At 62.5% G+C, this 55,904-nt stretch carries 54 protein-coding genes (2 of these 54 cut by a window edge); 30 read left to right on the top strand and 24 right to left on the bottom strand.

Translation table 11 applies throughout. From position 1 onward, the window contains the following. The 5 genes from CSQ93_RS06290 to CSQ93_RS06270 form a co-directional block, all read right to left on the bottom strand. Positions 1–959, bottom strand: partial view of a tetratricopeptide repeat protein gene (locus CSQ93_RS06290; RefSeq protein WP_099377284.1) — the 5' portion only. 253 nt of this gene lie to the left of the window's left edge; 959 of the gene's 1,212 nt are visible here — the first part of the coding sequence; it begins with the start codon at positions 957–959; its stop codon lies off the left edge, out of view. 70 nt (positions 960–1,029) lie between these two features. Further along, entirely contained in the window at positions 1,030–1,281 is a 252-nt protein-coding gene (locus CSQ93_RS06285; protein ID WP_099377283.1) for a hypothetical protein, read from the bottom strand. A 13-nt stretch (positions 1,282–1,294) separates the two neighbouring features. After that, complete coding sequence (locus CSQ93_RS06280) at positions 1,295–2,806, bottom strand: DUF4331 domain-containing protein (RefSeq protein ID WP_099377282.1); 1,512 nt, start codon at positions 2,804–2,806, stop codon at positions 1,295–1,297. Positions 2,807–2,925: 119 nt separating this feature from the next. Beyond that, positions 2,926–3,573 carry an NrsF family protein gene (locus CSQ93_RS06275; protein WP_099377281.1) on the bottom strand — a complete coding sequence of 216 codons (648 nt, stop codon included), beginning with the start codon at positions 3,571–3,573 and terminating at the stop codon, positions 2,926–2,928. Next, positions 3,570–4,160, bottom strand: coding sequence for a sigma-70 family RNA polymerase sigma factor (locus CSQ93_RS06270; protein WP_099377280.1), 591 nt, complete (start codon positions 4,158–4,160; stop codon positions 3,570–3,572). Before CSQ93_RS06270 ends, CSQ93_RS06275 begins: the two co-directional genes overlap by 4 nt. A 144-nt stretch (positions 4,161–4,304) precedes the next feature. Between CSQ93_RS06270 and CSQ93_RS06265 the strand changes: the two genes are divergently transcribed. The 9 genes from CSQ93_RS06265 to CSQ93_RS06225 all read left to right on the top strand — a co-directional run bounded on the left by CSQ93_RS06265 (position 4,305) and on the right by CSQ93_RS06225 (position 11,219). After that, positions 4,305–5,111 (top strand): DUF1223 domain-containing protein, encoded by an 807-nt coding sequence (locus CSQ93_RS06265; protein ID WP_233516073.1) that lies wholly within the window; start codon positions 4,305–4,307, stop codon positions 5,109–5,111. Continuing rightward, positions 5,111–5,716 (top strand): cytochrome b/b6 domain-containing protein, encoded by a 606-nt coding sequence (locus tag CSQ93_RS06260; protein ID WP_099377278.1) that lies wholly within the window; start codon positions 5,111–5,113, stop codon positions 5,714–5,716. Before CSQ93_RS06265 ends, CSQ93_RS06260 begins: the two co-directional genes overlap by 1 nt. 4 nt (positions 5,717–5,720) lie before the next feature. Beyond that, positions 5,721–6,497: a molybdopterin-dependent oxidoreductase gene (locus CSQ93_RS06255; RefSeq protein WP_099377277.1), complete on the top strand. Its 777-nt coding sequence runs from the start codon at positions 5,721–5,723 to the stop codon at positions 6,495–6,497. Positions 6,498–6,668: 171 nt separating this feature from the next. After that, positions 6,669–6,950: a pentapeptide MXKDX repeat protein gene (locus CSQ93_RS06250; protein ID WP_099377276.1), complete on the top strand. Its 282-nt coding sequence runs from the start codon at positions 6,669–6,671 to the stop codon at positions 6,948–6,950. 46 nt (positions 6,951–6,996) lie between these two features. Further along, positions 6,997–7,719, top strand: coding sequence for an energy transducer TonB (locus CSQ93_RS06245; RefSeq protein WP_158301146.1), 723 nt, complete (start codon positions 6,997–6,999; stop codon positions 7,717–7,719). A 38-nt stretch (positions 7,720–7,757) separates the two neighbouring features. Continuing rightward, positions 7,758–8,978: an MFS transporter gene (locus CSQ93_RS06240; RefSeq protein WP_099377274.1), complete on the top strand. Its 1,221-nt coding sequence runs from the start codon at positions 7,758–7,760 to the stop codon at positions 8,976–8,978. Positions 8,979–8,998: 20 nt separating this feature from the next. Further along, a complete protein-coding gene (locus CSQ93_RS06235; RefSeq protein ID WP_158301145.1) occupies positions 8,999–9,382 on the top strand; it encodes a DUF5071 domain-containing protein in 384 nt (127 codons plus the stop codon). Between the two features lie 139 nt (positions 9,383–9,521). Then, positions 9,522–10,394, top strand: coding sequence for a hypothetical protein (locus CSQ93_RS06230; protein WP_233516072.1), 873 nt, complete (start codon positions 9,522–9,524; stop codon positions 10,392–10,394). A gap of 147 nt (positions 10,395–10,541) precedes the next feature. After that, positions 10,542–11,219, top strand: coding sequence for a CatA-like O-acetyltransferase (locus tag CSQ93_RS06225; RefSeq protein WP_233516071.1), 678 nt, complete (start codon positions 10,542–10,544; stop codon positions 11,217–11,219). On the opposite strand, the gene CSQ93_RS06220 is transcribed toward CSQ93_RS06225, so the two are convergent. Beyond that, complete coding sequence (locus tag CSQ93_RS06220; protein ID WP_099377272.1) at positions 11,216–11,977, bottom strand: AraC family transcriptional regulator; 762 nt, start codon at positions 11,975–11,977, stop codon at positions 11,216–11,218. The two genes, CSQ93_RS06225 and CSQ93_RS06220, sit on opposite strands and share 4 nt — an antisense overlap. Positions 11,978–12,062: 85 nt before the next feature. Between CSQ93_RS06220 and CSQ93_RS06215 the strand changes: the two genes are divergently transcribed. After that, complete coding sequence (locus CSQ93_RS06215; protein WP_099377271.1) at positions 12,063–12,824, top strand: alpha/beta fold hydrolase; 762 nt, start codon at positions 12,063–12,065, stop codon at positions 12,822–12,824. Here the strand turns inward: CSQ93_RS06215 and CSQ93_RS06210 are convergent, their stop codons facing one another. Continuing rightward, positions 12,825–13,466, bottom strand: coding sequence for a LysE family translocator (locus CSQ93_RS06210; RefSeq protein ID WP_034755914.1), 642 nt, complete (start codon positions 13,464–13,466; stop codon positions 12,825–12,827). Between the two features lie 106 nt (positions 13,467–13,572). After that, positions 13,573–14,649 carry a YeiH family protein gene (locus tag CSQ93_RS06205; protein WP_233516070.1) on the bottom strand — a complete coding sequence of 359 codons (1,077 nt, stop codon included), beginning with the start codon at positions 14,647–14,649 and terminating at the stop codon, positions 13,573–13,575. A 105-nt stretch (positions 14,650–14,754) separates the two neighbouring features. Between CSQ93_RS06205 and CSQ93_RS06200 the strand changes: the two genes are divergently transcribed. Continuing rightward, on the top strand, positions 14,755–15,657 hold the full coding sequence (locus CSQ93_RS06200) for a LysR family transcriptional regulator (protein WP_099377269.1): 903 nt from the start codon (positions 14,755–14,757) through the stop codon (positions 15,655–15,657). A gap of 10 nt (positions 15,658–15,667) precedes the next feature. Here CSQ93_RS06200 and CSQ93_RS06195 read toward each other — a convergent pair whose 3' ends face one another. Beyond that, the gene (locus CSQ93_RS06195; protein WP_099377268.1) at positions 15,668–16,756 is read right to left on the bottom strand and encodes a flavodoxin family protein; all 1,089 of its coding nucleotides are present in this window, start codon (positions 16,754–16,756) and stop codon (positions 15,668–15,670) included. A gap of 116 nt (positions 16,757–16,872) precedes the next feature. Between CSQ93_RS06195 and CSQ93_RS06190 the strand changes: the two genes are divergently transcribed. Further along, the gene (locus CSQ93_RS06190) at positions 16,873–17,445 is read left to right on the top strand and encodes a helix-turn-helix domain-containing protein (protein WP_099377267.1); all 573 of its coding nucleotides are present in this window, start codon (positions 16,873–16,875) and stop codon (positions 17,443–17,445) included. A gap of 7 nt (positions 17,446–17,452) precedes the next feature. Beyond that, positions 17,453–17,977: a GNAT family N-acetyltransferase gene (locus CSQ93_RS06185; RefSeq protein ID WP_099377266.1), complete on the top strand. Its 525-nt coding sequence runs from the start codon at positions 17,453–17,455 to the stop codon at positions 17,975–17,977. 30 nt (positions 17,978–18,007) lie between these two features. On the opposite strand, the gene CSQ93_RS06180 is transcribed toward CSQ93_RS06185, so the two are convergent. Beyond that, the gene (locus CSQ93_RS06180) at positions 18,008–19,396 is read right to left on the bottom strand and encodes a methyl-accepting chemotaxis protein (RefSeq protein WP_099377265.1); all 1,389 of its coding nucleotides are present in this window, start codon (positions 19,394–19,396) and stop codon (positions 18,008–18,010) included. A 326-nt stretch (positions 19,397–19,722) separates the two neighbouring features. Between CSQ93_RS06180 and CSQ93_RS06175 the strand changes: the two genes are divergently transcribed. After that, complete coding sequence (locus tag CSQ93_RS06175; protein ID WP_199534280.1) at positions 19,723–19,986, top strand: DUF378 domain-containing protein; 264 nt, start codon at positions 19,723–19,725, stop codon at positions 19,984–19,986. A gap of 12 nt (positions 19,987–19,998) precedes the next feature. After that, positions 19,999–20,361 carry a hypothetical protein gene (locus tag CSQ93_RS06170; protein ID WP_099377264.1) on the top strand — a complete coding sequence of 121 codons (363 nt, stop codon included), beginning with the start codon at positions 19,999–20,001 and terminating at the stop codon, positions 20,359–20,361. Between the two features lie 47 nt (positions 20,362–20,408). Here the strand turns inward: CSQ93_RS06170 and CSQ93_RS06165 are convergent, their stop codons facing one another. Together CSQ93_RS06165 and CSQ93_RS06160 are read right to left on the bottom strand one after the other, a co-directional pair. Next, positions 20,409–20,825 carry a c-type cytochrome gene (locus CSQ93_RS06165; protein WP_099377263.1) on the bottom strand — a complete coding sequence of 139 codons (417 nt, stop codon included), beginning with the start codon at positions 20,823–20,825 and terminating at the stop codon, positions 20,409–20,411. A 142-nt stretch (positions 20,826–20,967) separates the two neighbouring features. Beyond that, complete coding sequence (locus CSQ93_RS06160; protein WP_199534278.1) at positions 20,968–21,846, bottom strand: EamA family transporter; 879 nt, start codon at positions 21,844–21,846, stop codon at positions 20,968–20,970. A gap of 225 nt (positions 21,847–22,071) precedes the next feature. Here CSQ93_RS06160 and CSQ93_RS06155 point away from each other — a divergent pair, with 225 nt between their 5' ends. Both CSQ93_RS06155 and CSQ93_RS06150 read left to right on the top strand, forming a co-directional pair. After that, positions 22,072–22,272, top strand: coding sequence for a KTSC domain-containing protein (locus tag CSQ93_RS06155; protein WP_099377262.1), 201 nt, complete (start codon positions 22,072–22,074; stop codon positions 22,270–22,272). A gap of 483 nt (positions 22,273–22,755) precedes the next feature. Beyond that, the gene (locus CSQ93_RS06150; RefSeq protein WP_099377261.1) at positions 22,756–24,348 is read left to right on the top strand and encodes an ATP-binding response regulator; all 1,593 of its coding nucleotides are present in this window, start codon (positions 22,756–22,758) and stop codon (positions 24,346–24,348) included. 26 nt (positions 24,349–24,374) lie between these two features. Here the strand turns inward: CSQ93_RS06150 and CSQ93_RS06145 are convergent, their stop codons facing one another. The 3 genes from CSQ93_RS06145 to CSQ93_RS06135 all read right to left on the bottom strand — a co-directional run bounded on the left by CSQ93_RS06145 (position 24,375) and on the right by CSQ93_RS06135 (position 30,487). After that, on the bottom strand, positions 24,375–28,388 hold the full coding sequence (locus tag CSQ93_RS06145; protein ID WP_099377560.1) for a response regulator: 4,014 nt from the start codon (positions 28,386–28,388) through the stop codon (positions 24,375–24,377). 8 nt (positions 28,389–28,396) lie between these two features. Beyond that, the gene (locus CSQ93_RS06140; protein ID WP_176374588.1) at positions 28,397–29,554 is read right to left on the bottom strand and encodes a response regulator; all 1,158 of its coding nucleotides are present in this window, start codon (positions 29,552–29,554) and stop codon (positions 28,397–28,399) included. A 306-nt stretch (positions 29,555–29,860) separates the two neighbouring features. Next, positions 29,861–30,487 (bottom strand): tyrosine-type recombinase/integrase, encoded by a 627-nt coding sequence (locus CSQ93_RS06135; protein WP_099377259.1) that lies wholly within the window; start codon positions 30,485–30,487, stop codon positions 29,861–29,863. Between the two features lie 543 nt (positions 30,488–31,030). Here CSQ93_RS06135 and CSQ93_RS06130 point away from each other — a divergent pair. After that, a complete protein-coding gene (locus CSQ93_RS06130; protein ID WP_034788523.1) occupies positions 31,031–31,525 on the top strand; it encodes a hypothetical protein in 495 nt (164 codons plus the stop codon). Between the two features lie 215 nt (positions 31,526–31,740). Here CSQ93_RS06130 and CSQ93_RS06125 read toward each other — a convergent pair whose 3' ends face one another. The 4 genes from CSQ93_RS06125 to CSQ93_RS28750 are packed head-to-tail and all read right to left on the bottom strand — an operon-like array spanning position 31,741 to position 35,197. Beyond that, entirely contained in the window at positions 31,741–32,157 is a 417-nt protein-coding gene (locus CSQ93_RS06125; RefSeq protein WP_099377258.1) for a DNA breaking-rejoining protein, read from the bottom strand. Further along, complete coding sequence (locus CSQ93_RS06120) at positions 32,150–34,543, bottom strand: mechanosensitive ion channel family protein (protein WP_158301144.1); 2,394 nt, start codon at positions 34,541–34,543, stop codon at positions 32,150–32,152. Before CSQ93_RS06120 ends, CSQ93_RS06125 begins: the two co-directional genes overlap by 8 nt. 41 nt (positions 34,544–34,584) lie before the next feature. Next, on the bottom strand, positions 34,585–35,034 hold the full coding sequence (locus CSQ93_RS06115) for an META domain-containing protein (protein ID WP_099377256.1): 450 nt from the start codon (positions 35,032–35,034) through the stop codon (positions 34,585–34,587). 19 nt (positions 35,035–35,053) lie between these two features. After that, complete coding sequence (locus CSQ93_RS28750) at positions 35,054–35,197, bottom strand: hypothetical protein (RefSeq protein ID WP_158301143.1); 144 nt, start codon at positions 35,195–35,197, stop codon at positions 35,054–35,056. Positions 35,198–35,487: 290 nt separating this feature from the next. Between CSQ93_RS28750 and CSQ93_RS28745 the strand changes: the two genes are divergently transcribed. The 4 genes from CSQ93_RS28745 to CSQ93_RS06105 all read left to right on the top strand — a co-directional run bounded on the left by CSQ93_RS28745 (position 35,488) and on the right by CSQ93_RS06105 (position 37,764). Then, positions 35,488–35,805, top strand: coding sequence for a hypothetical protein (locus tag CSQ93_RS28745; RefSeq protein WP_158301142.1), 318 nt, complete (start codon positions 35,488–35,490; stop codon positions 35,803–35,805). A gap of 695 nt (positions 35,806–36,500) precedes the next feature. Then, a complete protein-coding gene (locus CSQ93_RS29360; RefSeq protein ID WP_233516069.1) occupies positions 36,501–36,914 on the top strand; it encodes a hypothetical protein in 414 nt (137 codons plus the stop codon). Between the two features lie 137 nt (positions 36,915–37,051). After that, positions 37,052–37,333: a hypothetical protein gene (locus tag CSQ93_RS29355; protein WP_233516068.1), complete on the top strand. Its 282-nt coding sequence runs from the start codon at positions 37,052–37,054 to the stop codon at positions 37,331–37,333. Positions 37,334–37,350: 17 nt separating this feature from the next. After that, positions 37,351–37,764 carry a hypothetical protein gene (locus tag CSQ93_RS06105; protein WP_158301140.1) on the top strand — a complete coding sequence of 138 codons (414 nt, stop codon included), beginning with the start codon at positions 37,351–37,353 and terminating at the stop codon, positions 37,762–37,764. Positions 37,765–37,843: 79 nt separating this feature from the next. Here the strand turns inward: CSQ93_RS06105 and CSQ93_RS06100 are convergent, their stop codons facing one another. Together CSQ93_RS06100 and CSQ93_RS06095 are read right to left on the bottom strand one after the other, a co-directional pair. Beyond that, positions 37,844–39,703 carry a phytase gene (locus CSQ93_RS06100; protein WP_099377253.1) on the bottom strand — a complete coding sequence of 620 codons (1,860 nt, stop codon included), beginning with the start codon at positions 39,701–39,703 and terminating at the stop codon, positions 37,844–37,846. Positions 39,704–39,720: 17 nt separating this feature from the next. Beyond that, positions 39,721–42,258: a TonB-dependent receptor gene (locus CSQ93_RS06095; RefSeq protein ID WP_099377252.1), complete on the bottom strand. Its 2,538-nt coding sequence runs from the start codon at positions 42,256–42,258 to the stop codon at positions 39,721–39,723. Positions 42,259–42,563: 305 nt separating this feature from the next. Between CSQ93_RS06095 and CSQ93_RS06090 the strand changes: the two genes are divergently transcribed. From CSQ93_RS06090 to CSQ93_RS06065, 6 genes are all read left to right on the top strand, one after another. Beyond that, complete coding sequence (locus CSQ93_RS06090) at positions 42,564–43,466, top strand: GGDEF domain-containing protein (protein WP_099377251.1); 903 nt, start codon at positions 42,564–42,566, stop codon at positions 43,464–43,466. Further along, positions 43,466–44,491, top strand: coding sequence for an AraC family transcriptional regulator (locus CSQ93_RS06085; protein WP_099377250.1), 1,026 nt, complete (start codon positions 43,466–43,468; stop codon positions 44,489–44,491). Before CSQ93_RS06090 ends, CSQ93_RS06085 begins: the two co-directional genes overlap by 1 nt. A 264-nt stretch (positions 44,492–44,755) precedes the next feature. Beyond that, positions 44,756–46,150: a class I SAM-dependent methyltransferase gene (locus CSQ93_RS06080; RefSeq protein WP_099377249.1), complete on the top strand. Its 1,395-nt coding sequence runs from the start codon at positions 44,756–44,758 to the stop codon at positions 46,148–46,150. Then, complete coding sequence (locus CSQ93_RS06075; protein WP_099377248.1) at positions 46,150–47,493, top strand: sensor histidine kinase; 1,344 nt, start codon at positions 46,150–46,152, stop codon at positions 47,491–47,493. The genes CSQ93_RS06080 and CSQ93_RS06075 overlap by 1 nt, the downstream gene beginning before the upstream one ends. Continuing rightward, complete coding sequence (locus CSQ93_RS06070) at positions 47,493–48,590, top strand: hybrid sensor histidine kinase/response regulator (protein WP_099377247.1); 1,098 nt, start codon at positions 47,493–47,495, stop codon at positions 48,588–48,590. Before CSQ93_RS06075 ends, CSQ93_RS06070 begins: the two co-directional genes overlap by 1 nt. Then, positions 48,583–49,596: a response regulator gene (locus CSQ93_RS06065; RefSeq protein ID WP_099377246.1), complete on the top strand. Its 1,014-nt coding sequence runs from the start codon at positions 48,583–48,585 to the stop codon at positions 49,594–49,596. Before CSQ93_RS06070 ends, CSQ93_RS06065 begins: the two co-directional genes overlap by 8 nt. 93 nt (positions 49,597–49,689) lie before the next feature. Here CSQ93_RS06065 and CSQ93_RS06060 read toward each other — a convergent pair whose 3' ends face one another. Next, on the bottom strand, positions 49,690–50,217 hold the full coding sequence (locus CSQ93_RS06060) for an SRPBCC family protein (RefSeq protein WP_099377245.1): 528 nt from the start codon (positions 50,215–50,217) through the stop codon (positions 49,690–49,692). A gap of 206 nt (positions 50,218–50,423) precedes the next feature. On the opposite strand from CSQ93_RS06060, the gene CSQ93_RS06055 reads away from it, so the two are divergent. Continuing rightward, positions 50,424–51,209, top strand: a complete 786-nt coding sequence (locus CSQ93_RS06055) for a DNA/RNA non-specific endonuclease (RefSeq protein ID WP_099377244.1) — start codon at positions 50,424–50,426, stop codon at positions 51,207–51,209. A 24-nt stretch (positions 51,210–51,233) separates the two neighbouring features. Further along, positions 51,234–51,488, top strand: a complete 255-nt coding sequence (locus tag CSQ93_RS06050; protein WP_035819202.1) for a hypothetical protein — start codon at positions 51,234–51,236, stop codon at positions 51,486–51,488. A 15-nt stretch (positions 51,489–51,503) separates the two neighbouring features. Here CSQ93_RS06050 and CSQ93_RS06045 read toward each other — a convergent pair whose 3' ends face one another. Both CSQ93_RS06045 and CSQ93_RS06040 read right to left on the bottom strand, forming a co-directional pair. Beyond that, positions 51,504–53,849 carry a M28 family metallopeptidase gene (locus CSQ93_RS06045; protein ID WP_099377243.1) on the bottom strand — a complete coding sequence of 782 codons (2,346 nt, stop codon included), beginning with the start codon at positions 53,847–53,849 and terminating at the stop codon, positions 51,504–51,506. A gap of 185 nt (positions 53,850–54,034) precedes the next feature. Further along, on the bottom strand, positions 54,035–55,904 hold the 3' portion of the coding sequence (locus CSQ93_RS06040; RefSeq protein WP_099377242.1) for a M16 family metallopeptidase. It continues 1,007 nt past the right edge of the window; only the last 1,870 of its 2,877 coding nucleotides appear in the window; the start codon falls outside the window, past its right edge; the stop codon is at positions 54,035–54,037.

The following is a 55,904-nucleotide window of genomic DNA, read 5'->3' as shown; positions in this document are numbered from 1 at the left end:
AGGGCGAAACGGGCTTGCTCGCGTTGGTGCACGGTATCGCCGCGCTGCATGGCGGCGTTGAAGCGGGCCGCCAGTTCCGCTTTCGCCGCCAGGAAGGCTGGCGGCTGGCCGGGCAGCGCTTGCAGGGCCAGCGCGTAGCGCAGCAGCAGGGCATCGATGCGCTGCTGCTCTTTCAGCAGTTTGACGACTTCCTGCGGGCGCTGGCGGTCGAGCAGGAAGTCCGCGTACGCACCCAGCAGATAGCTGTCGCGCGGCTGCTGCGCCAGCGCCCTGGTGTAGCGCGCTTCGGCCAGCGCTGATTCTCCGCGCCGCGTGGCCATTTCCGCCAGCAGGGTTGCGGCCCAGCTATCGAGTTCGGGCGCCGAGCCGGCGCTTCTTTGCAAGGTCAGGTCCAGCAAACGCTCGCTGCTGGCGGCGCGGCCCGTGACGCTGGCGATATTGGCAAGGCAGGTGACGGTGACCAGTTGCGTTGTCAAGGCCGACAGGCGGGCGCAGGCCGCTGTCGCCTGGGTGTAGTCGCCCTGCACGGTGAGCACGGTGGCGCGCGTCAGCCAGGCCTGGGCGTTTTGCGGCTGCTGCGCGATGACGGCATCGAGATCATGCAGCGCGGGGCCGAAATGATGGGTGCTTTGCAGGATGGTGGCGCGCAGCAGGCGCACGGGGACGGGCGGCGCCGCTTGCCGCCACCAGGGCGCCAGCGCCGCTTGCGCATAGCCCAGGTAGCGCGGGTCCGTTTCGCTGCGGGCCAGGGTGATGTAGCGCTGCGCCAGATTGCTCGCCAGCGCCAGGTCTTGCGGCGTCGTATCGAGTTGCTGGCGCAGGCCGCGCAGGGCCAGCTGCGTGGCGTCCGCGCGGCGCGGCAGCTGTTCGATGACGGCGCTGCCGTCTTTCGGCGTGTAGGGCGCCGCCAGTGCCAGCACGGGCAGGCAGGCGCACAGCAGGGAAATCGGTGTTTTCATCGTGGACGCCATCGACGGTGGAGTAGGGCAGCAAGGGCGCCGGGGATATCCTCCCGGCGCCCGCGGAGGCTTACAGGGGCAAAGGCTCCGTATTTTCCGGAGACGTCGCCATGATGGCGTCGATGCCCACGCCGTCCTTGTCATCGCTGGTGGTCAGAATGACGTTGCTGACGGCCACATAGAAGGCGTCGAGCAGGACCACGGGCGGTGGATTGACGCCACCGTTGCCATTATCGCCGCCGTGGCTGCTGCTACCGCCGCCACCGCAGCCAGCCAGCAGGGCCGTGAGCGCCAGGGCGCCGCATATATAGAGCTTTTTCATCGCGTTCTCCTGGTTACAGCTGCGGCGAACCGGCCACGGGATTTTTCAGATAGGGGAAACCTGCCGTGAACGACGTTTCGTCGAGGAAGGCGCCGTCCGTGAAGTGCAGGGCGCCGGCGGGTGCGTCGGCCGGGGCGCAGCCGATGTTCAGGGTGCACAGCTTGCCCATGGCCACGCGCAGCACCACGTCGACCACGTCGTCGCCGGGGCGGCGGCCGTTCGGGAAGCCCGCGTTATCGCCGCCGATGACGCCGAGGCGGTTCTGTGCGCCCACATTGGTGGCGGCGATCGAGGTGTTCAGGCGCAGCATTTCGGACGCCGTCACGGTGACGGGCTGGTTCACGCCCTTGATGCCCGTTAAAAATGTGGCGACCAGGTCGTTGCGGGGGAAGTTGGTGGGCGCCTTGGCGCCTGCCGAGCCGAACAGCACTTCCACCAGCGCCGGCGCCGTCGGGTTGGTGACGTAGTCGGCAAATTGCGCATCGCCCGAAGGCTTGCTGGCGTTGAAGCGGTCCTTGTCCTTCAGGCCGATGACCAGTTCATTCACCAGCGGCATGCCCAGGCGCGACACTTGCACCCACGCGCCGCCTTCCTTCGAGGCCGTGGTGGACGTGCCCGGCGCCGGGTTCAGCAGGCGGCCCTGGCGCAGGCTGGCCGTGGTCCAGCCGCCGATGACGGGGTCGGCGCCCGCCGTCAGGCAAGTGGTCGGCACTTCCATTTCGATGGCCGTGACGTTTTTCCGTGCCAGGTCATCCTTGGCAGCGGACTCCGCATTCGCGGCAAATTCCGTGGCAGGCGCCTTGATGTTGATCAAGTCGAATGTTTCGCCCAGGTTCACGACGAACGGGTCCTTGCGCTGGCCGACGAACATGCGCGCGGGCGTGGCGCAGCCGGGAATGTTGACGGCGTACACATGCTGCGCGGCATACGCGGCATAGTTGGGGATGGCCTTGTTGCCGATATTGTCGACGGGCTTGTCGAAGGTCGTGCCGCCGCCGCTGGCGTTGGTCACGCTGCTGCGCGTACCCGTGCGGCGGTCGCCCCGCACCACCGTCACGCTGTAGGTTTCGCGCACGTTCAGGCCGGCCGGGTTGACGGAATCAATGGCGCCGCCGTTGATGACGAGCGGAATCGAGACTTTCTTGCCGCCCACGGTGAACTGGCCATCCTTGATGGTGTTGGTGAAGCGGAACTGGAAGGTGAGGTCTTCCTTGCCGTCGCCGTTGTTGTCGATATGGATTTCGTACAGGGCGTTCGGGTCCATGGCGAAATAGTTCGGGCCGCCGTAAGCATCTTGCAGGGGAATATAGTCGGCTACCAGCGTGGTGTAGGCGCCGCGGCCCGCTTCATAGCTGCGGAACATATAGAAGTCGGTGGCGTCGACCTTGGGGTTTTGCGTGATGAACGGCGCTTCGCGGTGGCTGGAAGCGTAGGCGGCTGGCGCGATGGCCAAAGTGAAGGAAACGGCGAGAAGGTTGCCCAGGAGTGCGGCGCCCAGTGCGGTTTTCGAGTGTGACAATGACATTTCGATTCTCCCGATTTTTGTTAGCGTTGACAGACAAGTCCAAGAAACTGCAGGCTGCCTGACTTGTACGCACGGCGGGAGAAAACGGATTCAACTCTTCGGCAAGGGCCGCAAAAGCGTCACCAGACCAGCACTTTCGGCCCGATGGCCGCGCCGATGGCGGTTGGCACCAGCATGCCAAGTACGTACCAGAAACCGACGAAGCTGGCCGCAAGCTCGGGGCAGTGCAGGCAATACACGAGCGCGGCCATGCCGCCGGCGGCAAATCCTGCGGCCGAACCTGCCAGGCGCAAGCGCGTGGGCGCCAGCTGGCGCATCAGGCGCAGCACGGCGGCCAGGATGGGCAGCGACAGCAGGGCGATCAGCAAGGGGCAGCTGCGCCAGGTGGCGCCCCAGAACAGCTCGGCCCGTTGTTCGGGCGGCGCTTCCTGCACGATGATGGCGCCCAGCGCCCACATCAGCAGCAAGGGCATGGCGAGCAGCAGGGGCAGGGTGCGGGTAGCGGCGCCCGGCACGCACAGGCGGCGGCTGACATGCCAGGCCGCCAGGCAGATGCACACGACAAAGCCCACCTTGATCCAGAAATCGGGCAGCAGGGCCAGCTGTTCCAAATTGGGCCGCACGCCCAGCAGCATGGCCATCAGCGCCACGCTGGCCAGCAGCCCGGCACCCAAAGTGGACGCGGCGCGCCAGCGGGCGCCCGGGGGCGGCGCGGCGGCCACGTCGGGGCCGCTGGCCAGCATGGCGATCAAATCATCGGTTTTCATGGTGCGCTTCCTTCTATTCGTAAATTGGCTGCCAGTGTCTTCAAGCCGCGATGCACGGCCACCTTGACGCTGGCTTCCGAAATCTGCATGGCGGCGGCCGTGTCGCGCACGGACCAGCCGTCGAGCTTGGTATGCACGATGGCGTCGCGCTGCTGCGCCGGCAACGTGGCCAGCAGCTTGCCCAGGTCGCGGCTGGCTTCGGCCGCCTCGGCATCGGCGCTGGAAAATAGTTCTTGCGCGCTATCTTCTTCGTCATACGGCAAGTGCTGCGCCTCGCGCCGCCCATGCCGGCGCAGCCAGTCGATCAATTTATAGCGCGCGATCGCATGAATCCACGACGTCAGCGGCACGCCCGTGTCATACGTCAGGCGCTGGTTGTGGATGGCCAGCAAACATTCCTGTACCAGGTCTTCCACCTCATCCGGCCAGCGCTGCAGGCGGCGCCGGAAAAACGCGCGCAAATGGCTGCTGCTTGCCTGCAAGAAACTGCGGTAGGCCGCCGCATCACCGTCGAGCCCGCGCAGCATCAAGCCATGCAGCCGCAATTCCGTGCCATGCAACTGCTCGCTTACAGGTATTCGTTGCATGCAGGCCTTTGGTGACAGGCGTTTAAAAAAATAAATTCAAAAATAATTGCGGGGGGCTGTAACCAATCCGGCCATCGCGGCGAATTGACAGGCAAGCACGTTTCTTAATTCACGTTTCTTATTTCAATATACCGGGTAAAGACCATGGACATCAAGCACCGCCTTGCAACACTGCTTTTACCCGTCCTGAGCGTGGCGATGGTCGCCCCGGCCATGGCGCAGATGGCGGCCGGCCAGCGCTGCGCCGTGCAAAGCGGGCCGCAGACGGCGGCGCTGGTGGAACTGTACAGCAGCGAAGGCTGCTCCAGCTGCCCGCCCGCCGACCAGCGCCTGAACGCCTTGCGCAAGGAAGCGGGCGCGGCCAGCCTGATCGTGCCGCTGGCCTTGCACGTCACGTACTGGGACCAGATCGGCTGGACGGACCCGCTGGCGCAGACGCAATTCGATGCGCGCCAGGCCGAGCTGCTGCGCCACCAGCCGCGCCACGTGGCCTACACGCCGCAGTTTTTCGTCGGCGGCACGGAATTGCGCAGCTGGGATACGCAGTTGCCGGCCGCCATCCGCCGCATCAATGCGACCACCGCGCCCGTCGCTATTCGCCTGTCCGCCACGCCGGGGCCGGGTGGCAAGCTGTTGCTGGAAGCTGATGCCAGCGCGCCGGACGCACAGACGGGCGGCCAGTTGTATGTGGCCATCAGCGAAAGCGCCATCGTCTCGAAAGTGCTGCGCGGCGAAAACCGCGGCGCCACCCTGCATCACGATGCGGCCGTGCGCCTGTGGCTGGGGCCGGTTGCGCTGGCGCAAGGCCGTGCCCAGTTGCGCCGTGAAATCAATCTGCCCGCCAGCTGGCGCCCGGAACAGCTGCAAGTGGTCGCCTTCGTGCAGAGGGCCGACAGCAGCGCCATCCTGCAAGCCGTCAGCACGGCGCAATGCACGAAAGGAGTGTTGTGATGTCTACGCCGACTGTTTCCAACGCCGTGATCCACCCCGCCTGGCTGCGCCTGACGCACTGGCTCAATGCCGTGGCCGTCGTCGTGCTGGCCACCAGCGGCTGGCGCATCTATAACGCCGCGCCGTTTTTCCCCTTCGAGCTGCCGCGCGCGCTGACCCTGGGCGGCTGGCTCGGTGGCGCCCTGCAATGGCATTTCGCCGCCATGTGGCTGCTGGTGGCCAATGGCTTGCTGTATCTGATTATCAATATCGTCTCGGGACGGCTGCGGCGCCAGTTCTTTCCCCTCTCGCCGCGCCTGCTGCTGGCCGATTTTGTCGCCGCGCTGAAGGGCAAGCTGGCCCATGCTGACCCGCGCCATTACAACATGGTGCAGCGCGCCGCCTACCTGTTCGTCATGCTCGATTGCATCGTGCTGGTGCTGTCCGGCCTGGTGCTGTGGAAGTCCGTGCAATTTCCCCTCTTGCGCGAGCTGATGGGCGGCTACGAGAGAGCGCGCAGAGTCCACTTCATCGCCATGGCGTTGCTGACGGGCTTTGTCGGCGTGCACTTGCTGATGGTGGCGCTGGTGCCGCGCACCCTGGTCGCCATGCTGCGCGGCCGCTAAGGAGATGAACATGAAAAAAACCATCCTCGTGCCGGAGCATGGCCAGGCCATGCTGGCCGACGCCTTGCGCCAGATCAAGCAGCCGTCGCGCCGTTTGTTCCTGCAGCGCAGTTTGACCCTGGGTGGCCTGTCCTTGCTGACGGGATGCAATGTCAGCGATCCGTCCGCCATCGAAACAGCCTTGACGGCGGTATCGCGCATGAACGACCGGGTGCAGGGCTGGCTGTTCGACCCGAACAAACTGGCGCCTACGTATCCCGATTCCATGATCACGCGGCCGTTTCCCTTCAACGCCTATTACGGCGAGGATGAAGTGGAAGAGGTCGATGGCGACGCCTGGCGCCTGGAATTGAGCGGCTTGATCGCCGACAAGAAGCCGTGGACCTTGCCGCAACTGCGCGCCCTGCCGCAGGAAACGCAAGTGACGCGCCACATTTGCGTGGAAGGCTGGAGCGCGATCGGCAAGTGGGGCGGCGTGCCGTTTGCCCACTTCCTGCGGCGCGTGGGCGCCGACACGACGGCGAAATACATCGGCTTCAAGTGCGCCGACGATTATTTCACGAGCATCGACATGGCCACGGCCCTGCATCCGCAAACCATCATGGCCTTGACGTACGACGGCCAGGAATTGCCGCCCAAATATGGTTACCCCATGAAACTGCGCATGCCGACCAAGCTGGGCTACAAGAATCCCAAGCACATCCAGGCCATTTTCGTGACGAATACGTATCCGGGAGGGTACTGGGAGAACCAGGGCTACAACTGGTTCGGCGGTTCCTAGGAAGACCGGGGAGCTGGCCAGTGCGGCGTTGCATTGCCTTGTCGTACTAATCGTATTGCCCTGACCACCTCCCGGTCTTCCTGTTATTTAGCAGCAAGCAGCACCCGTAGCACAGCAACAGCTTTATCACCGGGCAATCTCGCCCATCCCACACTGAGACAAGGACTTATCATGAAAACCACGATCACCACCTTCGCCGCCATCCTCGCTTCCGCCATCTTCATGTCGGGCGCCGCGTTTGCCCAGGACGCCATGAAAAAAGATCCGATGGCCAAGGACGCCACGGCCGATGCCATGCACAAGGATGCGATGGACAAGGACGGCATGAAAAAGCCGATGGCCAAGAAACACATGAAGAAGGACCACATGGCCAAGGATGGCATGGCAAAGGATGGCATGAAGAAGGATGAAATGAAAAAGGATGGTATGGCCAAGGATGCGATGGCCAAATAAGCGGGCAAGCAAGGTTTTGCATGGGCAGGCGCGCCACCCGGCGAGGATGGTGCGCCTGCCGTCGTTTGGCCAGCGGTTTGCTGATGTTCATGGCAATTTGCTAAAATCGAAAACTTATTTAATAGCAATTGCTGGAGTAACGATGCCGATGCATGAAGCAAGCTTTCCATTACGCTGTGCTGCAGCGGTGCTGGCCATCCTGCCCGGGCTTGGCCAGGCGATGCCGGGCGCGACCTGTCCGCCGCAAGTGTATCCGCACGAGGCGCGCCTGTATAAACTGGAAGGTAAAACGACCATGCGCTTTTCCGTGGGGCAGGATGGCAAGGTGGCATCGGCATCCGTGGCACGCAGTTCGGGGTGGAAAGTGCTGGACGATGCGGCGCTGAGCAATGTGCGGCAGTGCGTGTTCCCTGCTGATAGAGCGGCCAAGGAAAATTTTAGTGTTCAATATGTATGGGACCTGGACGATGCCGAGCTCTTGCGTCCCTTGCTGGTGCCCGGCAGCTGCCAACCTTCCCAGCGCGTCCAGGGCTATAACAACCTCGACAAATCGGCCAGCAATGACAGCGGCGTAGTGCTGCGCATGTTTATCGGCAGTGAAGGAGCCCCTGCACGCATCGTGGCCGAAGCGCCAGGCCTGCCAGCGGAACAGGTCGAGGCGGCTGTTACCTATGTGCAGAGCTGTCGTTTTGCTATCGATCCTGAAGTTGGCGGCACGCGTAGCTGGAGCACGTATGGCAAGGTGATGCTGAGCCGCCAGGCCCTGTAGTAAGCTTGCACTCTCCACATTGTTTCCCCGCCGAAGTCATGACTGAGCCATCCGCCGCCGCTGTTGCCACCGTATCGACCTCCTCCGACAAATCGATCCGCCGCCGCTCGCTGTTCGCCGCCTGCAGCGCGCATGCCGTGCATGACGGCTTGACGGACGTGATCTATGTGCTGCTGCCCATCTGGCAGGCGCAGTTTGCCATCAGCTACGCCATGGTGGGGCTCTTGCGCGGTTCCTACTCGGGCATGATGGCCGGCTTCCAGCTGCTGGCCAGCCGCCTGGCGAAACGCTGGGGGCGCGAGCGCATGCTGGTGGGCGGCACGGCGCTGGCCGGCGTTGCCTACCTGGTCGCGGGGCAGGCGGGCGGCCTGGCCGTGCTGCTGTTCGCCCTGCTGCTGGGTGGCCTGGGCGCCAGCACCCAGCATCCGCTGGCCTCGTCCATCGTCACCGACACGCACGAGGCGGGCGGCGGCGTCAAGGAGGCGCTGTCGCACTATAACTTTGCCGGCGACATCGGCAAGACCCTGATTCCCGCGCTGGTGGGTTTGTTGTTAGTGGTGTGCAGCTGGCAAGCCAGCGTTTCGCTGCTGGGCTTGCTGGGTCTGGCTGCGGCCGGCTTGTTGTGGTGGCTGCTGCCGAAGCCGGGCGAGCTGCAGGCGGGTGCGAAAAAGGCCAGCAAGACCATCACCGGCAGTGGCGCGAAAGGCAGCTTTCGTGCGCTGCTGGCCACGGGCACCCTGGACAGCGCCGTGCGCATGGGTTTTCTCACCTTCCTGCCATTCTTGCTGAAAAGCAAGGGCGCGGGCACGGCCGGCATCGGCGTGGCCCTGTCCCTGCTGTTCGTGGGCGGTGCCTTCGGCAAGCTGCTGTGCGGCTACCTGGGCGCGCGCATCGGCATGATGAAGACCGTGTGGCTGACGGAATCGATGACCTCGTTGCTGATCGTGCTGGCCCTGTGGCTGCCGCTGGCCGGCATCATGGCCATGCTGCCCCTGCTGGGGCTGGCGCTCAATGGCACTTCGTCCGTGCTGTACGGCGTGGTGCCGGAACTGGCCGAGCCCGGCAAGCGCGAGCACGCGTTTGCCCTGTTTTACACGGGCAGCATCGGCGGCGGGGCGATGTCGCCCGTGCTGTTCGGCGCGCTGGGCGACCATACGAGCGTGAACACGGCCTTGCTGGCGCTGGCGGCCGTATTGCTGCTCACTTTACCGTTGGCATGGAAAGTGCAACGGGGCCTGGCGCACGGCGGCGCCACATGACACTACGCATACATCTGCCATTGCCGCGCGATAAGCACGATACGCAGAACGCGCAAGCCCTCATCGCCTTGCCATGGAACGACATTGCTCCAGCCATGCCGGAGATACTGGAATGGGTGCAAGATGCGAACTGGCCCGTGGCAGCCGTGCTCCTGCCGTATCTGGCCGGCATCGGTCCGCGCTTCGCTCCCTATATCAAAACGGTGCTGGCCAGTGGCGACGCACAGTGGAAGTATTTTGTGCTGCAGGGTATTGTGCGCCATTCACGGGAGCTGGCATTCGAATTAGGCGGGGAATTGAAACGCTGCGCTTATGCGCCAACAATCGAAGAACTGGAAGAAGGCGTGGCCGAGGCGGTCCGGGAAATCCTGCAATGCCAGTTAATCACCGTGCCCAGTCAATAATCAGGGTCATGATTGGAGCGCATCAGTATTGAATGTGCGTGCGTGTGGCCATTCCTGCAATAGATAGGCGACAATCCGGTCCGAATATTTGTCGGCATCCGGGTTTTGAAAACTCTCTATCATTTAACAGGAAGATTACATGGGCAATTTTAGTATCCCGCAAACCAATAAAGCACTCGCAGTGTATTTGCATGGCAAGACGGTGCCTATGCTCTTTGCGGTATTTGCGGTGATCCTGGCGGCAGTGGCGGGTTTCGTGCTGTACCTGAGCACGACCTTGCCGCAGAAGACACTCACCGATGCGCAAGCCATGACCTTGCGTAACGGCGCCAAGCTGGGCACGCACAGCAATTTGACGATTCTTTATGGCACGGCGGCCTTTCTATTGCTGATCGCACTGCTGGTGCTGGTCATGCGCGCGGTAATGCTCAAGCGGCGGAAGAGCCGTTTTGAATTGCATGAAGACGGTGTGGTGCATGAATTGGACGGTATTCGCAGCTACGCAGCCTTTGCCGATATCGAAGACCTGTATCTGTTCGCTGGCGGCTCCACCGCCATGACCGGCATGATTAATAACTTAGCCTATCGGACGGGTGCCGACCAGCCCTGGATATGGGCTACCGGAGAACTCAAGCGCTTTGACGAGTTCATGGACGAGTTTCGTTCCCGTTACCTGGAAGACCGCATGCCCGTCCTGAAGAAAAAACTCGCAGACGGCGAGCGCGTGAATTTCCGTTACATCAGCAGCGGCGACGTGTACAAGAAACGCTTGTTCGGCAATTTCCTGAATGTCAAGACACAGGAACTGGCATTATCGGCGCAGGGCTTGCATGTGGATGGCGTCACCTGGCCTGGCACCAGCCTGAAATGCATGAATCAGAATGACTGGACCGAGAAACTGACGATCAAGGATGCGGCAGGCAGCACGGTATTTTCATGCATCGGCACGGGTATTCTGAGTTTCGACCTGTTCGCCAATATGCTGGACGACGAGATTAATCAGGCCGGGTAAAAAATCCGGCGAAAGTATGCCTCCCGCTACAGGGAGGCTTGCGACCGGGCTATCCCGGTCGGCAGTCAGTTTCAGATAAAAAATGAAAACACATTGACTGTCGAATGACGAATATCAAAAAAACATTACATGCGCTCATGACGTGACTTGCCCGCCAGCACCGCCATCGTCTACACTCGCCGCATGAAAAATTTTGAAAAGCGGCGTGACCGCTATGATTTGTTCCGGGCGTTTGACAATCCCCTCGTCAACATCAACTTCCAGCTCGACGTGCCGGACTTCCGGCCGTATTGCAAGGCACGGCAGATTCCCGTGTTTCACTTTTTCCTGTTTTGCCTGCTCAATACGGTCAAGGAAATCGACAACTTCATGTACCGCATCTACCAGGGTGAAGTGATACGCATCGACGATTTCCCCGCCTCGTACACCGTCATCAACGGCGATGAGAACCTCAATTACACGCGCTTCCCGATGACGGACCAGCTCGATTTATTCATCGCACGCAGCCTGGACGCCAAGCGCCTCGCCGAAGCCAGCTCCGCGCTGATCAATACGGGTGACGGAGAGACCGAGCGCCAGCAGCGCAACAATATTTTCATCACCTGCCTGCCATGGCTGGAACTGGCGGCCATCGAGCACCCGATCTACCGCCACCGCGATGCCGATATCCCGACCTTTACCTGGGGCAAGTTCGGCCCCGCGCAGGACGATGGCCGCATGCGGGTGCCGTTTTCCGCGCAAGCCCACCATGGTTTTGTCGACGGCTACCATGTGCAGAAACTGGCGCAGGCGCTGGGCCAGCGCATCGCTGCCATCATTTCCTAGGTCGACAGATAATCGCTTGGCGCCTGGCCCAGCACGCGGCGGAAGGCGGCCGTGAAGGCGCTGGGACTGGCATAGCCGAGGTCGAGCGCGATCCTGGTGACGGCTTGCCCCTCGGCCAGGCGCGTGATGGCCGCCAGCAGGCACGCTTGCTGGCGCCACTGGGCAAAGGCCAGGCCCGTCTGGGCACGGAACTGCCGCGTAAAGGTGCGTCGGCTCATGCCCGCCTGCGCCGCCATTGTGTCCAGGCCGCTGTCCAGGCTCGGTTGCCGCAGCAATTCCATGCATAGCCGCGCCAGTCGGGGTTCCTGCGGCAGGGGCGCGTTCAGGGGCAGGGGCTGGGCGGCGGCAATCTCGTCGAGCAGCAAGGCCATCAGCCGTCCGGCGCGCGATTGTTCCGCATACAAGGCATCGACGGTCACGGCCTCGGCCAGCAGCTGGCGCAGCAACGGCGAAGCGTCCAGCACCTGACAGTGGGATGGCAATCCGGTCCCTGCGATGGCGGGCGCGTCGATAAAGACATTATGCATGGTCACGGCGCCATGCATGCGCATGCCGTGGATGAGCTGGGCCGGTACCCAGCAGGCGCGTTGCGGCGGCACCAGCCAGTTGCCTTGCGGCGTGTGCACGCTGATCACGCCGCGTGCTGCATACGCAAATTGCCCGCGCGCATGGCTGTGGCTGGGAAAGACAGCATCGGGCGCATGGTCGCGCGCCGTGGCGATCAAGGGACGCGGCACTTCCGTATAAAAATCATCCATGGCCCATACTCTACAGTATTTGACCTGGCATCGAAGGCGGGCCGCTCGCTGGCCGCTTACCATTGACTCTTTTTCAGGAGTGAACATGCACAATACCTATCACCGCGTGGGCCATGGTCCCCACGCCATCATCGTTTTGCACGGCTGGTTTGGCGACGCGCGGGCGTTCGAACCGATGGAAGCGGCCCTCGATGGTGCCAGTTTCAGCTATGTCTTCATGGACAATCGCGGCTATGGCGGCATGCTTGGCGCGGCAGGAGCGTACTCGATTGACGAGGTCGCGCGCGACGCGCTGGCGCTGGCCGATGCGCTCGGTTTTGCGACGTTCAGCGTGGTGGGCCATTCCATGGGCGGCATGGCGCTGGAACGGCTGGCCTTGCTGGCGCCCTTGCGCCTGCGCAAACTGGTGGCCGTGGCGCCCGTGCCCAGCTGCGGCGTGGCCTTCGATGCGGCAGCCCGCGCGACGTTTCTCGCGGCCGCTGATAGCATGGCGGCGCGGCGCGCCATCATCGATCGCAGCACGGGCGGGCGCTTGCCCGCCACTTGGCTGGACTGGAAGGCGCAATATTCGTGGGAAAGGTCGGATCCAGCCGCGTTTGCCGCGTATTTCCTCGCGTGGAGCGGGACGGATTTTAGTGAAGAAATCAAGGCGGCGCGCGTGGCATTGCCCTTGCTGGCGCTGGTGGGGGAGCATGACCCCCGTTTCGATGCGGCCCTGATGCGCCGCACGTATCTGGCGTGGTACCCGCAAGCCCGGCTGGAGGTGCTGGGCAATGCGGGACACTATCCGATGAATGAAACGCCGCTGGCCCTGGCGGCCAGCATCGAGACATTTTTACGACAGTAGTTACGCTGCCTTGCTGCGCAGGCGCAGCAGGCTCAGGCCCAGCAAGACGAAGGCGCCGCCCGTGATGCGGTTGAACAGCTTGGCCCGGCCCGGCGTGGCCAGCTGGGTTTTCAGCAGGCGCGCCAGGTTGGCATAGAACAAGTGGGCCAGCATGGCGCAGGCAACAAACGAGGTCGTCAGCACGGTGAACTGGATGGCCACGGGTTCGCCCGGCGTGATGAATTGCGGGAACAGCGCCGAGAAGAACAGGATGGCTTTCGGATTGGTCAGCGCCACCGTCAAGCCTTGGCGGAACAGTTTCCAGAACGAATTGGGATTCGCCGCGCCGGCCACCACGGGGGCATCGGCCACGACGCTGGTCTTGCTGCGCCATTGCTTGATGCCCAGGTACACCAGGTACAGGGCGCCAGCCAGTTTCAGCAGCATGAAGGCCGTGGCCGAAGTGGCCAGCACGACGCCCATGCCGGCCATGGCCACGCCGGAAATGATGAACAGGCCAAAACCATTGCCCATGCTGCTGATCATCGCGCGGCGGGGGCCGACGGCGATGGCATTCGAGATGGCCAGCAAGACGGCCGGGCCGGGAGAAAACGTGACGAGCAGGGCGACGCTGCAGAAAAGCAGCCAGTTCGAGAGATGCATGGGTGTTCCTGGATGGGGGCCGAAGCCGGATTGAGAGTCAAAACACTCATATTGTACGAAGTTTTCGGCTCTCGTGTCGGCTAGCCTGGGCGGGAACTGGCCAGTTTCAGGCAAACAGGCTGGCGACCACATGGTTGATGGCGGCGCCACCGGCGATCAGCCAGCAGAACAGCAAGCCGGCCAGCAGCAGGGGTTTGATGCCAGCGCGGCGGATGGCCGACATGTGCGTGGTCAAGCCCAGGGCCGCCATGGCCATGGCCAGCAAGGCCGTATCGAGATCCGTGATGGTGGCTACCGTGCCCGCTGGCAGCAGGCCCAGCGAATTGAAGGCGACCACGGCAATAAAAATGAAGGCGAACCAGGGGATGGCCAGCTTGGTAGCCTTGTCGTGGCCGCCGGCCTTGGCTTTGCCGCGCGCCAGCACCGCCGACAGGATGACGAGAAACGGCGCCAGCATCATTACACGCACCATCTTGGCGATCACAGCCGCATTCGCCGCCTCTTGTCCGATCGACTTGCCGGCCGCGACCACCTGCGCCACCTCATGCACGGTCGAGCCGATGTACACGCCAAACGCAGTGGGCGTGGCGCCCAGCACTTGCCAGCCCAAGTTCAGCTGATACAGCAGCGGGTACAAGAAGATGGCGATGGTGCCGAACACGACGACGGTGGAGACGGCCACGGTGACGTCTTCGCTGCGCCCCTTGACGACGGGCTCCGTCGCCATCACGGCCGCCGCGCCGCAGATCGAGCTGCCCGCGCCGATCAGGATGGCGCTGTTGCGTTCCAGCTTGAACACCTTGGTGCCGAGGAACATGGCCAGTCCAAACGTGGACGCCAGCACCAGCGCGTCGATGGCGATGCCGGCCAGGCCCACCTGGCCAATATCCTGGAACGTCAGGCGGAAGCCGTACAGGATGATGCCGAGTCGTAATAATGTCTGCTTGGAAAAGGTTACACCTGCGCCGCACGTGGGCGCCAGTCGGCCATACAGGCTGTTGCCCAGCACAATGCCCAGCATGATGGCCAAGGTCAGGGCGCTCATGCCGTGGCTTTGCATCCATTCCAGCTTGCCCAGTTGAATGGCGCCACAGGCGATCACGCCGCTGAGCAGCAGGCCGGGCAGCAATCGGCCGTAGCGATCGCTGAAACTTGTTGTGTTGCTTGTTGATAGGGATGACATGCCGTACTCCATGTTTTTATGCGTATGGCATGACTGTACAGTTCGTCGATTAAATGGTAAAACGGATTGTTTTTGTATGTTTAACCTATTGAGTGAGTACATGAGATGGCGTTGACCTTGCGGCAACTGCAGATTTTCCTGGCCGTGGCGGACACGGGCAGCACCAGTGCGGCCGGCGAACTGATTGCGCTGTCGCAATCTGCCACCAGCGCGGCCCTGAATGAACTGGAAACCTTGCTCGGTGCGCAACTGTTCGACCGGGTGGGCAAGCGACTGCTGCTCAACGACAATGGCCGTTTGCTGTTGCCGCAGGCGCGGCAGATGCGCGACGGGGCCGCCAGCATCGAGCGCCAGTTCGCGGGCGCGGACCCGTCCGTGCCCGTCAGCCTGCAAATCGGCGCCAGCACGACGATAGGCATCTATCTGCTACCGCAGATTCTGGCGATGGCAGCGCAGCAGTACGGGCGCAGCATTCCGCAGGTGACGATTGCCAACACGGCCGACATCGCGGCCGCCGTGGCGGAATTCCGTGTCGATATCGGCCTGATCGAAGGGCCGTGCCACGAAGCGGGCTTGCTGGTGGAACCGTGGCTGACGGACCAGATGCTGATCGTGGCCGCGCCCACGCACCCGCTGGCCCAGCTGCGCCATTTGCTCAGTTTTACGGAGCTGAACCAGGCGGGCTGGCTGCTGCGCGAAGCGGGCTCTGGCACACGCGAAGCCGTGGAGCAAGCATTGGTGCCGTATCTGCACTATCTGCGCGCCGCAGGCGAGTTCAGCAATTCGGAAGCCATCAAATATGGCGCCGCGGCCGGTCTCGGCATCGCCTGCCTGTCACGGGTCGTCGTGGCAGATCTGCTGGCCAGCGGGCAACTGGTGGAGCTCGAGACCATGCTGCCGCCCCTGGAGCGCAACTTTTATCTGATCCGCCAGTCCAAGAAGATTCTCTCGCCGCGCCTGGCGGGTTTCCTGGAATTGTGCCGCCACGCGTCGCGCATGGCGGGCTAGCGGGCGCGTCTTACTTGGGCCGTGGTGGCGACAGGTTCGCATCGGGCGGGGCCAGCGTACCAGCGCGCAACCGCTTGACGGCTTCCGCCACGGCGCGCGCCACGTTGCACACTTCTTCCTGCATCTTGGTGTCGCGGTCCAGAGTGTCATGGCTTTGCGCGTAACTGTCGTAATAGCCGGTGTAGCGGTCCAGCCGCGACTTGGCGCCCGCGTCGACCAGGCCCATCCAGTCCAGCCAGTCGGACAAACCCCGCCGCACGCCTTCGATACCGGCCACGTCGCCGTGCACGACGAGGCCATACGCGCGCCCGGCCAGGTGTTTCGGGTAATTCCAGCCTTGCAATTCCAGCGCTTTCGCTTCCACGGCTTTCTTGCCGTGCGTGGACGTGGGATCGGGGTTGCCGCCATCGGCGCACACGAGCCGGTCTATCATCAGTTTCAGCACGCTGGGCGTCTGGTACCAGTACACGGGCGTGAGGATGATGACGGCGTGCGCGGCCGTCCAGCGTTCGTAAATCTCCGCCATCCAGTCATTCGTCTGTCGTGCGCCATGGTTCGGGTAGCAGCTGCACGGCCAGTGGCACAGGGGCATGGCCGTTGAGACGCAGCCCTTGCACGGATGAATGTGCAAATCATACGAGGAGGTCAGCAGGCTCAGGTCCAGCACGTCCGCTTCGATGTGGTCGGCCTGCAATATTTCACTGGCCCACTGCGTCATGCGCCACGTCTTCGAGATTTCGCCGGGGCACGAACCGTCATTGCGCGCCGCGCCGCAGATCAGCAGTACGCGCGATGGCGTGGCGGAATCTTTCTGGCGCGTTTCGGCGGCCAGCAAGCGGTCGCGCGTGGCTTTCCACTCCACGGACAAGTCGTAGTCGGGGTCAAGAAAGCCGGGCCCCGCTTTCTGTGTCACTGGCGCCTTACGGCCATCCTGGTAATTCTTCCACGCCACTTCTTCCACCTGCACCAGGGCGTCGCGCACGGCGTCGAACGTGGGATCGGCAAACGAGCGGATGAATTGCAGATGAAATTCAACCCTGCCCAGTGGCGCGGGCGACTGGCCCAGGCGTAGCTCGGGAGTGGAGGGAGTGGCGACCATGGCTTCTCCTTGAAGTGATGGTGCATCGTGCCTGAGGGCCGGCCGCAGGTCTGTGCGCTGAGCAACTGTGCAGCGATTGCTTGCCAGATTCCCCTTTATGGGATAAATTCCCATATATGGAAAATGCAATGCTTACAGAGAGTGATACGGAACAACGGCTGGCAGCGCGTTTAAAGCAGTTGCGCGTGGAGCGGGGCTGGTCGCTGGATCAGCTGGCCAGTGCCAGTCAGGTCAGCCGCGCCACCCTGTCGCGCCTGGAAAATGGCGAAGTCAGCCCGACGACAAACGTGCTGGGCAAGTTGTGCGCCGCGTATGGCCTGGCCATGTCGCGTCTGCTGCGGATGGTGGAAGACGATTTTCCGCCCGTGCTGCGGCGGGCCGGGCAAAGCGTGTGGGCGGACCCGGTTACCGGTTTTATCCGCCGCTCCGTCTCGCCGCCGTCGCGTGCGCTGGCCGGCGAAGCGCTCGAATGCGAACTGGGCGCTGGCGTGACGATCAGTTATGCCGCCTCGCCCCGGCCTGGCATGGAACACCATCTGTTGCTGCAGGAAGGCAAGCTGAACGTGACAGTCGACGGCCGCTCGCACGATTTACAAGCTGGTGACTGCCTGCGCTACCAGTTGCATGGCGCCAGCGCGTTCATGACGCCGCCGGACAGCGGCGCCCGCTATTTTCTCTTTCTTGTCTGAGGTCGCCATGTCCGCATCGCTACGCCATTTCTCGTCCACCGATATTCGTGTACGTTTGCCGGAACTGGGCGTCTTGCTACAAGACTGCGTGCTCGACGGCGCCAGCATCGGTTTTATCTTGCCCTTCGACATGGCGGCCAGCCAGGCGTTCTGGACGGATAACGTGTTGCCGGCCGTCACGCGCGGCGTGCGCCTGCTGCTGGTGGCCGAAGTCGATGGCCGTGTGGCCGGCGCAGTGCAGCTGGATTGGGATACCAATCCCAACCAGGCGCACCGGGCCGAAGTGCGCAAGTTGCTGGTCGGGCCTGCTTTCCGCCGCCAAGGCCTCGCGCGCCAGCTGATGCAGGCGCTGGAAGAGCAGGCGCGCCTCTTGCCGCGCAGCCTGTTGACCCTGGACACGCGCAGCAGCGACCATGCGGAACCGCTGTATTTGTCGCTCGGCTATGTGGTGGCCGGTAGCATCCCCGGCTATGCTCTGGCGCCGGCCGGCGACCGGCTGGACGCCACCACGGTCATGTACAAACAGCTATAAATGAGAGCGGCGCGGCGATGGCGGGGGAACTCAGGCTTTCAGCCGCGCTCTAACGGTTGTGGCAGGGCGATTTGCTGGCGCGGAGACAGCGTGAGTGGCCTGCGGGGCCACCAGGCTGATGCCGTGCGCGGCTTGGGCTGACGCTTGGTCACGGCTCAGCTTGAAAATGCCCACCGTGCCCGACAGTAGCGTGGCGCGCTGCTGCATGCTGGCCGCCGCCGTCGACGCTTGCTCCACCAGGGCCGCATTTTGCTGCGTCACCTGTTCCATCTGCACGATGGCGGCATTGACTTGTTCGATGCCTGACAATTGCTCGCCGCTGGCCATGCTGATTTCGCCCATGATGTCCGTGACGCGGTGTACGCTGGCCACGATCTCGCGCATGGTGGCGCCGGCCGTGTCGACCAGGCGCGCGCCAGCATCGACCCGCTCGACGGAATCGCCGATCAGCTGCTTGATTTCCCTGGCTGCGCCGGCCGAGCGTTGCGCCAGGGTGCGCACTTCAGCGGCGACGACGGCAAAGCCGCGCCCCTGTTCGCCGGCCCGCGCTGCTTCCACGGCCGCGTTCAGGGCGAGGATATTCGTCTGGAAGGCGATGGCGTCGATGACGCCGATGATGTCAACGATCTTTTTCGATGAAGCGTTGATCGAGCTCATGGTATCGACCACTTGTGCCACCACCGTGCCCCCTTTGCCGGCCACTGCCGCGGCCGATTGCGCCAGCTGATTGGCTTGCCGTGCGTTATCGGCATTTTGCTTGACGGTGCCCGTCAGCTCGTCCATCGAGGCGGCCGTGCGTTCCAGCGAACTGGCTTGCGCCTGCGTGCGCTGCGACAAGTCCAGGTTGCCGGCGGCAATTTCACCCGAAGCGCCCGCGATGTCGTGCGTGCCGCTGCGCACCTCGCCCACGATCGTGATCAAGCTGGCATTCATGTCTTTCAGCGCCTGCAGCAGTTGCCCCACTTCATCGCTGGAATCGACGCGGATATGCTCGCTCAAGTCGCCGCCAGCCACCTTGCGCGCCACTTTGACGGCATGCCGCAAGGGCCGCACGATGCCGCTGCTGATGAACCAGGCCGTGGCCAGGCTCAACACGCCGCCGACCAGGCCCAGTGCAATGATGAGCACGCTGGTATCGTGGGCGCGGGCCATGGCCGCCTCGGCCGCCGTGCGCATCTGCGCCGATTGCGTGGCGATCTGCTGGTCGAGTTCGTGCAGGGTCGGCTGTTCTTGCGTGCTGTTGCGCGCGGCTTGCAATTGTGCGATGCGCGCATAGCGCTGGTTCACGCTGCTGTCGATTTCCCCGCTCACGGTCGACAGCTGCCACGTGCTGATAAGCACCACCACGGCCAGTAAAAGCGAAGTGAGCAAAAAGCCTGCGGTCAGGCGCACACCGATACGTATGTTTGAAATATTCATGTCCCCTCAGCTGTTGTCCCATGGTGGCCGTCTTCCATGCCTGCGGCATGATGCGGCGCTTGTCCCCTGAAGTTGCTGGGGTGAAATGAGTGTAGCAGCGCGGTACTAAGTAATCTATAAATATTTCCATATTGGAATTAGTCACTGCCTGTTTAGCAACAGCGGCATTGCATGTTGCCAGATAAAATCACCTACCGTATTACAGACCCGTCCTACCTCAATACCCGGCATCGTCCGACTGGCGCATGGCAGTGCCGCGCCTACACTGTTCTTTGTACAGGCCCGGCGGCGGGTCTTTCTTCTACTCTAATTTACAGGAGGCTGACATGGCGAATATCCAGGCAGGATCGGACGGTGCGGCAAACGAGGAAATGACGGCAAAGCGCCTGAACGTGGTCGACTGGATCTCCATGATCCTCTTGATCGTGGGTGGCTTGAACTGGGCGCTCGTGGGCTTGTTCGATATCGACATCGTGGCCCGCATCCTGGGCGCCATGTCGACGGCATCGCGCGGCGTGTACGTGCTGGTGGGGCTGGCTGCGCTGTACTCCATCTATCTGTGCGTGCGCAAGCTGCCAGCCAAGCCCTAGACGGGAGGACGCATGCCTGTCGGTGCCAGCCCCAAGCGCGAGCGCGAATTCAAGCAGCTGGAAAAAGAGTTCAAGCAGGAGGGGCGCTATCCGGGCCGCGAGGAGGAAGTTGCCGCGCGCATCGTGAACAAGCAAAGGGCGCAGGCGGGTGAAACGCAGAAGGCGCAAGGCCGCCAGCGTGATGAAAAGCCTGCGGCCAAGGCTGCCGGCACAGCGGCGGCGCGCGACTTGCCGATTGCAGGATACCAGCACCTGACAGTGGCGCAGATACGCGACAAGCTGGGTGGCCTGTCGGCCGCCCAGTTGCACCACCTGCGCGACTATGAAGCGGCGCACAAGAAGCGCAAGGGCGTGCTGCAAGCGCTAGGAGCTTGATCGGGCGTAATGGGTTTGAGGGGGCTTGAGGCGGTGTGCCTGTGTGCTTACTGCGTGCGCAGATAGGCCAGCAGGTCGGCCACTTGCTGGGCGTTGCCGATGCCCCAGAAACGCATGTTATTGCCGGGAATGAAATCGCTCGGGGCTTTCAGGAAGCCGGCCAGGTTCTGTTCGGTCCAGACGATATTCGCGTTTTTCATGGCCGCCGAGTATTTATAGTCGGTGGTGGCACCGGCTTTGCGGCCGATCACCCCCGTCAGCTTGGGGCCGAAGCCGCCGCGCGCCGATGGCCCCACCTGGTGGCAGGAGGCGCACTTGCGGAACGCGGCCTTGCCTGCTTCGGCATTGCCAGTGAGGGCGACCGCAGCGGCTGGCGCGGCCGCGTTGGCCATGGCGATTGGCGCCAGCAGCAAGGCTGCAGCGCTTAAAGGGGAGAGCCAGCGAAAAAGAAATGTGGATGTCATCGGTGAAGCGGAAAGGCAAGATATGGCGAGCAATGACGCATTTTACAGGCGGGCATCAAAAGCTGCCTGTCAGCTGGGCAGCGATGCCAGGACGCGGCACAGGCTACGCTGCAGGAGTTGCTGCCGGGTAGAGTGAATTCCGCTAGCGCTTGCCGCCCTGTGCGCCTAGCGCCGCCATAGCCGACGCAAACACGATGCAGGCGATGGCCAGCCACTGCGTCAGACTCAGCAATTCTCCCAGCACGGCCATGGCAGCCAGCGCGCTGACGGCCGGCGCCGCGCTGCTGAACATGCCAAATACGCCTTGCGGCAAGCGGCGCAGGGCAAAGATTTCCAGCGAATACGGCAGGGCGCTGGACAGCATGGCAATGGCCAGGCCCATTAGCGCGATCGATGGCGCCAGCAAGGCCGTGCCTGAATACGCGACACCGATGGGCACCGTCACCATGGCCGCCACCGTCATCCCCCAGGCCACGGCTTGCCCGCCTTGCAAGGTCGAGGCCCGCTTGCCGAAGATGATGTACAGCGCCCAGCACAGCGCCGCCCCCAGTGCATACGCCACGCCAACGGGATCCAGGCTGCCCGGGCTGCCTTGCAGCGGCAACAGCAAATACAAGCCGAACACGGCGCAGGCCACGGCCAGCAAATCGCGGGGCCGCCGCGACGACAGCATGGCCACGGCCAACGGCCCCGTCACCTCGATGGCGACAGCGATGCCGATCGGTATCAGCGCAAACGCCCGGTAAATCAGCAAGTTCATCAACCCCAGCACGGAACCGTAGACGAGCAAGTTCAGCACATCCTTGCGCGTCAGGCGATAGCGCCATGGCCGGAAGATGGCCAGCAGGATCAGCGCTGAAAACCCCACCCGGTACGCCGTAATCCCTTCCACGCCAATGACAGGAAACAGATTCTTCGCAATCGCCGCCCCCAGATTGACGGAAATCTGCCCTCCCAGTACGGCCAGGGAAGGGAGCAGGATGCTGTCGGGGAGGGAAGAGGTCGAGGCGGGGGAGGTCATGGGACGGTATTTTAATATGCCTGAGGCTGGCAGTCGCTGGCAGATTGGTAAGCTGGGGAGATTTAACCGGGCAGTTGCTGACATGACTGGTGTATCGGGGCTTCTTTTTCGATATTTTGTTGCAAAATGCGCTACAGTTGTGGAATCGTTTGCTAATGGTCAGAGGCCGCCGTTCCTAATCGAACAGCCTTACCATTGTGAGCCTTGACACTTTCGGGAGCTACCATGCAAATGGTTCGAGTAAATTCCAGTGCCATTGTTGCGATTGGTTACGACGAGCAAACAGCTCGCATGCGTATCCAATTCCAGCAAGGGCATAGTTATGACTTTTGCCGAGTACCTTCGAATGTTCATGCAGCGTTCATGCGTACCTACTCCAAGGGTACTTACTACAACGAGCACATCAAAGACCGATACCAATGCTAATCGGCATTTAGCCTAAAAGAGTCGGCAATCGGCCAGAAGCAGACGTTGGCGGCTATTTGGGTAGGAGTCGTTCCGTCACGCGAGCCAATGAAAACATCTTAATCCCTGCCAGGCGGACTGAAGTTGAAATGCTGAGTGATTGCTCCTCTTGAGCTTCAGGTGAAGTATTCCGCTAGCCGACGCGGTTAGGCCGTATTCCACCGATTGATAGCCTTCGATGGTACCGCGATTTTTTCTTCGCATTGCACATTGCGCTGTGGGCCAGTCCTATCTGCTTGAACTGCCGAAGATCGTGGCTAACACGTCGTCGGCTACTAGCGCGAACAAAGCAGAATGGTCACCGTTTTTTCATGTCACACTATTTGTGCCTTATAACATTATAACGATGGGTTGAAATGTTTTTGCTCCAACCCAGCAAAAAAATGCCTCATAATAAATAAGGCGGTCTGCTACGCAATGTAGCAGGCCCGACATGGGGGCGACATGGCAGAAGTGCTGAGAATACTGGTGGTCGACGACGTCGAAACAATGCGCAAGGTCACTGCTGGCCAACTGACCTCGCTCGGCTATGGGGCGGTGGAGCTCGCATCCGATGGAGCCGAAGCTTGGCGCATGATTGAGCGTAAGCGTTATGATTTGGTGATCTCCGACTGGAATATGCCAGCGTTGACCGGCATCGCCCTACTGCAGATGATTCGCTCCAGTCCGCGCCATATGCACATGCCGTTCATTATGATCACCGCCGAGGCCGAGCGCAGCCGCATCGAAACGGCCATCAGCAGCGGTGTCAGCGACCTGCTGGTCAAACCCTACACGGCGGGCCGGCTGGCCACCAGCATCAAGCGCGCGATGGCGCACCAGGTTGCACCACCAGTGCCGGACACGAACATCGATGCGCCGCGCGTTGCTGTAACCGTAGACGATGTGGTCGTCGTGCCACCGGCTGTGGTTCATTTGCCACCGCCGCAACCGTTGCCGCCGACCTTGCTCTTGGTCGATGACACTGCCGACAACTTGTACGTGCTGGCCAATGTGTTCAAGGGCCGCTACCGCATCAAGGCAGCGCACAACGGCGAGAAAGCACTGGCCTTGTGCTGTGGCGACACGCCGCCCGACCTAGTGCTGCTGGACGTGATGATGCCCGGCATGGACGGTTTTGAAGTGGCGCGCCGCATGCGCGAGCATCCCAGCGCAGAAAATGTACCCATCATCTTCGTCACCGCCCTTACCGACGACGCCGCGCGCCTGCAAGGCATGGAGTTGGGCGCGGTGGACTTCATTACCAAACCAATCGACCCGGCCCAGCTGAAGCTGCGGGTCGACAACTTCATGCGCTACGTCGAGCTGCGCCGCCACCTGCAAGCCGATTACGACAATATGCTCGCCATCGCCCGCCTGCGCGATGACGTCGAGGCCATGACGCGGCACGACCTCAAGGGACCGCTGGCCGGCGCCATCGGCATAGTGCAGTCGCTGATCGACGCCGCCGACATGGACCGCCGACAGCTTGAGAATTTGCGGCTGGCCGAGCAGGCCATGCTGCAGGTGACCGACATGGTCAACCTGTCCACCGAGCTGTACAAGATCGAGACGGGAAAATACGTGCTCCATGCAGCGCCGCTGCCCATCAGCGACATGTTGCGGCGGGTGGTTGAGACGGCACGCGCCACTTACGCGGGTAAGCAGCTGGTGTTGGCGGTCGACACCGATTTCGATGTCGGCATCGACGCTCCGCTAGCGCTGGGCGATGCCATGCTGACCTATTCGCTGCTGAATAATCTGATCAAGAACGCTTGCGAGGCAGCGCCCGAGCGCACCCGCGTCATCGCCACGCTGTACGCCGGAAGCCCGTTGCGCATCGAGATCGTCAACAAGGGTGTGATCCCGGAACCGATACGCGAACGCTTCTTCGACAAGTTCGTCACCGACGGTAAGTCCGGCGGCACCGGCCTGGGCACGTATTCGGCACGCCTGCTGGCGCGCGCGCAATACGGCGAGGTGGCCTTCGCCGTCGATGACGAGCTCCAGACCACCACCCTGATTGTCAGCCTGCCGTCGGTGCCGCCCCCGGCCTAAGGCGAATCGCGCGGCGGCCTTGCTTGTCAGGCTGGCTGCACCACGGCGTCAAGCGATTCCAGCGCGGCGTCGAAGTCGAAGCGTTCAATTGCCTGGCTGACTTTGCGCAGCTGTCGCGCCAGCGGGTGGCCGGCGGCTTGCGATTCCAATGTCTCCAGCACATCCAGCGCGGCGGTGTCGCTGTCGGCCAGCAGCTTGCGCAGCTGGGCAAGTGTGGCGGCCGCGTCCGGCGGCAGGGCGGGAGCCGCTGCGATGGCCACGGCCCGGGTGTTCTCTGCCGCTGCAGTATAGTTGCCCAGTGCGGCCAGGCCGAGCAGCACCGGCGCCAGTTCGTTTTCGACCGCCGTCAGCAACGCGGCCAGTTCGGCCTCGGTTACGCTGGCTTTGCATGCCAGTTCCAGTGCGGTGGCTGTCGCCGCCACACCTTTGGCGCCGATGTTGCCGGCGGTGCCGCGCAAGGTGTGGGCGACCCGCGCCGCCGCCGTGGGGTCGTCGCTTTGCCGCGCCGCCTCGAAATCCTCCCGCAGTCTGGCGTGGCCGTCGCGGAAGCGCAGCAGCATGCGCAGGTAAAGGTCCTGCCGGCCTATGCTGGTCGCCAGGCCGGCGCGCTGGTCGATACCCGGGAGTTGGGCAGGTAGGGCGTCGGCGGCCGTTTTGTCTTCGGCATCGGGCTGCTCCGCCGGGGGCGCTGCTACAGCCGGCTGCGCCGGGCGGATCCACTTGCTCATGGTGGCGAACATGGAGGCGACGTTCAGCGGCTTGGAGATGTGGTCGTTCATGCCGGCCGCCAGCGCCATTTCGCGGTCGCCGGCCATGGCGTTAGCGGTCATGGCGATGATCGGCAGCTGAGCGTAGCGGGGTTGGGCGCGCAGGCGGCGGGTGGCTTCGTAGCCATCCATCACCGGCATCTGGCAGTCCATCAGCACGCCGTCGAAGGCGGCGGTCCCGGCTTGGGTCAGCAGGTCCAGCGCCTGTTGCCCGTCGCTGACGATGGTGAGCACGATTCCGGCGCTTTCAAGCAGCTCGCGCGCTAGTTCCTGGTTCATGTCGTTGTCCTCGGCCAGCAGCAAGCGGGCGCCGGCCAAGCGGGCCTGGTCGGCCACGCTGCGGTCCTGACGCTCGGCCTGTCGTGTCTCCGCCACCACGCCCTTGCCCAGCACCTCACCAATGGCTTCGAGCAGGGTCGACGGCGTGACCGGCTTGGTCAGCACCGCTGGCAGCGCGATCTTCTGGCGCGCCGCCGCTTCCTGGGCGTCGTCACGGCCGAAGGCCGTCACCATGATGACCGATGGGATGTGGGTCACGGCGCCACTCTGCATGCGTTGCAGCGTCTCGACGCCGTCCATGCCTGGCATGCGCCAGTCCAGCAACACCAGGTCGTAGGGCAGGCCCTTGCGCTCGGCCTCGACCATGGTGCGCAGCGCGCTGTGGCCGCTGTCGGCCAGGTCCACCTCCAAGCCGAAACTGCGCGCCATGGTCGACAGGATTTCGCGTGCGCTGGCGTTGTCGTCGACCACCAGCACCCGCAGGCCAAGTAGCTCGTCGGCATGGAACATGCGGCGCGGCTGCACCTCGGCCTGGCGGCCGAAGCGGGCGCTGAAGTGGAAGGTCGAGCCATGGCCCGGCACACTCTCGACCCAGACCCGGCCGTCCATCAACTCCACCAGTTTCTTGGAGATGGCCAGGCCCAGCCCGGTGCCGCCGTACTTGCGCGTGGTTGAGCTGTCGGCCTGGCTGAAGGACTGGAACAGGCGCTCGCACTGTTCGAGCGTCATGCCGATGCCGCTGTCGCGCACCCAGAAGTGCAGCTCGACCTGTTCCCCGGCCTCGGCCGCCAGCTCGACCCCGACCACGATCTCGCCGCGCTCGGTGAACTTGGCGGCGTTGTTGCCGAGGTTGACCAGCACCTGGCCCAGCCGTAGCGAATCTCCCACCAGCGCCGTGGGGAGGTCGGCCGGAGTGGCGAACAATAGTTCCAGGCCTTTGTCCTCGGCCTTCAGGCCGATCATGTTGGCGAAGTTTTCCAGCACGTCCTCCAGCCGGAACGGCGCCTGCTCGATGCTCATCTTGCCCGCTTCGATCTTGGAGAAGTCGAGGATGTCGTTGATGATGCCCAGCAGGTTCTCGGCCGAGCGGTGCACCTTCTCGATGTAGTTGCGCTGTTTTTTGTCGAGATCGGTGCGTAGCGCCAGGTGGCTCATGCCGATGATGGCGTTCATCGGCGTGCGGATCTCGTGGCTCATATTGGCCAGGAAGTCACTCTTGGCGCGGGTGGCGTCCTCGGCGATCTCCTTGGCGCGCAGCACTTCGGCCTCGGCCAGCTTGCGGTCGCTGATGTCGCGCACCGAGGCGCACACGCACACGCCGCGCTCGGCGATGGCCGGCAGCCGCGACAGGCCGATCTCGACCGAGAAGCGGCTGCCGTCCTTGCGCATGCCGTGCAGGTCGGCGCCAACCGTGCCCATCTGGCGCGCAGTGCCGTGCGCGATGAAGCCGTCGCGCGAGCCGACGTGGCGCCCGTGCGCCTCCGGCGGCACCAGGACTTCGATCGGCAGGCCGGCCAGCTCGCCGGCCTGGTAGCCGAACAGCTGGTCGAGCTGCGGGTTGGTCATCATGATCAGGCCCTGGGCGTCGATCACCAGCATGCCGTCGGGCGCCGCCTCGATGATGCCGCGATACCAGGCCTCGGTGGCTTTCAGCGCCACCTGCTGCGCTTCGAGTTCGGCGGCCATGGTCTGCACCGCGTGGCTGCGCGCCTTGATTTCCAGCGACATCGCCAGCTTGGGCAGCAGCTCGTCCATCAGCACGCGACCCGATTCGCTGGGAGCGTCGAAGCCGGCCAGCTCCAGCACGCCCATCAGGCGCTCGCCGTGCAGCAGTGGCAGTACCTGCAGGTGGCGTGGGCGCGACCGCCCCAGCTGCGAGAGAATCTGCGCGTAGTCGTCCGGCAGGGCGTCGAGCCGGAGCGGCTGGCGGTCCTGCGCGCACTGGCCCAGCAGGCCGCTACCCAGCGCCAGTTGCGGCGCCGGCGGATGGTCCGGATCGGCGGCGTAGCTGGCGGCCAGGCGCAGTGCGGCAACGTCTTCGTCAAGCAGGTAGAGCGCGCCCTGGCCAGCCTGCACCAGCGGCGCGAGTAGCGTCAACAGGCGCTGCGCGGCCTGGTCCAGGCTGGCCGCCTGCTGCAGTTCGGCCTGGATCGAGGCTTCCTGCGACTTGATCCAGCGCTGCATGTCGAGCTGGCGCGATTCGACCTGCAGCTTGGCAATGGCGCGGGCCAGGTCGCCGGTTTCGTTCTGGTAGTCGGTGTGCGGGATCACGCTGTCGAGCTGGCCGGCGGCCAGCGCATCGACCGCCTCGCGCAGGCGGTTGACCGGGCGCCTGATCGACAGGCTGATCCACCAGGCGCACAGCAGCGCCACCGCCAGGCCGCCGATCAGCAGGGCGTAGGTGAGGGTGCTGCTGGTGAGCGCGAACTGGCGGATATGGTAAATGGTGCTGCGGGCGTTGGAGTCCTTGACGGCGGCGATCTCGGCCATCTGCAGGTCAGCCGTGCGCATGGCCTGTTGGAAGCGTTCGCTGTTGAGCAAGGCGTTGGCCTCGGCATTGCGATTCTCGCGCGTCAGCTCCATGGCCTCGTCGGCGATGCGTTCGGCGCGCGCCAGCATGGTTTCGAAGACGGCATAGCGTTGCTGATTGTCGGTACGCAGCAACGTGGCGCGGGCCTCGCCGGCAGCGAAATGCAACTGCTCGCGCGCCTTGTCGAGCTGTTCCAGCGCCTCGTCGACGGCAACAGGGTCCGGGGCGTTGGCCACCTTGTGCAGCATTAGCTCGAAGCGGGTGAGCTGGATGCGGGCTTCCTTGACCTGCACGATGCCGATCATGCCCTCGCTGAGCAGGTGCTGCATGTCGCCGCTTAGCTGGTCCTGGGTGCGCAGGCTTTGCACGCCCAGCGCCAAGGCCAGCAACAGCACCGCGCAGAAACCGGCCGCCAGCTTCTGGCGCAGGCGCAGCCGTTCAACATAGGCCAGGGGCGAACGCATGCCGGTGCTCACTTTGCAGGCAGGGTGTGCGCGATGGCGGCGGCCTGCTTGGCCATGTCGTGGTCGCTGTCGGCGTAGCGCGCGGCGATCTGCTGGAACACCTGCAGATTGGCCAGGAAGGCGTCGCAGACGTCGGGATCGAAGTGCGAGCCGCGCCCCTCGGCGATGATCTGAACCGCTTTTTCATGCGACATGCCTTCCTTGTAGACGCGGCGGCTGATCAGGGCGTCGTAGACGTCGGCCAGCGCCATCAGGCGCGCCGAAATCGGGATGGCATCGCCGGCCAGGCCTTCGGGGTAGCCGCTGCCGTCCCATTTTTCCTGGTGTGAGTAGGCGATCTCCTTAGCCAGGCGCAGGAAGTCGACATCCATGCCCAGTTGTTGCTCGGCGTGGGCGATGGCGTCGCGCCCTAGCGTGGTGTGGGTCTTCATGATCTCGAATTCCTCGGGCTCGAAGCGGCCAGGCTTGAGCAGGATGCGGTCGGGGATGCCGATCTTGCCGATGTCGTGCAACGGCGCCGACTTGAACAACAGCTTGATGGTGTCGGGGTCGAGAAAAGCGCGGAAGCGTGGATGCTCGCGCAAGTGTTCGGCCAGCACCTTGACGTAGTGCTGGGTGCGGCGGATGTGGTTGCCGGTCTCGTTGTCGCGCGTCTCTGCCAACGAGGCCATGGCGTGGATCGTGACGTCCTGGATCGCGCCCAGCTCGCGCGTGCGGCGCTGGACTTCCTGTTCCAGGTAGTCGTTCTTGTCGCGCAGGAAGTCGGCCGCGTCCTTGACCTTGAGCTGGGTGCGCACGCGCGCCAGCACCACGGGGGGGCTGATCGGCTTGGTTATGTAGTCGGCTGCGCCCAGCTCCAGACCGTGCGTCTCGTCCTCGCTTGAGGCCATGGCGGTCAGGAAGATGATGGGAATGTCTCGCGTGTCCGGGGCGGCCTGCAGTGCCTGCGCCACATCGTGCCCGCTCATGCCAGGCATCATGATGTCGAGCAGGATGAGGTCGGGCGGCGGTGCATCCCGCGCGATGCGTAGCGCCTTCTCGCCGTTATTTGCAGCTTTGACCGTATAACTATCCTTGAGCAAGTTGGCCATCAACAAGAGATTATCCGGCGTGTCGTCCACGACAAGAATTACAGGCCTGGTGGGACGGGTAGAAGATGGGTTCATGCCTAAATGCTCCAATCAGGTCTGCACTAATTTGTTGCCTAGACTATATCTGTGTCCTGTGCGCAAGTAAACTGCATATTAGTTTTGCTATGCGAGTCGCTCCTGCTGCATACGCTGCCTTCTCCCGATCCCTGGGTATTGCATAGATTCCTCATGCCGGCATATAGCCTTTGCGAGATCGCTAACCTCGTATTTTTCAATCGAAAATTCGAAAATGAAGATAGTGTAGTGAGGGGGCGTTTAGAGCGACTACCACCGCCAAGCTGAACTTCTGCTTTGGGGCGACTGCTGGCGTCGCCCTTATTCTCAAGCATCGGTTTGCTCGGCCATTTCTAGCGCATCGTCAACCTCAATCCCAAGATAGCGCACCGTACTTTCCAAGCGCGTGTGACCCAGCAATAGCTGCACTGCCCGCAAATTTTTTGTGCGACGGTAGATGAGGGTTGGCTTCGTCCGACGCATCGTGTGTGTACTGTATGCCGTCGGGTCCAATCCGATTTCGTCGAACCATTGGTGAACTATGCGCGCGTACTGCCTGGTTGAAATATGCGGCGATTCGGAAATCCGACTGGGGAATAGAAAGTCTCCGCGGCGTAAACCTGCGGCCGAAATCCATTCTCCAAGGCTCTTCCTGGTTCCTGCGGTAAGTTCGAATTGGACAGGTCGCTTCGTTTTCTGCTGCATCACAATGGCCCTCGCTGCTATATGCCCTCCCTGACATACATCGTTGACACGCAACTGGACCAAGTCGCAGCCACGCAATTTGCTATCGATGGCCAAGTTGAAGAGCGCCAAGTCACGCACTCTCCGGTAAATTTCTAGGCGGACGCGAATTGCCCATATTTCACTTACGCGCAGTGGCGCTTTTTGCCCGACTAATTTGCCTTTGTTCCATGGTGTAGGTTGACCAAAAAATTGTGCTTGATATTCCATGATAGACCTCCTGAATGGAACTCTACTATGCGTCTAAAGAGCATCGGCGGCGTGAGGAAGGTGATGTGGAAATTTAGTAGATTTTCATTTGGACAACATGATATCGTTGCTTATAGGCCGGATTCGGCCAAGAACGGACCTTGGCGATCTATACCTGAAACGCAAAAAGGAGACTTATGAAACGAGTGGTTCACTTCGCCCTTGTCATGGCAACTGGAACTTTGCTCTATACCCGGTTTCTTGGTGAGGCTCATCAACTTGATTGGGGACGTGCGGCCTTCATCGGTATATTTGTGGGCTTGGCGGGCACAATATACGTGCTCTTCTGGCCACAGAAGAGCCGCAAGTAATAGCTCTCGTCCCTGAAAATCGGGAGTGTCAGCTTCGGGGTGCAACCTGCCAACGACGGCAACCGGCCAGTTGCGGACATTGGCTTTAAGGTCATTCCCTATCAGCCTGATTAAAGTTGCTGAGAGCCTTCAATGAATTCATTCTCATCAACTACAATAGAGTGGTTAATTATTAACTTCGCGAGGTAATCAAGTGAAATCCTGTCTACGGTTTCTGTCAGCGTTAAGCCTTATATCCACCACTACTGGGTATGCACAAGACCGCAACCGTGACGATCGCGGTGAGGATATTCAACTCGTTTGCTACGGCGGCGCCGAAAAGCCGACAGCGGAGGTCCGTTCCGGGTTTGAGTGGGACGCGCAACAGCACAAGTATGTCCCCAAGCAAAGTGTAGAGAGCGGCAAGTCTGACTTTCAGGCCACAATCAATATCTCCATCCACGGCGACCGCGCCGAGATTCAATTACCCCAAAGTCTGATTCCACCGCTGCACGGCGAGAGCAACAACGGCTGGTGGTCTATCAACGATCTGATCGTGGGGCACGACGAAATTCGCGGCCAGTTTCGCCTGAACGGGCTTAACCAGCCTCGCCTATCCATCAACCGACGCAGCGGCTCCATCACGATCGACGGCATGATCAAGTTCAACGGCCGCTGCGATGCGGATGATGGCCATCGCCGTTTTTGAGTCCTCGTCGACACAGCACTTTGCGTGTTGGCCTAGTCCGCTAACCGGCGTTGCCGGCGAGCCGTTACGTTGCATGCCGAATATGAGGCTGCGACCAAGTGGCGGTCAGGATTGCCGCGACCTCGATCAAACCGGCCCGCCCGGCGGGTTGATGTACGGTCTGTAATATCTACGCAAGGAGCAGTTGCACACATTGAAGAAGCCCGGCTAGATGTTTAGCGCGGTGTCATCGGTGCGCTGGCAACGGCTTCTATCACATAGCTGGCTTTCTCGTGACGCCGCGCGGCATTGCGCATCAGGTAGACACTGACTTTGTAGACAGCGCCCGCCGGCGCAGTGATTGTGAAATGGTCGCCATCGCGTGAGCCGACAAATATGGCTTCCTCGGCCCCCTCCGCGCTGACATTGAAGTAGGTGGAGCGGTTGGCGCTCTTCAGCTTGAGATTGAGCGCGCCCCCGGCCGGAACCGCGATACGATATTCAACAGTTTCATCGCCTTTGATCTTGCCGCTGAGTTTCTTTAGCGCCGCGCCTTGCGCCAGTTCGATCTGCTCGTGCCGCCCTGGATCAGCTGCTGCGGCGCTGCCGCAGATCAGCACGGCGCAGGTCATCAAGGTCACCAGTTTATTCATTCTTTTCTCCAGGCAGGTTACGTAGATTGACATCAATCTGTGGATAAGGGATCGCGATGCCCGCTGCCTGCAAGGCTGCAAGCACTCGCTGCAGCAACTCGCCGCGCACATGCATCCAATGGCTGACGTCATTAGTCCAAGCGCGAACAACAAAATTCAGCGCGCTCTCGCCGTAACCCGTCATCAACACCACTAGCGGCGGGTCGGCAACCACGCCCGGCGTGGCGCCAGCCGTGGCGGTCAGAATCGCAATCACTTGCGCCGGTTCAGCACCATAGGCCACGCCAACCGCGACCTCAAAGCGGCGGCTGCGGTCGAACATGGTCCAGTTCGTCAGATTACCGCTAAGCAGCAGGCCGTTCGGCACCACCGAATCGGCGCCGTCGAAAGTGCGAATGGTAGTGGCGCGCAGGCGGATCTCGCGTACCGTGCCGGAGATGCCGGCGGCATCGACCACATCACCCGGCTGGATCGGTCGTTCAAACATCAGCACCACACCCGAAACAAAATTGTTTACCACGTTCTGCAAGCCAAAGCCGATGCCGATGCCCAGCGCGCCAAACACCAGCATCAGCTGGCTGACCTTGAAGCCTGCCGCCGACAACGCCACCAGCAGGCCCAATATCAATACGCCGTAGTAACTGAGCGAAGCGATACTGTTGCCCACCCCACGCGGCAATGTTCTGTGGCTTGGCAGTTCCTCTCGCAGCAAACGCCGCACCGCGCCGGCGATCCAGACCGCCAGCCAACTGGCAAACAAAAATACCAGCACGTCGCCGACATGCACCGAGACCTCACCGACGTCAATCCCGGCGCCGAGTAGCGTTGTACTGGCGCCCTGTAACGGCCGCAGCAGGCGGAAGCGGTGCAGACTGTATAACAGCCAGCCGATCAGCGCTCCCAGCACCAGAAAACGGTCGAATACAGCCTGTAGCACCGGCCCTTGGCGATGCACCAACTGGCGCCCAGCCAGCTGCGGCTGGCTCAGGATCACGCGCAGCAGCCCCTGACATGCCGCCACACCGGCATACAGCATCAGCGCCATGTAGCCGCTGTCGATGACGCCGCTGGTGAGCGTTTCGGCCAGCGAGACGTTGCCGGCCACGTTGCAGATGGCCGCCACGGACAGCATTACCAGCACCAGCCAGACCAGCATCCGGCGCGGCCATTGCAGCGCCTGACCGCGACCAGCGGGGAGTGGCGGCTGACGCCGCAGCATCCACACCGTCAGGCCGAGCGCCAGAAGATTCAGCGCCAACAAGAACAGCCGGTATATGCCCGCGTCTGCCACGACGGCGACGCCGAGACGGTCCAGCGCATACAGGCCGACCGCAATATACGGCGGCACGCCGAGCCAGACGGCGGTGTTGGACGGCAGCAGGCGCAGCACCGGCACCAGCGCCAACACCAGCACAATTTCCTGCGCCAGTAGCGGCGCATCTGGCTCAAACACCAGCACCGACAGCATGGCCAGCAGCAGCCATGCAGAGAACGGACGCTGCAATGCACTCACGGCAATTCCAGCAGGCGCAGTGCCATACGGGCTCCGCACCACCAGCCAGATGATTAATGGCAGCAACAGCAGCTGCACCACGCGCAAGACCTGCTGGTTGGCGTTGCCGGCGGCGTTATAGTCACGGGCAAACTGGCTTTCGATTTGCAGGCCACGCTGCATGGCGTCCACGGAGGTCTGCGAGTTGGTATTAAGATTTAGGCTCTGCCACAGTGGTGGCACGTCGACGCGCAGCAGCCGCTGGTCGATATCGTCAATCGCGGCGGCGACATCTGATTGGCCGGCGCGAATGCGCGCCATGAGCGCGTTGGCGCGTTCGCTCAGTGCAAACTCGCGTTCCAGCGCCACGCCCAGCGCGGTTTCACAGGTATCGATCTGCGCTAGCATGGTATCCACTCGCTCGGACATCGCTGGCGGCAGCCCGTCGAGCAACCCGGCGGCGCGCGTGGCCGACCATGCCAGGCGCCGCTGCGCCAGCTGCATCGCGGTTTCTTCGTAGGGTGCAAACGCATGGTGCGCGTCGGCATCCCAGCGCGCAAAGCGATGACTGTCGAATTCCCAGTGCCGCGCCAGGCTTTCCAGTTGCATGATGGGCAGCCCGCGCAGCACGGTGCCGCTGGCATTACGCTGCTTGGCGTCAACCGGGCCGGCGATCTTGTCCAGCGCATGGCGCAGACGATCGAACGGCTGCGGGCCGGCCAGCAACTGCCTGGCGAATTCCACCTGCTGCTGTTCCTCGCTGGCGCGTGCCAGAATGTCCTGTACTGCGATCGGGCCGACTGCGGCTGGTGAAGTGGTTAGCTCGGATGGCGCTTTGACTACTGGCGGTGCCGCTTGAACGCTCGCAGAAAACAGCAAGACGGCAGCCAACATCAGCAGCTTGAATGCTATTCGCGTCCGGTGGTGTGGCGCCGTCACGGCTGCGCGCGTGCCCAAATATAGCTGCCTGCGTTGCCGACCAATTGCAGTTGCAGCTTGCCGTTGACGATACGGTAGGATTGCACCGCTTCCATGTCCTGCGGCAGGCGCTGGCCCAGTGGATCGGGTGAGCACATCATGCGCGTAACCGCCATCGGGCCAAGGTGCAAGCTGCTGCCTGATCCTGCGGGCGCTGCTTGCCACGTGCCGCTACCCCGGTTGCAGTCCACCTGCGCCACCAGGCGGCCATCAGCCTGGAAGGAAAGCCGGTACTGGTCTGAACGTGCCGGCCGTACCTCGGCATTGCCCGCAGCCTGAGAAAACGCCACCAAGGTCCAGCTGGTGTCGGACAAGCTGTCCGGCTGAGTCTGCGAGCTTGAGCTTGCTGCGCAACCGGACAGCAATGCTGCTCCGGCTAAGACGACACCCACAACACGATGAATCATGACACCTCCGGATTAATTGTCAGCAGCGAACGCTACCGGCCACGGCATCGAAGAGCGATTGCGGAGCGCCATCGCCGAGCAAGCGGCTCACGCCCAACGTCAGGCATAGCCAGAAAGCCAGCGCGGCGAGTGCCAACGGTAAAGCGACGTTCAGTTTCTTCATCTGTTTGCCGCAATTCCGTCTGAACTGTTTACGCCACGACAATATCATAAACACATTTCAAAGTGGTATGCTTGCTTACTTTGCGGCCCAGTTATAAGCGCATCAAATTATTAAACAATGGTGCTCTAGTTAGGACACCCCTAATAACGCGCAAAAATGATAACCCTTACCGCTGAACGCTGACGGTCAGCTAAGGGGCGGAAGCTACCGACGACCGCAACCGGCCAAAAGCGGACATTTATATTGCCTGTAGTATTTTATTTTTCTCTTAGATAGGTGAGGGGGCACAAGTGAGTAAACAGAGTGGCATTGCGTGGCCGGGTGGGGACTGCAAACCTATCATCGCTACCCTGCGCACTCCAGTTGAGCTGATCGTTGATACTGATGCCACCATCTTTCGAGATAATGATGACCTCGACTGGTTCGAGGGGGGCTACGTACAAATTGATGGATTAGGTACGGTTTTGATCATGAAGCACGATAACAACCCTTCGGGACTAACAGCTCTGTATGTCGATATCTCCTGCGCTGCCAATTCAGCAGCTACGCTGTTGGTGCAATTTTTCCGATTATCTCCAGAAGATGTCAAGTGGCAGGCTAAGGCATAAAGCCGACATGATTCCATTTGCCGACGAGTAATTGTTCAGCTAACGGCCAGAAGCGGTTTTTTTAGGTGACTCAAGAGGTGCATGACTCGACGCCTCAGTGCAACGACCATTATTAAAATATGACTTTTCTTTGCCAAGCATGTGAACGCTGCCCGTCGTTAATAGAAGAACGGGACGACGACCCAAGTGAACCGTATCTGGTCTGCCAAGAATGTCACGGACGTTTGATAAGCCGCCGGCTTCGTCCAAGCGAGTGGTTCAACCTCGCGAAGAGACACGGATGGGCAAAGTTTCTGCTACACGACGATTTCTACGACGATAACGGGGAAGCTACTCAACCAGAAGAGGACGTCGAAGACGCTGAATTCTACCCGGCCCCTACACTCAGCCAGGTCGAGACGGCAGCTTCCACACTTCTCGATTACTCGGTGACTCGCTGGAACCTTGACGAGGATGTCTTTGCGGCATGGAGGCGACTACCCCGAGGAAGCGTATTGTCGTGCATTGCCGAGCGCTTCGACCGCACTCTGAATCCGTCGGTCAGGGCGGTCACCTTGGAAGTGGCTGCGCTCCTTCGCGCACAAGGGAGCGTATTTGTACGGCACGCTTGGGAGTCTTACCCAGACTGCGGTTCCTTTTGGTCACTTGCAGCGGCCACAGCAGCTTGTCTCCCTGAGGATGAAGGATTTCCGCTGGTGACAATGGCGCTCGAGACGCTACCAGAGAAAATGCGGCAGAAGCAGTTCGGAGCCTTGGCGCACTTCCGCTCAACGAAAAGCCTCGGCTGGATTGAGGCCCATGCAAGTGAGTCAACTAGTGAAGCATGGGGTTATCTTGCCGCTGCGTCAAAATTCAATTGGCCCAAGGGCGAAGAGTGGCTGAAGGCCGGCCGCCCCCTTAGTCTGATTGCGGTTGACGCACTTTTGGCCATCGCCAATCCTCGGACGCCGTTCTTGCGGCGCATAGGTCCCGTTCTTGAAAATCAGCCTAGCGAGCAGGGCCTTCGTTACGCCGTTGAGGCTCTGATGAAAGCAGACCCGGCTCCGAGGGTGATGCAGCGCGCCAGGGCGCTACTCGAGAACGTGCCAGCCCTTATCCGCTCCTCTTGACCTAGGTGCAAGTGCTCCCAGTGAGAGAATGGACATAGTGCGTGGCTGTTATTAAGTCGTGACTGTCTACATGGTTTACGTGCCCTGACGTGGGGAGCAAGACTCGAAGTGAAAGCAAATGTTCAAACCTTAGTCGCTTGAAGGCGAAGGTCCGCTTTGGGGCGGAAGCGGACGCTACTGTTTTTTGCCTGTTTTGCGGAGTAGGCTGCTGTTTCTTGCATTCGTTGGCATTATTAGAGGTGATGAGTTTTGACGCTATTTCGGCGCGCGTTGACAATGATGGCGCGAACATGGCAAAAAGGATGAAAATAGTGCATCAAGACGATCGCCGTGATTGCCGGATTTATCCTTCTGGTTTGGTGATCGATGAGGTTGCGCTGCATTCCTTGGTGCCCGTCGCACCGCATATTTACCTGTAACTTGGGAGTAGTATTGAATGACTGTTTTTAGTATCGGTGACACCAATTTTGAAGTGGATTTAGCGAAATCAAGCATTAGTCTGGACGCTCATGGCAGCGGCATGCTGGAGCTCAATATTGATATCCACGGCGATGATGATGTGTTTATGCGCTTGACTGAGCCGGAGGATGCGGAATGGTCGTGGGCGCTGTATCCGCCGGCGTTTTTCCTGCACGGCTTGCGCATACCGGAAGGGCAGGGAGGAGCGCTTGCGATCGGGATGCTGGATACGCATCCCGAGGCGGAGGAATCGGGTATCTATATGATGGAATATGGCGACGTGTCGGCCGTCAATATTATCGAATTGTCGGCACGGCGCCTGCTCGTGTCTGGCATGGTGGACTTGTGCGGCAAGCGACTGCCATTTCATATTGATATGCCGCGTGCATAGTGCCGGGGCTGGTTCCTTCGGGAGCGGAATGCGCCACTGATGCGCATTCCCCGGCAGGTTCAACCCCGTTCTTGCCTGATTACTCCAGCTTCAATGCCTTCGCTACATCCCCCCAAGCCACATACTTGAAGTTTTGCGGCCCATCGGGCAGGCGCTTGTAGCCGTCCTGGATCACCAGCATGCCTTGTGCATACGCGCCGCCCAGGTTGGCGGCGGTGACGTCGAGGCCATCCGTTTCCGAGGTGCCGTCGATGCCGGCGGGCAAGTTGAAGCCCACCTTGAAGCGGCCGCGCACCTTGTACGGCGCTTGGGCGTCTAGCACCACGTAGCTGCTGTCGCCCTGGCTGGAGACGATCAGGTAGCCGCTGTCCGGCTTGGCGCCGGGCTTGCGGTAGATGGCCATGCCTTCCACGTCCGCCGTCAGGTTCGCTCCCACGGGCAAGACCATGGTGAGGGCGTCCGGCTTGGCGGCGTCGGCCGAGGTGGTCCAGATGCCGCGCGTTTCCTCGCCCAGGAACAGGCGGGCGTTGGCGTCGTCAGCCACGCAGCCTTCCGGTTGCGTGGCGACCTTGAAGCTGCGCAACAGAGTTGCACTGAACTTGTCGCCTTCCAGGCCGATGCTGTACTGCTGGAAGGTGCCGTCCTTGTCGTTGATGAACGCTTGCACGCCGCCGCTGGCCGGCTGGTACAAGCACATGCCGTAGATGCTTCTCAGGCCGGTCGGAAAACGGCCCGCATCCGCCACGACGCCATCGGCATTGATGGTGAACAACATCATGCTGTTGTCGTCGCGCTGGGTGGCCACGGCCAGGTCGACCTTGCTGCCACCCAAACTGATGTTCTGCCGCACGTCGACGTTGTTCAGGCGGCCCACTTCCAGCAGCTGCGTCTGCTTGCCTTGCAGGTCGTAGACGAGCAGCCCTTGCTTCTTGTTGGTGCCCAGGATGCGTGCATTGGCGGGGTTGCTGGACAGCCAGATGGCCGGATCATCGGCCGCGTCACCCTGGCGCGCCATCGGTTCCGTCTGCGCCTGTGGGGCGATGATGGCCACCGCAGGCTGTGTTTCCGCTTGGCCAGCCCATTTCAAGGGCCGCGCTTGCCAACCGTTCTTGCCGCGCAGCAGTAGCGATTCCTTGTCCAGCGCCAGCTGGCTGTCGCCCTTGCGCACGTTCAAGGCCACGGTTTGGGCCGGCTGTGCCGTCCACTTGCCGCCCTGGCGTGCCAGCAGGTGCAGTTTTTCCGCCTTGCCATCGAGTACGGCCACACCGCCCGGCAGCACGGCCAGCGCGCCGGCGCCGCCGTCCAGCGGGCCATACGGCTTGCGCAGGGCCACCACTTCGCGCTTGCCCATGCCTTCGGAATCGGCGTCATACGCCCACACGCCCATGTTCGACTCGCTCACCAAGAGGCGCCGGGCGCCATCATCGACCCGGCAATGCTTGGCGTGCGGCGGCAAGGCCAGCTTGCGCACCAGCTGACGCTGCTCGCCCTGCATCACCCACTGTTCTGCCTGGCCATCCTTGCCAATCAGGAAGAGATGGTCAAGCTGCTGGGCGTCGCGGTACAAACACGATGCTTCCACGGAAAAGGTGGGGGCGGGAAACGGCGCCAGCTTGACCAGCTTGCCGGCCTGCACGTCGACCGTCACGGGCAGCGGGCGCTGCGTGTCAGCTTCCAGGAACACGGCCAGTACTTGATTCCCGTCAAGGCGCGTGTCGAGCTGCTTGGCGCGCACGGCGATGCGGTCCTGTTCCAGGCCGGCAGCGTTGAACAGATGCAAGCCATGCTTGTCCAAGGTCAACCAGCCGCCGCCGGGCAGGCGCGCCAGTTCTTCCGCTTCCTGTGTGAAGGAAGGAGCAGCCTGGACAGGCGCGGCTTGCGCCGTGGCCGAGAGGCAAAAGGCAGCCAGCAAAGCGCTGCAGAGTACGTTTTTTTTCATGGTAGGTAAAATCATCATCAGAAGGCGCTGGCTTTCAGGCTCACCTTGAAAGTGCGGCCGTATTGTTCGTTCTGCACGTTGAATTGCTTCGTGCCCTGGTAAACATAGTATTTCTCGTTGTTCAGATTAGCCGCCTCGAACATCAGCTGGAATTGCTTGTTGATCTGGTACGACAGCGAGAAATCAAGTTGCTTCTGGCCGGCGACGATATGGTCCTGGCTTTGGTCGAGGATGTCGTTGCCCATTTCCAGCAGATACGGCGACTTGTAGTTGAGGGCCAGGCGGGCGCTCACCGGTCCCGTTTCATAGCCCAGCATCAAGTTCATCACCTGGTTCGACTGGCCCGGCAGGCGGATGTCACGGTTCATCTGCTTGTTGCTGGCTTTGTCGAAGCGGCCGATTTGCGCGCTCGACGTGCTCAGGGTGCCGTTCACGCCGACGAGAAATTTGTTGAATGGCGCCGGCAGCATGCGCAGCGGCTGCATATAGGCCAGTTCGACGCCTTTGACTTTGGCCGCGTCGCCGTTCGCATACGAGGTGGCCGTCGTGTAGCCCGTCCATGATCCCGTGCCGGCAAGATTTGTCGTATAGGTAAAGTTCTTGATGTCCTTGTAGAAGCCGTAGGCCGACATCACGCCGTCGTTGCCCAGCACGCGCTCGATGCCGAGGTCCAGGTTGTTCGCCTTCAGCGGTTTCAAGTCCGGATTGCCGATCACGGCTTCCGTATTGCTGGCCAGGCTGATGCCCGGTGCCAGCTGGCTGAAGTTGGCGCGCACCACGGCCTGTGTCCACGCGGCCCGGACGCTGGTCTTTTGATCCAGGTCATAACGGGTTTGCAGGTTCGGCAGCCAGTTGGTGTACGAACGTTCGCGCGTCAAGGGCGTGGCGACGCCGGCGCTGTCCACTTGCGAGCCGGCAGCTTCAAAGCTGGTACGCTCGGCGCGCACGCCGCCGAGGATGTGCCAGGCGTCGAAGTCGTAGCTGTTTTGCACATACATGGCGTTGATGTCTTCATGCATGCGGTAATCGTTGATGATGGACTCGGTGGCCAGGCGCGCCTTGGCGCGGTCCAGGCCGGCTACGCGGGCGCGGATCAGGGCGGGGTCCAGGGCCACGCCGATGTTGCCCAGGTCGTAGTCGAGAGTGTGGCCTTGCACGAAGTTGCTCATCGACGTGGAGCCGGCGCCCCAGTAGTTGCCGCTCGATGCCTTGCTGCTGTTATACGCCCATTGATCCGTGTCATTGGTCTTTTCGCGGCGGCTGACCTTGGCGCCGAATTTCAGGGTAGCGATGTCGAACTTGCGCGCCAGGTCGATGCGCGCATGGTGTTCATTGTCCTTTGAGTAGCGCTTCTGCAGGGTGATGGCGTTCAGCGCGTAATTGGCCGGGTCGTACAGCGCGGCGGGGCCGCTCAATTTCGGCTCCTGCGTATCCGTGAAACTGATGCCGGCGAAATTGCTGGTGCCGCGGAAACGGCCGTCGTTCAGGGATTCCGGCGTGTCTTCCGTAGCACGGCTCAGGCCGCCTTTCACGTCCAGGGTCCAGTCGCCCGATTTCTGCTGCGTGCCCAGCACGAGCGAGCGCACTTGCTGCGTGTATTTGCGCTGGCGGATGCGGCGCTCGGCGCGCGCGCTGGCCGTCTGGCCTTCGGCCAGACTGCCGCCGGCGATATTGCTGATGGTCAGGCGATCGCGCACTTCATTGTCGGAAAATTCGCTGACGAACGAGCGCAGGAACCAGCTGTTGCCCGCTTCGGGGCGATAGTCGAGGTTGACGGCCAGGGCGCCGCGCTTGCGCACGGGCAGGTAGTCGCGCAATTCCAGGCCCGACAATTTTCCCTTGCTCCAGGCGCCGCCCGTTTCCACGTCATCGGAACCGAACGAGCGCTTTTCCGCGCTCAGGCCGGCTGCGACGCCCAGCTTGCCGTCGAGGAAACGCTGAGCCCACAGAGCGCCGCCGCTGGGGCTGGTTTTGCCCGTCTTTTCGTCATAGCTGGCGCCCACGTTGGCCGACAGCAGCTTGCCCGGCAAGTCGAAGGCGGACAGCGATTTGACTTCGACGGTGGCGCCCAGCGAGTTGGCGTCCATTTCCGGCAGCAAGGTTTTCGAGACTTCCAGTGTGCGGATCAAACCGGCAGGCAGGATGTCGAGCGCCACGGCGCGGCGGCCCGCTTCCGGCGACGGCACCAGCGCGCCGTTGATGGTGACGGCATTCAAGTCCGGTCCCAGGCCGCGCACGGTGATGTAGCGGCCTTCGCCCTGGTCGCGCTGGACGGATACGCCGGGCAAGCGGGCCAGCGCTTCGGCCGCGTTTTTGTCCGGCAAGCCGCCGATATCGTCGCTGCTGATGACGCTGATGATGTTGTCGGCTTTCTCTTGCGCGGCGATGGCGTTGCGCAGACTGGCGCGCTGGCCGCTGACGATCACGGTGGCGGCCGGCTGACCATCCTCACCTTGCGCTTGCGCATGGCTTTGACCGCTGAAGACGGCCATGATGCCGAGGGCCACGGCCGTCAGGCGCAGCGGAGAGGGGAACGAAGTGTGCATGGTTTTCATGAAGGGCTCGGTTAGGGGAAGGAACCGGGCGGATTCTAGGCAGCAAATATGACGGTTGCGTGACAGGCAAGGGCTTGCCACCCTGAAAACAACGGCATGCGAACGCTTTGCGGCCGGAATGCTGGCGCCATGAGCTGAAATGACCTGCCGGCGCAGGGCGCATGGGATGCGGCTTGCTAGATTTGCAGCAGCTGCACTGCTAATGATGAGCCGTTTGCACCTGCCGCACGGGCGCAGCGCATGTCATCGTGCCGTCATGGGCGGGCGCTATCGTGGCGACAGCACCACTTTTAAAGGTTTCCCACATGCTGCCGTTGCACCGTAACAGCCTGATTGCCGCCGCGCTCGCGTTGCCCCTGTTCTTGTTCCTGTACGCCACACTGGGGCACCTCAAACCGTTTGTCATCTGGAAGTGGATGGATATCGTCTGCGAAGGCGGCACGGCCGTCATGGCCGGTACCTGGTTCCTGTTCACACTCAGCAGCCGGCCGCGCGGGCTGGTGACGAGTCTGATCGCCGGCGGCCTGTGCGCCATCATGCTGGGGTCCTGGGCCGATTGCCTCGATGAATTCTTTGCCGTTGATAAGAGCGCCGTGTGGGATAACTGGCTGGAAGCCTTGATTCCGTTTGGCATGCTGGTGCTGACGATCGGCATGTATTACTGGCGCCAGGAACAGTTCCGCCTGAACGAACACCTGCAAAAGCGCGAACGCCTGTTCCGCGACCACCGCGCCTTCGACCGCATCACGCAACTGGCCGACGCCAGCTATCTGCGCACGCAGATGCGCCTGGAGCAGGAGCGCCGGCCCGGCCTCGATTGCGCGCTGGTCTTGCTCGACATCGACAGCTTTCACCTGATTAACCGCGAATACGGCCACCGCGAAGGCGACCGCGTGCTGCAAGCCGTGGGTCACATGCTGCTGTTGAACTTGCGCAATGACGATTTGCTGTGCCGCTATGCGGGCGACCGCTTTGCCGTGCTGATGCCGGGCGTGTCGCGCGAGGATGCGGCTGTGAAGGCGCGCCACCTGTGCGCCATGGTGGGGCAGATGCGCCACCACGCCAACGACAATCGTGAAATCCGCCTGAGCCTGCGGCATGCGTGCTCGCTCACCGATGGCGTGCCGGAAGTGGTGCTGGCCGAGCTGAGCCGGGCCGTGGAAACGCCGCGCTCCGGTGCCGGGATCAGTTCCGCCGCGCCTGCCTGATGCCGCTGAACCAGCAAGGCGACCCCAGCATCGCGGCCCACCATCAGCCGGCGCTGGTGCTCGATTACGCGCGCAGCCGGGAATTGGCTGTGGCGCCGCTGCTCAAGGGCACGGGCCTCGATGGCGGCGCGCTGCCGTCCGCGGAAAGCCAGGTCAGCGCCGCGCAATACCTGCAATTGCTGGCCAACGTGGCGCGCGGCCTGGACAGTGCCGACACCAGTTTCATGCTGGGCCAGCAAATGCTGCCCGGACATTACGGCGCGGCCAGCCACGCCTTGCTGCAGGCGCAGAATCTGCGCCAGGCCTTGAGCATCCTGTGCGATTTCCATACCTTGCTGTGTCCGCTGTTACAGCCGCGTTTGCGCGAAGCGGGCGACATGCATGTGCTGTACTGGGTCGATGCGTTCGGCGCGCCGAGCCAGCTGCCTTTTCTGGTGGAGATGCACATGACGGCGCTGGCGGCCATGTGCCGCTGGCTGGCGGGAGAGTCCTTGCCGTGGCGCTTCTGCTTCAACCGCGCGCGGCCCCGCCACGTGGAGCAGCATGAAGTGCACCTGGGCCAGGCGCTGCGTTTTGATTGCCAGGTCGATGCCATGCTCATCGATTCCAGCTGGCTCGACAAGCCCTGGCCGCGCGGCAATGCGACGGCGGCCGCGCTGGCCTTGCGCGCGGCGGCATTGGCTCCTGTGCCCGCCGCCAGCCTGCTTGGCGCGCTGTACGACTATCTGCTGGCGAATATCCGCTGCGCGCCGACCCTGGAGCGCACGGCGCAGGAGTTCGGCGTCAGTCCCGCCACCTTGAAGCGCCATCTGGCGCGCCATGGCACGCATTTCCAGGCCGAGCTGGACCAGGTGCGTGCGCACAAGGCGATTTATCTGTTCCAGGCGCATGGCTACGACAACGATGCCGTGGCCGCCTACCTAGGCTTTCATGATGCCACCAACTTCCGTCGCTCGTTCAAGCGCTGGACGGGGCAAACGCCGCAACTATTGCGTCACGCGCTGGCACTGTTCGTCGCTGGATGATCGAAGGCGTTGCGCGCCAGCGCCACGGACAGTCGTTCCTGAGGGAACAATTGCCCGTTCTGCTACATCCATAGTACACTCGATCAGAGAGCGAACAGACGCGCTTTGAGGCGCTCCGGCACGGCGTCACGCGACGCCGCAACACCGCCATCTTGATGGCGGAGCCGGCGGCAGACGACCGGTGTGCCGTGCCTTAACCCAGCCTGGAAACTGGCGTCACCAGTGTGGTGCGCCGGAAACCGGGCAACTTGATAATGCTCAATCGTGTATTCACAATCGCAGATCGATCCAGTCGTCAGTTTCCGCAACACCCAGGGTGAGGCGGTGCGCGGCACGATTTTCAACTTGCAGCGCAATTCGCTGGTCATGGAAATCTACAATCCATACTCGATTGTGCAGGTCAGCGAAGTGCTCAATGACGTGACGGTGCGCATGGGGGCGAAAAACGCCTACGTGGGCAAGGCCGTCGTCATCAGCAGCGTCAACACGGGCCTGACCGCCATCGTTTCCGTGACTCTGATCGACGAGTGGCGCGAGCTGAGCGACGTGGTCGTCGTCAAGGGCGCCGTATTGAAAGAGTCCAGCGCCTTTGTCGCCGGCTGGGGCGAGCGCTTCCGCATCCGCCGCGATTACCAGATCGTCGTCAACGAAATGCGCGCCTTTTTGTCGGAAGTGTCGCGCTGGGTCGAGCAGGTCGACCTGTCCGACTCGCTGCCCAAGGAAAATGGCCGATTGCGCCCGGACATCTTCGATGAACTGGCCCTGCCGCTGATGGAGCAAACCCAGCTTTACTTGCGCCAGCTCGAGGTGGAAGCCTCGCTCGTCGAGGAAGAGCGGGCGCCGGCCCACCGCGCCTTCGCCCAGGCGGCGCTGCACCCCTTGATCCTGCGCGCGCCGTTCGTCTTCCGCACGTTTACCAAGCCGCTCGGCTATGCGGGCGACTACCAGATGGTCAACCAGCTGCTCGACGATCCACGGCAAGGGCCGAGCACCTATTTTCAGATCGTCAATGCGGCTTTCCTGCAGGCGGCCGTGGCGACGGCGCACCGCAACCGCATCGATATCCTGACGGAATTCCTGTCGCAAAAGGCGGCCGCGGCGCGCGCTGCCGGGCGTGTGTATAAAGTGCTCAACGTGGGCTGCGGCCCGGCCATCGAGGTGCAGCGTTTCCTGGAAACGTGCCCGGACGCGCAGTGGCTGGCCTTCGAACTTGTCGACTTCAGCAGCGAAACCCTGGACTGGACGCGCGCGCGTTTGACCACCATCATGCAGCGCACGGGGCGCGTGGTCGAGATCGATTATGTGCACGATTCCGTGCACAACTTGCTCAAGCGCCGTCATGGCGCTGGTATCACGGGCTTGCCCGGCAGTTTCGACGCCGTGTATTGCGCCGGCCTGTTCGACTATCTGTCCGACAAGGTGTGCGCGCGCCTGCTGATGCATTTCGCTTCGCGCGTGGGGCCGGGCGGACGTTTGCTCGTCACCAATGTGCACGCGGACAATCCGGGCAAGTTCGGCATGGAGCATTTGCTGGAATGGCATTTGATCTATCGCAATGAAGAGGGCCTGTCGGCCTTGCTGCCCGAACATGCAACGGACCCGCTGATCTATGTCGACGCGACGGGCGTGAATGTGTTCGCGGAAGTGAGCATTCCTTGATGGATACTCCAGGCCTGCACGCCGGCTACACGGCCGTTTTGCGCGACTTCCGCCTGGAATTCAGCCGTGGCGGGGCTTATACGGGCATCGTGCTGATCCTGCTGGGCATGGGCCTCGATTCGGCCCTGTATCCCGATAAACAGTCGGCGTTTACCAGCGCGCGCATCCTTGTGTCCGTGCTGATCTTTTGCGTCGTGCTGGCCATGCGCACGCGCTGGGCGCAAGACCGCATCCAGGGGCTGACGTTTGTCTGGCTGATCCTGCCGCAAATCATGATCGCCTGGATGATCGCCGTCACGGAAGGCGCCACCTCGATTTATTATGTGGGCATGACCCTGGCCATCTATTCGTCGGGCATCGTGCTGGCGTTTGGCCTGTGGCAAAACATGGTCTTCGGCGCCATTTCCTGCCTGCTGTACGTGGCCGCCTGCGCCTGGCATGCGGGCGGCTTCGACCTGGCCGGCACGTTTGTCGTCAACTGTCTGTTCCTCATCATGTCGGCCAGCATCAGCGCCGTGTTTACCTATTTCAATGAGCGCGCCCGCTTCATGCTGTTCCAGCTGAAGGCGGAAGTGGCGCAAAAGAACACGCAGCTGGAAGAAACGAATAAAAGTCTGGCCGATATCAAGGGGCAGATGCTGCAGCAGGAGAAAATGGCCGCCATCGGCACCCTGGCCGCCGGCATGCTGCATGAAGTCAATAACCCCGTGAACTTCTGCATGATGGCCATCGAGGTGGCCATCGAAGACCCGGCCGCCAAGCAAAGCGCGCTGGTCAGTGAATGCCTGGCCGACGCCAAGCAGGGCATGCTGCGCGTGCAGCATATCGTCTCCGACTTGAAGACCTTTGCCTACCGCAAGAGCGGCAACCAGCTGGAGACGGGACACTTCCAGTTCCGCAGCGCGCTCGACGCGGCCATCCGCCTGGTGGGGCATGAAACGAAGAATGTCAGCATCAGCCACGACTTGCCGGTCGACACCCTGGTGCGCGGCGACGAGGCGGCCATCGTGGGCGTGCTGATCAACTTGCTGGGCAATGCCGTGCTGTCCATGCGCAAGGGCAATGCGCCGCCGTTCGAGATCCGCATCACGGCCCACTGGGACGAGAACCGTCTGCGCATCAGCGTGCGCGACAACGGCCCCGGCATCGCTCCGGAAAACCTGGCGCGCGTGTTCGAACCGTTCTTCACCACGCGCGAAGTGGGGCAGGGGCTGGGGCTGGGGCTGAGCATCAGCTATGGCGTGATCGAGCGCCACGGCGGCACCCTCAGCGCCGAAAGCGAGCTGGGGGTGTGGGCCAGCATGAACTTCGACTTGCAGCGCTCCGACTGGGAGGGCCGTTAATGGACAACGATAGCCGCGCCAGCGTGCTGTACGTGGACGACGAAGCGCTCGCCTGCAAGTATTTCGAGCGCGCCGCCGGACCCCGCTACCGCGTGTTGACGGCGCAGAGCGTCGATGCGGCGCTGGCCTTGCTGGAAGACGAGGCCGGCCAGGTCGACGTGCTCGTTACCGATTACCGCATGCCGGATCGCCTGGGCAGCGAGCTGCTGCAGGAAGTGGCGCAGCGCTATCCCCACATCGTCTGCATGCTGGTGACCGCGTATGCGGACAAGGACGTGCTGCTGGAGCTGATCAATGGCGGCACCTTGTTCCGCCTGCTGGAAAAGCCGCTCGACCTGGCCGCCATGCAAACGGCGCTGCAGCTGGCCGTGCAGACGGGGCGCGAGCGCGCCGCGCGCCGTCAGGGCCTGGTGGCGATGGAAGAGTCGCTGGCTTTTCTTGCGCATGAATTGAACACGCCGCTGGCGGCCATCGCCAATTTTGCGCGCGGCATCGCGCGGCGCGCGCAGGCGGATGCCGCACCGCAGGCCGAGATCGGCGAAGCGGCGGCCTTGATGCACGACAATGCGCGCTATTGCCTGTCCGTGCTGGCCAGCTTTGTCGATACGGTGCGTCTGGCCAGCGCCGGTCCCGGCATGCAGGGCGGACGCCGCGCCGGCAGCGCGCGCCAGCTGCTGGCCGCCTTGCTCGACAGCTATCCCTTGAGCACGGCCCAGCGCGCCGCCATCACGGTCGACGTGGGCGATGATTTCTCCATTGCCGAGTCACCCAATTGCGTCGCGCTGATCTTGTCGTCCGTGCTGGCGAATGCCTTGCGTTCGGCCGGTGAGCAGACTCATCCGGCGATCGGCATCCGCATCGACGCCGGCCGCATCACGGTGCGCGACAATGGCGCCGGCATCGCCCCCGAGATCGTCGAACAGCTGTTGATCGACCCCGTCAGTGCCAGCGGTGGCGAAGGCAAGGGCTGGGGCATGGTGTTTTGCCACCGCATGATGCAGTCGTTCGGCGGCAACCTCGACATCGCCACCGAGTTTGGCACTTCCACCACGGTAACCCTGAATTTTCCAGTACATATAAGGAACGAGCATGATTGACGCCAATCTGCGTTTACCGGCTCAGCGTGAGTCGGCGCAAGGCTTGCCGACGATACTCTATGTCGATGACGAGGCCAACGCCCTCAAATACTTCCAGCGCGCCATCGCACCGCTGGCCGACGTGCTGACGGCCACCTCGGTCGAGGAGGGCAAGCGCATCCTCGACGAGCAGGCCGACCGCATCGCCGTGCTGGTGTCGGACCAGCGCATGCCTGGCGCCTACGGCAACGAGTTGCTGTCATATTGCTGGGACCGCCATCCGCACATCGTGCGCATTTTGACCACCGCGTATTCCGAGCTCGAGCACACAGTGGAAGCCGTCAACCAGGGGCAGATCCACCGCTACATCCAGAAGCCGTGGGATATCGCGGCCCTGCGCATGGAATTGAAACAGGCGCTGGAACTGGCGCGCTTGCGCAATGAGCACGCCCAGTTGCTGCGCGAGAAGTTGATGGTGCGCCAGCGGCAAGCCGTCGCCAACCGCATCGGCACCCTGTACGCCCTGTGCGCCAGCCTGGCCGGTCCGGAACAGCAGTTGCCCGTGGAAGCGTATCTGTCGGCGGCTCTGACGGCCGGCGTCACGCCGCCCGAGCCGGACTGGCTGTTGATGGATTATGCCGACCTGGTCAGTTCGGAAGCCTTCCGCGGCACGGCCTTTGCCGCCGCTGTGCGCCAGCAGCTCGACACGCTCGAGCGCGAACATCCGGGACGGGGCGTGGAGCAGGCGATCGACATGCTGCTGCCCGTGTTTGGCGCGGCCCTGCAAAACCAGGGCGGCACGGCGCTGTTCCTCGATGGGCGGCTGCTGACGGAATTCCTGGAAACGCCGACCACCACGCCGGTCTCGGCCATCCACTCCTTCTGGCTGGCCAGCTTGCTGTGGCTGGCGCGCCGCGGCTGGTCCTTGCAGCTGAGCAAGACGGAACTGGGTTTGCAGGGCAAGGTAGTGCAGGCTGAACCGGCGCTCACGCCGGACCACCTGGCGGCCTGGATCGAGCAGTTCTGACGGCGCGCTCCCTTGCCGCAGATCGCGCTGCAAGGGCGCGCACCATGAAAAACAGGGCCGCGCGGGCCCTGTTTTGGCTTGCGTAGCGCGGGCTTAGCGCTCGGCCGCCGCCTTCAGGTTGTTGAGGCCTTTGTCAAAATCCTTGCCGATCATGGTATCCATGCTGACGAAGACCGTCATGACCTTGCTGACGTAAGGGCTGGGGCCTGTCATGGTCCAGTTCACCTTGGTGCTGTCGCCTTCTTGTGTCATGGTAAACGTGGTGGTGTTATGGCTTTCGAACGGTTTCAGGAAGTCCAGCTTGATGACGGTGCGCTCAGGCTGGGCTGCTTCCGTGATTTCCATGCGGCCGGCGCCGACCTTGTCATTGCCCGTCCAGGCATACTGCGCGCCCAGGCCGTTGGCCGGCCCCGAAAACGTGCGGCGCATGGCCGGATCGAGCTTTTCCCACGGCGACCAGGCGGCCCAGTAGTGGAAGTCCGTGATCAGGGCGGCGATTTTCTCGGGCGGTGCCTTGATGGTGATTTCGCGCTGGACACTGAAGGTGTCGGGCTTGGTGGTGGCATAGCCGAGGATGGCGGCGACGACGACAACGATCAGCAGCAGGGTTTTTTTGATCATATGCTCTCCAAATCTTGAATGGTCGATGCGAACGAATCAAGGCAATCTTAGCAGATATGAATGGCTGTGCGCGGCCTGTTGGCCTTTATTTGCGCCAGCGCGTGGCAGGGCCGCATGCGGCCTGGCACAGGGGCGCACGGCAGGATTGTGGAAGGGGGCCCGTGTCCGCTAGAATGCTGGCCTGCAAAGATTTCAATTAGGTAAATATGATTCAACGATCGATCGCCAGGCTGACCCTGGCGTGCGGCTTGCTGGCTTCCGCCTTTGCCGCGAACCTGGCCCATGCCGATGCCTGTCCCGCCCATTACGTCGATGGCCGCAAGCCGGAAATCACCAACCCCAAGCTGGATGTGGCGACGAAAGAGCTGTGCTACAACGTGTTTGGCGTGATGCACTCGGGTATCACGCGCACGCCGCTGTGGTCGGCTGAGCACTTGACGGCGAACAACCTCGAAGCGGCGCAGGATTTGTCGCGCGAAAATTCCTTCCATGCCGAACGCAAGCTGCCCGCCGCCCAGCGCGCGGAACTGGCCGACTATGCGCGCAGCGGCTTCGACCGTGGCCATATGGCGCCCAACGGCGACATGCCGGACCGCCAGAGCCAGCGTGACAGCTTTACCCTGGCCAACATGGTGCCGCAGGATGCGCGCAACAACCGCTATGTATGGGCCGGCATTGAAGGCGCCGTGCGCAAGATGGCGAAGAAAGAGGGCGATCTGTACGTGATCACGGGGCCGGCTTTTATTGGCGGCAACCTGCGCAAGGTGGGAAGAGTCATCGTGCCCAGCCATTTGTACAAGGCCGTGTACAGCCCGCGCCAACGCGCCGGCGCCGCCTACTTCATAGCAAACGTCGACACCAAGACGTATGAAGTGCTGAGCATTGCGCAACTGGAAGACAGGATAGGCATCGATCTGTTACCGTCGCTGACGCGCCAGCAAAAACTGCGCATGCTGAGTTTGCCCAAGATCAATAGCAAGTCCAGGAAATAACAAGACCGTCGAAAAGGAAATCCCATGTGCGCAAAGAAATTCGTCCCGTATGCCAATGAAAGCGATGTGCTGGAGATTGGCAACCTGAGCATCGAAAACCGCATCGACCGCATCAGCATCAGCGGCGACATCGACCTGACCCTGGACAAGCCGGGCCTGGCCCTGGCGAAACAGCTGCAAAAACTGCTGGCCGACGTGGTCGCCCAGCTGGAAAAGCAGGAGCTGCCCGACCAGCTGCCGCCGCCCGAAGTGACGTCGGTGGCCAATCCCTTCGAGTGACGCTGGCGGGGAAGCCTACTGTGCCGCTTTTGCGGCGCGATAATAGCCTTTCCTGCTGATCGCTTCCGGCGCGTTCGCGACTTCGTACGCGCTCAAGGCGATGGCGATGGCCGAGTATTGCTGCGCCGCGCTGAAGGGCAGCACGTTGTCATACGTGTCGAGCAGCGTGTGATGCACGCGCGCATAGTCGAATTCGCCGAGCACGGTAAATTTCGGCGTCGGCACGCCATGCAGGCTGAAGACGGCGTCATCGCTGCCTGCCCGCGCATGCATCGCCTTGCTGGCATCGCGCGGCACGTCATTGATGCTCGCGGCAAAGCCGAACACGGGGTGGACGTCTTGCAGCGCCCGTTCGACCCGGCCAAACACGGGTTGCCAGGCTGTGGGAATCGCGATGCCGTCGATGGCGCCAGGCCGGCCGTCGCGGTTGAGCATCATGACGATATTCTTCAATTCACCCGCATGCCGCTCGGCGAACGCGAACGATCCCTTGCGGCCGATTTCCTCCGCGCCGAAGGCGACAAACATGATGGTGCGGCGCGGCTTCGCTTCCGATAGCGCCAGCAGGCGCATCGCTTCGAGCATGGTGGACACGCCGCCGCCATTGTCGGCCGCGCCCGTGCCGCCGTCATAGCTGTCGAGGTGGGCGCCGATCAGCACGATTTCCTCAGGCTTGTCCGTGCCGGGAATACGGGCCACGACGTTGTGATACGTCACCGGGCCAGGATAGAACCAGTTGCGGATGTCAAACTCCAGGGTGACGGCTTCGCCGCGCGCCAGGCGCTGGCGCATGTCCGTGTACTGTGGCGCGGCCAGCTTGATGTCGGGCAAGGTCGGCAGGGTTGCCCAGGTGGCGGGCGCGGCGCTGGCGGCATACAGCGGTTCTTCGCCGGACTGAAGGGTGCCGAGGGCGCCGGCGGCCATCAGCACGCGGGTGATGGCCCTGGGCTGGTGAATGGCGCTGCCATCGCGCCCGCCGCCCCCGTTTTCGCCGCCGATCAGCACCCATTTTCCCTTGAATTGCGCGGCGCGCTGCTGTGCCTCTTCCACGGTGGCCGGCCCCACGATTGCCAGTCCCTGCTGCACGCCACGCGTGCCGGCCGAGTAGGCAGGCGTCGCCAGGCGCAGGGGCTGTTCCTGGGGCGCCAGCATCTTGCCTGACCCGGGACCGCGGTTGAAGCCGACGGGCATCCTGCCTGCCTCTTCCAGCACGGCGTGCACGCCCCATTGCTGCAGTTGCCCACGCGTCCATTGCGCCGCATGCGTGTAGGCGTCGCTGCCGGCCATGCGGCCGCCGAAGCGGTTGCTGAGGATGTCGAGCCAGTCCATCGCGCGCGGCTCGCTGGTGCCCAGCGCCACAATCCGGCGCGCCGTGGCGTCGCCCGATGGCGATGATGCAGGCTGGGTGACGGCATTCCTGCCGGACAGCGTGGCCAGGAAGGCGGGCAGCCTGTCGTGCTGGCGCGCCGCCTGCGCCGCGTCCAGCTTGGCGGAACGGTGCAGCTTATCCTGGCGCAGCAGGGTTTCATAGGCGCGCAGCACGCCCTGCATTCCCGCCAGGTCGCTGGCGCTCTGCTGTCCGGCCTGCTCCGGGTGTTCGATCTGGAAGGTCATCACGCTGGCCAGGTATTGAAACACCATCGCCTCGCGGATAGTCGCCTGGCTGGCGATGGAGAGCCAGCTTTCCAGCGCACTGGCCGGTAGCGTGAAGTCGGGAATTGCCTCGATCCATTCTGTTAGCCAGGCGCCGTCGCGCTGTTGCACTGCCAGGGGATTGCGCTGCGCCTCTGTTGCCATCTGCACCACGCGCGCGCGCTCGGCCGGCGTGGAAGGGCCGCGCGCGGCGGCGCCTGACGGTGCTGCTGCGGGTGGCAGTACCGGCGGCACATAGCGCTGCTGGAGCCGCCTGCCGCTCACGGGCTTGGGTTCGTTCTCATCGGTTTCGACCAGGCGTTCGCCGCTCAGCACGTCGCCCTTGGCGTGCAAGGTCCAGCGTATCGTCACGTCGGTGCTGACCTCCTTGCCGTTGCGCCCGGTGCTGACGCGCTTGCCGCTGTGCCGGAAGATGGTGCCGGCGGTACCGGCGGGGCCGGCGGTGCCATGCACCGTGCGCGGCGGCGTGAGCTGGCCACGTTCGTCGAGCCACGCGATCGTCGCGCGCAGGCCGTCTTGCTCTTCGGTAATGTCGAGTATGCCCGTGTCGATCAGGTCGGCCTCGACGCCATTTGTCGTGGTCGTGCCCGTCGCAGTCTGGAATTGCCACTGTCCGGCGAGGGCCGGCGTTTGCGCGTACAGGGTGCCCGGCAGGGCGGCAACAGCGAGGACGCAGGTGGCGTAAAGGTGGGGAGGGAACAGGTGCATGGCTATCCTTGTCGTGGTTTTCGCTCGGGAAGAGTCGAAAAACAGTATGCGGATAACCAGATTGCCAAGATGCTACTTTCCGACCAAGGCCGGGATTGGCGGACTGAAGGCGGGTTTGGCCGGGCCAAAGAACAGATCAACCTCATCCGGCAAGCTGCGTCGGACGAGGTTGATCTGGCACAAACTTACATGGCGAAGGCTTGCGCCGCCGGCGTCACGGTGACGGCGGACGGCTGGATGTTCAGCTTCATCGCGCCGATCACCTTGTCTTCATCAAGCAGGGCCTGCGGCTTGTTGCCGTCGTACTTGATGGGAGAAAACGCGTCGCTGACGAGCTTTTCCTTCAAGCCGGCCGCATCCTTTGCGACGATCACCACGGACAGGTTCTGCGCCGACAGGTGCTGTTTGATGGCGCGGTTGACGTCTTGTACCGTCAGCTTCGACAAGCCGTCACGCATCAGCTTGGTAAATTCCGGCGTGCCATACCATTGCGAATCGAGCGCATAACCGAGTTGCTGGTCCTGCGTCGACGTCATGACGAAGACGTTCTTCATCAGATAGTCGCGCGTGGTGGCGAAGTCGTCCTGCGTCAAGCCGTTGTCGATAAGCTTGCCCAATTCCGTCAGGGCCACACGCAGCGCGAAGTGGGCGTTGTCGGGCGCCACGGGGCGTATCCAGATTTCGAACAGCTGCGCCTTGCGGCCCAGGTTCGGGTTCGGGAAGAACTGGTACATGCCGCGCGGGAAGGCTTCGATGTATGCGTAATCGCCATAGTTCATGCCGCGGAGTTCGCGGATGCGCTGGTACAGGTAGGAATTCGAGGCGCGGTGCTCGCCCAGCCACGTCTTCGCCAGCCACAGGGCGGGGAAGTCCGGGTGCGTGCGTGTCACGTCGAGCGGCAGGCCGAACGAGATGGCCGTGGCACGCGTGTTTTTCTCGATGATTTCCACTTCCAGGCCCTGTGCCTTGCGGCCCGCAGGTTTCACGGTGGCCGGCAAGCCGGGGCCGGCCGGCAAGCTTGCCAGCGACTGCGTCAGCGACGCCGTCATGGCGTCCGTCACATCGCCGGAAATGCCCACCTTGACGGCGCCTTGCGCATACGCGCTCTTCCAGAATTGTTTCACGTCGTCCAGGGTGATGGCGTCGATGCCGGCAAGCGTGCCCAGCACCGGGTGGCCGTACGGCGTGCCCGCATACACATTCGTTTGCAGGCGTTCCTTGGCGAATTCCTCTTCGTTATTGTCCTTCAGGTCCAGCAGCAGCGCATTCTTTTGCGCATCCTTCAGGCGGCGGAAGTCGTCTTCGCGAAAACCGGGCGAGAGCAGCAGCGGCAGGGCGATGGCGTTGAACTGCGTCCAGTTATCCCGGTGGATGGAGCCCGTAAACGTCGTCATTTCCTTGTCCGTCTGCTGGCTGAAACTGCCGGCCAGCGGGAACAGGGCCTGGTTGACCTCGTCGATCTTGCGCTCGGATGAACCAGCGGACGCCACCATGGCGGCCGTCAGCGCAGCCAGGCCTTCCTTGCCTTGCGGGTCTTGCGCGGAACCGGCCGTAAACAGCAGCTTGTAGCGGATCTGCGGCAGCGCGGACTTTTGCACCAGCACGTCGAACTTCGCGTTCGCGGCGGCTGGCAGCAGGCTGGCCAGTGTCGGCGTGGTGGCGATGGCGGCCGCCATCGGCTGGTGGGACAGGGTCGTCACCACCAGGCCCTCGTCCGTCAGGTATTTGCGCGCGGCCGCCTGCAGGTCGGCCGGCGTGAGCGTATCGATCAGGCGGTAGTACTGGTTGATGGTGGCGTACGAGCGGTCGAAATGCACGAAGGAAGCCAGGGTGCCGGCGATCTGCTCCGTGTTGTCGAGCGAGCGGATCAGCCCATATTTTTCGGCCGACTTGGCATCTGCCAGGTCTTTTTCGCTCACTGGCGTATCGCGCAGCCGCGCCACGGTGGCCAGGATGGCGTCGCGCACGTAGACGGCGTCGTCGATGTTTTTCACGCGCGCGCCCAGCACGGCCAGGGTCGGGTCGACCCGGTCCGGCGTCATGTCGAACAGCTGG

Source organism: Janthinobacterium sp. BJB426 (assembly GCF_002735705.1).
Classification (GTDB): domain Bacteria; phylum Pseudomonadota; class Gammaproteobacteria; order Burkholderiales; family Burkholderiaceae_D; genus Janthinobacterium.
The sequence above is the reverse complement of the archived record's forward strand: the minus strand, read 5'-3'. Positions and strand labels throughout refer to the sequence as shown.

Excerpts from the sequence above, each read along its gene's own strand:
- CSQ93_RS06285 (WP_099377283.1), bottom strand. The coding sequence starts at position 1,281 with ATGAAAAAGCTCTATATATGCGGCGCCCTGGCGCTCACGGCCCTGCTG.
- CSQ93_RS06280 (WP_099377282.1), bottom strand. The coding sequence starts at position 2,806 with ATGTCATTGTCACACTCGAAAACCGCACTGGGCGCCGCACTCCTGGGC.
- CSQ93_RS06275 (WP_099377281.1), bottom strand. The coding sequence starts at position 3,573 with ATGAAAACCGATGATTTGATCGCCATGCTGGCCAGCGGCCCCGACGTG.
- CSQ93_RS06270 (WP_099377280.1), bottom strand. The coding sequence starts at position 4,160 with ATGCAACGAATACCTGTAAGCGAGCAGTTGCATGGCACGGAATTGCGG.
- CSQ93_RS06265 (WP_233516073.1), top strand. The coding sequence starts at position 4,305 with ATGGACATCAAGCACCGCCTTGCAACACTGCTTTTACCCGTCCTGAGC.
- CSQ93_RS06260 (WP_099377278.1), top strand. The coding sequence starts at position 5,111 with ATGTCTACGCCGACTGTTTCCAACGCCGTGATCCACCCCGCCTGGCTG.
- CSQ93_RS06255 (WP_099377277.1), top strand. The coding sequence starts at position 5,721 with ATGAACATGAAAAAAACCATCCTCGTGCCGGAGCATGGCCAGGCCATG.
- CSQ93_RS06250 (WP_099377276.1), top strand. The coding sequence starts at position 6,669 with ATGAAAACCACGATCACCACCTTCGCCGCCATCCTCGCTTCCGCCATC.
- CSQ93_RS06245 (WP_158301146.1), top strand. The coding sequence starts at position 6,997 with ATGGTGCGCCTGCCGTCGTTTGGCCAGCGGTTTGCTGATGTTCATGGC.
- CSQ93_RS06240 (WP_099377274.1), top strand. The coding sequence starts at position 7,758 with ATGACTGAGCCATCCGCCGCCGCTGTTGCCACCGTATCGACCTCCTCC.
- CSQ93_RS06230 (WP_233516072.1), top strand. The coding sequence starts at position 9,522 with ATGGGCAATTTTAGTATCCCGCAAACCAATAAAGCACTCGCAGTGTAT.
- CSQ93_RS06220 (WP_099377272.1), bottom strand. The coding sequence starts at position 11,977 with ATGGATGATTTTTATACGGAAGTGCCGCGTCCCTTGATCGCCACGGCG.
- CSQ93_RS06215 (WP_099377271.1), top strand. The coding sequence starts at position 12,063 with ATGCACAATACCTATCACCGCGTGGGCCATGGTCCCCACGCCATCATC.
- CSQ93_RS06210 (WP_034755914.1), bottom strand. The coding sequence starts at position 13,466 with ATGCATCTCTCGAACTGGCTGCTTTTCTGCAGCGTCGCCCTGCTCGTC.
- CSQ93_RS06205 (WP_233516070.1), bottom strand. The coding sequence starts at position 14,649 with ATGTCATCCCTATCAACAAGCAACACAACAAGTTTCAGCGATCGCTAC.
- CSQ93_RS06200 (WP_099377269.1), top strand. The coding sequence starts at position 14,755 with ATGGCGTTGACCTTGCGGCAACTGCAGATTTTCCTGGCCGTGGCGGAC.
- CSQ93_RS06195 (WP_099377268.1), bottom strand. The coding sequence starts at position 16,756 with ATGGTCGCCACTCCCTCCACTCCCGAGCTACGCCTGGGCCAGTCGCCC.
- CSQ93_RS06190 (WP_099377267.1), top strand. The coding sequence starts at position 16,873 with ATGGAAAATGCAATGCTTACAGAGAGTGATACGGAACAACGGCTGGCA.
- CSQ93_RS06185 (WP_099377266.1), top strand. The coding sequence starts at position 17,453 with ATGTCCGCATCGCTACGCCATTTCTCGTCCACCGATATTCGTGTACGT.
- CSQ93_RS06180 (WP_099377265.1), bottom strand. The coding sequence starts at position 19,396 with ATGAATATTTCAAACATACGTATCGGTGTGCGCCTGACCGCAGGCTTT.
- CSQ93_RS06175 (WP_199534280.1), top strand. The coding sequence starts at position 19,723 with ATGGCGAATATCCAGGCAGGATCGGACGGTGCGGCAAACGAGGAAATG.
- CSQ93_RS06170 (WP_099377264.1), top strand. The coding sequence starts at position 19,999 with ATGCCTGTCGGTGCCAGCCCCAAGCGCGAGCGCGAATTCAAGCAGCTG.
- CSQ93_RS06165 (WP_099377263.1), bottom strand. The coding sequence starts at position 20,825 with ATGACATCCACATTTCTTTTTCGCTGGCTCTCCCCTTTAAGCGCTGCA.
- CSQ93_RS06160 (WP_199534278.1), bottom strand. The coding sequence starts at position 21,846 with ATGACCTCCCCCGCCTCGACCTCTTCCCTCCCCGACAGCATCCTGCTC.
- CSQ93_RS06155 (WP_099377262.1), top strand. The coding sequence starts at position 22,072 with ATGCAAATGGTTCGAGTAAATTCCAGTGCCATTGTTGCGATTGGTTAC.
- CSQ93_RS06150 (WP_099377261.1), top strand. The coding sequence starts at position 22,756 with ATGGCAGAAGTGCTGAGAATACTGGTGGTCGACGACGTCGAAACAATG.
- CSQ93_RS06145 (WP_099377560.1), bottom strand. The coding sequence starts at position 28,388 with ATGCGTTCGCCCCTGGCCTATGTTGAACGGCTGCGCCTGCGCCAGAAG.
- CSQ93_RS06140 (WP_176374588.1), bottom strand. The coding sequence starts at position 29,554 with ATGAACCCATCTTCTACCCGTCCCACCAGGCCTGTAATTCTTGTCGTG.
- CSQ93_RS06135 (WP_099377259.1), bottom strand. The coding sequence starts at position 30,487 with ATGGAATATCAAGCACAATTTTTTGGTCAACCTACACCATGGAACAAA.
- CSQ93_RS06125 (WP_099377258.1), bottom strand. The coding sequence starts at position 32,157 with ATGAATAAACTGGTGACCTTGATGACCTGCGCCGTGCTGATCTGCGGC.
- CSQ93_RS06120 (WP_158301144.1), bottom strand. The coding sequence starts at position 34,543 with ATGTTGGCTGCCGTCTTGCTGTTTTCTGCGAGCGTTCAAGCGGCACCG.
- CSQ93_RS06115 (WP_099377256.1), bottom strand. The coding sequence starts at position 35,034 with ATGATTCATCGTGTTGTGGGTGTCGTCTTAGCCGGAGCAGCATTGCTG.
- CSQ93_RS28750 (WP_158301143.1), bottom strand. The coding sequence starts at position 35,197 with ATGAAGAAACTGAACGTCGCTTTACCGTTGGCACTCGCCGCGCTGGCT.
- CSQ93_RS06105 (WP_158301140.1), top strand. The coding sequence starts at position 37,351 with ATGACTGTTTTTAGTATCGGTGACACCAATTTTGAAGTGGATTTAGCG.
- CSQ93_RS06100 (WP_099377253.1), bottom strand. The coding sequence starts at position 39,703 with ATGAAAAAAAACGTACTCTGCAGCGCTTTGCTGGCTGCCTTTTGCCTC.
- CSQ93_RS06095 (WP_099377252.1), bottom strand. The coding sequence starts at position 42,258 with ATGAAAACCATGCACACTTCGTTCCCCTCTCCGCTGCGCCTGACGGCC.
- CSQ93_RS06090 (WP_099377251.1), top strand. The coding sequence starts at position 42,564 with ATGCTGCCGTTGCACCGTAACAGCCTGATTGCCGCCGCGCTCGCGTTG.
- CSQ93_RS06085 (WP_099377250.1), top strand. The coding sequence starts at position 43,466 with ATGCCGCTGAACCAGCAAGGCGACCCCAGCATCGCGGCCCACCATCAG.
- CSQ93_RS06075 (WP_099377248.1), top strand. The coding sequence starts at position 46,150 with ATGGATACTCCAGGCCTGCACGCCGGCTACACGGCCGTTTTGCGCGAC.
- CSQ93_RS06070 (WP_099377247.1), top strand. The coding sequence starts at position 47,493 with ATGGACAACGATAGCCGCGCCAGCGTGCTGTACGTGGACGACGAAGCG.
- CSQ93_RS06065 (WP_099377246.1), top strand. The coding sequence starts at position 48,583 with ATGATTGACGCCAATCTGCGTTTACCGGCTCAGCGTGAGTCGGCGCAA.
- CSQ93_RS06060 (WP_099377245.1), bottom strand. The coding sequence starts at position 50,217 with ATGATCAAAAAAACCCTGCTGCTGATCGTTGTCGTCGTCGCCGCCATC.
- CSQ93_RS06055 (WP_099377244.1), top strand. The coding sequence starts at position 50,424 with ATGATTCAACGATCGATCGCCAGGCTGACCCTGGCGTGCGGCTTGCTG.
- CSQ93_RS06050 (WP_035819202.1), top strand. The coding sequence starts at position 51,234 with ATGTGCGCAAAGAAATTCGTCCCGTATGCCAATGAAAGCGATGTGCTG.
- CSQ93_RS06045 (WP_099377243.1), bottom strand. The coding sequence starts at position 53,849 with ATGCACCTGTTCCCTCCCCACCTTTACGCCACCTGCGTCCTCGCTGTT.